This is a genomic window from Pseudodesulfovibrio piezophilus C1TLV30 (assembly GCF_000341895.1).
In the GTDB taxonomy this organism is placed as follows: domain Bacteria; phylum Desulfobacterota; class Desulfovibrionia; order Desulfovibrionales; family Desulfovibrionaceae; genus Pseudodesulfovibrio; species Pseudodesulfovibrio piezophilus.
Genome location: NC_020409.1, coordinates 1,839,974 through 1,897,644, shown reverse-complemented (window position 1 = coordinate 1,897,644; position 57,671 = coordinate 1,839,974). Strand labels below are relative to the sequence as shown.

Annotated in this window: 53 protein-coding genes (1 of these 53 cut by a window edge); 41 read left to right on the top strand and 12 right to left on the bottom strand. The window is 52.1% G+C overall.

The window, feature by feature from the left end; all coding sequences use genetic code 11:
* Positions 1-40 precede the first annotated feature (40 nt).
* Positions 41-1,150, bottom strand: coding sequence for a radical SAM protein (locus tag BN4_RS09100; RefSeq protein ID WP_015415094.1), 1,110 nt, complete (start codon positions 1,148-1,150; stop codon positions 41-43).
* 113 nt (positions 1,151-1,263) lie between these two features.
* On the opposite strand from BN4_RS09100, the gene BN4_RS09095 reads away from it, so the two are divergent.
* Together BN4_RS09095 and BN4_RS09090 are read left to right on the top strand one after the other, a co-directional pair.
* Positions 1,264-2,046: a polysaccharide deacetylase family protein gene (locus BN4_RS09095; RefSeq protein ID WP_157871330.1), complete on the top strand. Its 783-nt coding sequence runs from the start codon at positions 1,264-1,266 to the stop codon at positions 2,044-2,046.
* Positions 2,043-2,903 carry a GNAT family N-acetyltransferase gene (locus BN4_RS09090; protein ID WP_015415092.1) on the top strand — a complete coding sequence of 287 codons (861 nt, stop codon included), beginning with the start codon at positions 2,043-2,045 and terminating at the stop codon, positions 2,901-2,903. The genes BN4_RS09095 and BN4_RS09090 overlap by 4 nt, the downstream gene beginning before the upstream one ends.
* A gap of 332 nt (positions 2,904-3,235) precedes the next feature.
* On the opposite strand, the gene sat is transcribed toward BN4_RS09090, so the two are convergent.
* Complete coding sequence (gene sat / locus BN4_RS09085) at positions 3,236-4,519, bottom strand: sulfate adenylyltransferase (protein ID WP_015415091.1); 1,284 nt, start codon at positions 4,517-4,519, stop codon at positions 3,236-3,238.
* A gap of 614 nt (positions 4,520-5,133) precedes the next feature.
* Here sat and aprB point away from each other — a divergent pair.
* The 7 genes from aprB (at position 5,134) to BN4_RS09050 (ending at position 15,023) form a co-directional block, all read left to right on the top strand.
* Complete coding sequence (aprB, locus tag BN4_RS09080; RefSeq protein WP_015415089.1) at positions 5,134-5,634, top strand: adenylyl-sulfate reductase subunit beta; 501 nt, start codon at positions 5,134-5,136, stop codon at positions 5,632-5,634.
* A 65-nt stretch (positions 5,635-5,699) separates the two neighbouring features.
* Entirely contained in the window at positions 5,700-7,697 is a 1,998-nt protein-coding gene (gene aprA / locus BN4_RS09075; protein WP_015415088.1) for an adenylyl-sulfate reductase subunit alpha, read from the top strand.
* Positions 7,698-7,857: 160 nt separating this feature from the next.
* Entirely contained in the window at positions 7,858-9,102 is a 1,245-nt protein-coding gene (locus BN4_RS09070; RefSeq protein ID WP_269450392.1) for a CoB--CoM heterodisulfide reductase iron-sulfur subunit A family protein, read from the top strand.
* Between the two features lie 3 nt (positions 9,103-9,105).
* On the top strand, positions 9,106-11,394 hold the full coding sequence (locus BN4_RS09065; RefSeq protein ID WP_015415086.1) for a hydrogenase iron-sulfur subunit: 2,289 nt from the start codon (positions 9,106-9,108) through the stop codon (positions 11,392-11,394).
* Positions 11,395-11,404: 10 nt separating this feature from the next.
* Positions 11,405-12,676 (top strand): quinone-interacting membrane-bound oxidoreductase complex subunit QmoC, encoded by a 1,272-nt coding sequence (qmoC, locus tag BN4_RS09060; RefSeq protein ID WP_015415085.1) that lies wholly within the window; start codon positions 11,405-11,407, stop codon positions 12,674-12,676.
* Between the two features lie 50 nt (positions 12,677-12,726).
* Complete coding sequence (locus BN4_RS09055; RefSeq protein ID WP_015415084.1) at positions 12,727-13,386, top strand: coiled-coil domain-containing protein; 660 nt, start codon at positions 12,727-12,729, stop codon at positions 13,384-13,386.
* Positions 13,387-13,769: 383 nt separating this feature from the next.
* The gene (locus BN4_RS09050) at positions 13,770-15,023 is read left to right on the top strand and encodes a diguanylate cyclase domain-containing protein (RefSeq protein ID WP_015415083.1); all 1,254 of its coding nucleotides are present in this window, start codon (positions 13,770-13,772) and stop codon (positions 15,021-15,023) included.
* A gap of 58 nt (positions 15,024-15,081) precedes the next feature.
* Here the strand turns inward: BN4_RS09050 and BN4_RS09045 are convergent, their stop codons facing one another.
* Complete coding sequence (locus tag BN4_RS09045; RefSeq protein WP_015415082.1) at positions 15,082-15,834, bottom strand: SDR family oxidoreductase; 753 nt, start codon at positions 15,832-15,834, stop codon at positions 15,082-15,084.
* Positions 15,835-16,261: 427 nt separating this feature from the next.
* Between BN4_RS09045 and BN4_RS09040 the strand changes: the two genes are divergently transcribed.
* The 5 genes from BN4_RS09040 to BN4_RS09020 all read left to right on the top strand — a co-directional run bounded on the left by BN4_RS09040 (position 16,262) and on the right by BN4_RS09020 (position 21,335).
* Positions 16,262-17,017, top strand: coding sequence for an ABC transporter ATP-binding protein (locus BN4_RS09040; RefSeq protein WP_015415081.1), 756 nt, complete (start codon positions 16,262-16,264; stop codon positions 17,015-17,017).
* A 37-nt stretch (positions 17,018-17,054) separates the two neighbouring features.
* The gene (locus tag BN4_RS09035; protein ID WP_015415080.1) at positions 17,055-18,203 is read left to right on the top strand and encodes a branched-chain amino acid ABC transporter substrate-binding protein; all 1,149 of its coding nucleotides are present in this window, start codon (positions 17,055-17,057) and stop codon (positions 18,201-18,203) included.
* A 58-nt stretch (positions 18,204-18,261) separates the two neighbouring features.
* Positions 18,262-19,164 (top strand): branched-chain amino acid ABC transporter permease, encoded by a 903-nt coding sequence (locus BN4_RS09030; protein WP_015415079.1) that lies wholly within the window; start codon positions 18,262-18,264, stop codon positions 19,162-19,164.
* The gene (locus BN4_RS09025; protein ID WP_015415078.1) at positions 19,145-20,335 is read left to right on the top strand and encodes an ABC transporter permease subunit; all 1,191 of its coding nucleotides are present in this window, start codon (positions 19,145-19,147) and stop codon (positions 20,333-20,335) included. The genes BN4_RS09030 and BN4_RS09025 overlap by 20 nt, the downstream gene beginning before the upstream one ends.
* 277 nt (positions 20,336-20,612) lie before the next feature.
* A complete protein-coding gene (locus BN4_RS09020) occupies positions 20,613-21,335 on the top strand; it encodes an ABC transporter ATP-binding protein (protein ID WP_015415077.1) in 723 nt (240 codons plus the stop codon).
* 180 nt (positions 21,336-21,515) lie between these two features.
* Here BN4_RS09020 and BN4_RS09015 read toward each other — a convergent pair whose 3' ends face one another.
* The gene (locus tag BN4_RS09015; protein WP_015415076.1) at positions 21,516-21,974 is read right to left on the bottom strand and encodes a flagellar assembly protein FliX; all 459 of its coding nucleotides are present in this window, start codon (positions 21,972-21,974) and stop codon (positions 21,516-21,518) included.
* Positions 21,975-22,270: 296 nt separating this feature from the next.
* Here BN4_RS09015 and BN4_RS09010 point away from each other — a divergent pair, with 296 nt between their 5' ends.
* The 6 genes from BN4_RS09010 (at position 22,271) to BN4_RS08985 (ending at position 28,882) form a co-directional block, all read left to right on the top strand.
* Positions 22,271-22,711 (top strand): universal stress protein, encoded by a 441-nt coding sequence (locus tag BN4_RS09010; protein ID WP_015415075.1) that lies wholly within the window; start codon positions 22,271-22,273, stop codon positions 22,709-22,711.
* Between the two features lie 127 nt (positions 22,712-22,838).
* Entirely contained in the window at positions 22,839-23,939 is a 1,101-nt protein-coding gene (hisC, locus tag BN4_RS09005; protein ID WP_015415074.1) for a histidinol-phosphate transaminase, read from the top strand.
* Positions 23,929-24,591, top strand: coding sequence for a (d)CMP kinase (gene cmk / locus BN4_RS09000; RefSeq protein WP_157871328.1), 663 nt, complete (start codon positions 23,929-23,931; stop codon positions 24,589-24,591). The genes hisC and cmk overlap by 11 nt, the downstream gene beginning before the upstream one ends.
* A gap of 121 nt (positions 24,592-24,712) precedes the next feature.
* Positions 24,713-26,356 carry an arginine--tRNA ligase gene (gene argS, locus BN4_RS08995; RefSeq protein WP_041720249.1) on the top strand — a complete coding sequence of 548 codons (1,644 nt, stop codon included), beginning with the start codon at positions 24,713-24,715 and terminating at the stop codon, positions 26,354-26,356.
* Between the two features lie 139 nt (positions 26,357-26,495).
* Positions 26,496-27,188 (top strand): SPOR domain-containing protein, encoded by a 693-nt coding sequence (locus BN4_RS08990; protein ID WP_015415071.1) that lies wholly within the window; start codon positions 26,496-26,498, stop codon positions 27,186-27,188.
* 137 nt (positions 27,189-27,325) lie between these two features.
* The gene (locus tag BN4_RS08985) at positions 27,326-28,882 is read left to right on the top strand and encodes a methyl-accepting chemotaxis protein (RefSeq protein WP_015415070.1); all 1,557 of its coding nucleotides are present in this window, start codon (positions 27,326-27,328) and stop codon (positions 28,880-28,882) included.
* A gap of 188 nt (positions 28,883-29,070) precedes the next feature.
* On the opposite strand, the gene BN4_RS08980 is transcribed toward BN4_RS08985, so the two are convergent.
* Positions 29,071-29,721 carry an HD-GYP domain-containing protein gene (locus BN4_RS08980; protein WP_015415069.1) on the bottom strand — a complete coding sequence of 217 codons (651 nt, stop codon included), beginning with the start codon at positions 29,719-29,721 and terminating at the stop codon, positions 29,071-29,073.
* A 118-nt stretch (positions 29,722-29,839) separates the two neighbouring features.
* The gene (locus BN4_RS08975; RefSeq protein ID WP_041720876.1) at positions 29,840-30,529 is read right to left on the bottom strand and encodes a queuosine precursor transporter; all 690 of its coding nucleotides are present in this window, start codon (positions 30,527-30,529) and stop codon (positions 29,840-29,842) included.
* 200 nt (positions 30,530-30,729) lie between these two features.
* On the opposite strand from BN4_RS08975, the gene BN4_RS08970 reads away from it, so the two are divergent.
* The 5 genes from BN4_RS08970 to rfaE2 all read left to right on the top strand — a co-directional run bounded on the left by BN4_RS08970 (position 30,730) and on the right by rfaE2 (position 33,502).
* Positions 30,730-31,386, top strand: a complete 657-nt coding sequence (locus tag BN4_RS08970) for a metallophosphoesterase family protein (RefSeq protein WP_015415067.1) — start codon at positions 30,730-30,732, stop codon at positions 31,384-31,386.
* The gene (locus tag BN4_RS08965) at positions 31,386-31,856 is read left to right on the top strand and encodes a 23S rRNA (pseudouridine(1915)-N(3))-methyltransferase RlmH (RefSeq protein ID WP_015415066.1); all 471 of its coding nucleotides are present in this window, start codon (positions 31,386-31,388) and stop codon (positions 31,854-31,856) included. The genes BN4_RS08970 and BN4_RS08965 overlap by 1 nt, the downstream gene beginning before the upstream one ends.
* 10 nt (positions 31,857-31,866) lie before the next feature.
* Positions 31,867-32,121: a hypothetical protein gene (locus BN4_RS08960; protein ID WP_015415065.1), complete on the top strand. Its 255-nt coding sequence runs from the start codon at positions 31,867-31,869 to the stop codon at positions 32,119-32,121.
* A gap of 120 nt (positions 32,122-32,241) precedes the next feature.
* On the top strand, positions 32,242-33,039 hold the full coding sequence (locus BN4_RS08955) for a YkgJ family cysteine cluster protein (RefSeq protein WP_015415064.1): 798 nt from the start codon (positions 32,242-32,244) through the stop codon (positions 33,037-33,039).
* Positions 33,017-33,502 carry a D-glycero-beta-D-manno-heptose 1-phosphate adenylyltransferase gene (gene rfaE2, locus BN4_RS08950; RefSeq protein ID WP_015415063.1) on the top strand — a complete coding sequence of 162 codons (486 nt, stop codon included), beginning with the start codon at positions 33,017-33,019 and terminating at the stop codon, positions 33,500-33,502. The genes BN4_RS08955 and rfaE2 overlap by 23 nt, the downstream gene beginning before the upstream one ends.
* A 350-nt stretch (positions 33,503-33,852) precedes the next feature.
* Here rfaE2 and BN4_RS08945 read toward each other — a convergent pair whose 3' ends face one another.
* Together BN4_RS08945 and BN4_RS08940 are read right to left on the bottom strand one after the other, a co-directional pair.
* Positions 33,853-36,291 carry a glycosyltransferase gene (locus BN4_RS08945; RefSeq protein ID WP_015415062.1) on the bottom strand — a complete coding sequence of 813 codons (2,439 nt, stop codon included), beginning with the start codon at positions 36,289-36,291 and terminating at the stop codon, positions 33,853-33,855.
* Positions 36,292-36,324: 33 nt separating this feature from the next.
* On the bottom strand, positions 36,325-36,666 hold the full coding sequence (locus tag BN4_RS08940) for a TraR/DksA family transcriptional regulator (protein WP_015415061.1): 342 nt from the start codon (positions 36,664-36,666) through the stop codon (positions 36,325-36,327).
* Between the two features lie 157 nt (positions 36,667-36,823).
* On the opposite strand from BN4_RS08940, the gene BN4_RS08935 reads away from it, so the two are divergent.
* The 10 genes from BN4_RS08935 (at position 36,824) to BN4_RS08890 (ending at position 47,159) form a co-directional block, all read left to right on the top strand.
* Positions 36,824-37,264: a DMT family transporter gene (locus BN4_RS08935; protein ID WP_015415060.1), complete on the top strand. Its 441-nt coding sequence runs from the start codon at positions 36,824-36,826 to the stop codon at positions 37,262-37,264.
* A gap of 100 nt (positions 37,265-37,364) precedes the next feature.
* Positions 37,365-38,228, top strand: a complete 864-nt coding sequence (locus tag BN4_RS08930; RefSeq protein WP_015415059.1) for a 4-hydroxybenzoate octaprenyltransferase — start codon at positions 37,365-37,367, stop codon at positions 38,226-38,228.
* Between the two features lie 101 nt (positions 38,229-38,329).
* Positions 38,330-39,634 carry a mechanosensitive ion channel family protein gene (locus BN4_RS08925; protein ID WP_015415058.1) on the top strand — a complete coding sequence of 435 codons (1,305 nt, stop codon included), beginning with the start codon at positions 38,330-38,332 and terminating at the stop codon, positions 39,632-39,634.
* Positions 39,635-39,637: 3 nt separating this feature from the next.
* Positions 39,638-40,039 carry a rhodanese-like domain-containing protein gene (locus tag BN4_RS08920; protein ID WP_015415057.1) on the top strand — a complete coding sequence of 134 codons (402 nt, stop codon included), beginning with the start codon at positions 39,638-39,640 and terminating at the stop codon, positions 40,037-40,039.
* A 33-nt stretch (positions 40,040-40,072) separates the two neighbouring features.
* On the top strand, positions 40,073-41,263 hold the full coding sequence (metX, locus tag BN4_RS08915; protein WP_015415056.1) for a homoserine O-acetyltransferase MetX: 1,191 nt from the start codon (positions 40,073-40,075) through the stop codon (positions 41,261-41,263).
* Positions 41,253-41,867, top strand: a complete 615-nt coding sequence (metW, locus tag BN4_RS08910; protein ID WP_015415055.1) for a methionine biosynthesis protein MetW — start codon at positions 41,253-41,255, stop codon at positions 41,865-41,867. The genes metX and metW overlap by 11 nt, the downstream gene beginning before the upstream one ends.
* A 90-nt stretch (positions 41,868-41,957) precedes the next feature.
* On the top strand, positions 41,958-42,821 hold the full coding sequence (locus BN4_RS08905) for an NmrA family NAD(P)-binding protein (RefSeq protein ID WP_015415054.1): 864 nt from the start codon (positions 41,958-41,960) through the stop codon (positions 42,819-42,821).
* Between the two features lie 4 nt (positions 42,822-42,825).
* Entirely contained in the window at positions 42,826-43,599 is a 774-nt protein-coding gene (locus BN4_RS08900; protein ID WP_041720247.1) for an HD-GYP domain-containing protein, read from the top strand.
* Between the two features lie 83 nt (positions 43,600-43,682).
* Positions 43,683-44,579, top strand: a complete 897-nt coding sequence (locus BN4_RS08895) for a zinc dependent phospholipase C family protein (protein WP_015415052.1) — start codon at positions 43,683-43,685, stop codon at positions 44,577-44,579.
* 228 nt (positions 44,580-44,807) lie between these two features.
* Entirely contained in the window at positions 44,808-47,159 is a 2,352-nt protein-coding gene (locus BN4_RS08890; RefSeq protein WP_015415051.1) for a PAS domain S-box protein, read from the top strand.
* 105 nt (positions 47,160-47,264) lie between these two features.
* On the opposite strand, the gene BN4_RS08885 is transcribed toward BN4_RS08890, so the two are convergent.
* Together BN4_RS08885 and BN4_RS08880 are read right to left on the bottom strand one after the other, a co-directional pair.
* Entirely contained in the window at positions 47,265-47,840 is a 576-nt protein-coding gene (locus tag BN4_RS08885; RefSeq protein WP_015415050.1) for a flavodoxin family protein, read from the bottom strand.
* A gap of 9 nt (positions 47,841-47,849) precedes the next feature.
* Entirely contained in the window at positions 47,850-48,359 is a 510-nt protein-coding gene (locus BN4_RS08880; protein ID WP_015415049.1) for a nitroreductase family protein, read from the bottom strand.
* A 199-nt stretch (positions 48,360-48,558) separates the two neighbouring features.
* On the opposite strand from BN4_RS08880, the gene BN4_RS08875 reads away from it, so the two are divergent.
* From BN4_RS08875 to BN4_RS08860, 4 genes are all read left to right on the top strand, one after another.
* Positions 48,559-48,936: a winged helix-turn-helix transcriptional regulator gene (locus tag BN4_RS08875; protein ID WP_015415047.1), complete on the top strand. Its 378-nt coding sequence runs from the start codon at positions 48,559-48,561 to the stop codon at positions 48,934-48,936.
* A gap of 88 nt (positions 48,937-49,024) precedes the next feature.
* Complete coding sequence (locus BN4_RS08870; RefSeq protein WP_015415046.1) at positions 49,025-51,046, top strand: ATP-binding protein; 2,022 nt, start codon at positions 49,025-49,027, stop codon at positions 51,044-51,046.
* Positions 51,047-51,100: 54 nt separating this feature from the next.
* Positions 51,101-53,317 (top strand): ATP-binding protein, encoded by a 2,217-nt coding sequence (locus BN4_RS08865; RefSeq protein ID WP_015415045.1) that lies wholly within the window; start codon positions 51,101-51,103, stop codon positions 53,315-53,317.
* Between the two features lie 216 nt (positions 53,318-53,533).
* The gene (locus tag BN4_RS08860; protein WP_015415044.1) at positions 53,534-54,082 is read left to right on the top strand and encodes a hypothetical protein; all 549 of its coding nucleotides are present in this window, start codon (positions 53,534-53,536) and stop codon (positions 54,080-54,082) included.
* A 12-nt stretch (positions 54,083-54,094) separates the two neighbouring features.
* Here BN4_RS08860 and BN4_RS08855 read toward each other — a convergent pair whose 3' ends face one another.
* Positions 54,095-54,511 carry a secondary thiamine-phosphate synthase enzyme YjbQ gene (locus BN4_RS08855; protein WP_041720871.1) on the bottom strand — a complete coding sequence of 139 codons (417 nt, stop codon included), beginning with the start codon at positions 54,509-54,511 and terminating at the stop codon, positions 54,095-54,097.
* A gap of 208 nt (positions 54,512-54,719) precedes the next feature.
* Between BN4_RS08855 and BN4_RS08850 the strand changes: the two genes are divergently transcribed.
* Positions 54,720-56,126, top strand: a complete 1,407-nt coding sequence (locus BN4_RS08850; RefSeq protein WP_015415042.1) for a hypothetical protein — start codon at positions 54,720-54,722, stop codon at positions 56,124-56,126.
* 255 nt (positions 56,127-56,381) lie between these two features.
* On the top strand, positions 56,382-57,113 hold the full coding sequence (locus tag BN4_RS08845) for a substrate-binding periplasmic protein (RefSeq protein WP_157871326.1): 732 nt from the start codon (positions 56,382-56,384) through the stop codon (positions 57,111-57,113).
* Positions 57,114-57,239: 126 nt separating this feature from the next.
* Here the strand turns inward: BN4_RS08845 and BN4_RS08840 are convergent, their stop codons facing one another.
* Positions 57,240-57,671, bottom strand: the 3' portion of a protein-coding gene (locus BN4_RS08840) for an ATP-binding protein (protein ID WP_015415040.1). It continues 354 nt past the right edge of the window; 432 of the gene's 786 nt are visible here — the last part of the coding sequence; its start codon lies beyond the right edge, outside the window; the stop codon is at positions 57,240-57,242.

Below are 57,671 nucleotides of genomic sequence, written 5' to 3'. Positions count from 1 at the left end.
ATGCATTCATGACAACAGGGGATAATTTATCAGGTTGAGCCTATTTATCGGGAAAGGGATTCACGTCCAGGCATATTTGTGGGTCAAAATCAGGGTTCCCTTCTGTGGCTCCATGAAGATTCTCAGCATAAAGAGTTCGCTCGGGGCGGGCCGCAAGGGCGGCTTGGAAGTGCCCTGCGGCACAGTCTGTGTCGCCGTTTCGCCAGGCTATGACTCCGAGGTTGTTTTCGGCACAGGGGTGCGCCGGAACGCTGACCAGAGCTCGTCCCAGGGCATCGGCAGATCCCTGGTTGTCTCCGACAACTGCGTACTGGACGCCTTCCACCAGAGCGGATTGGGCGGGTGTCAGGTGGACATGGTCCAGCCCTCGGCAGGGGCACCGCATTTTTCGGCAAGGTTCAGCACCAGACCCAAGGGTAACGTGATCAAGAACGTTGCCGAGGACAGTCTTATCTCCCGGACATCGGAAAATCGTGCCGTCTGGTTCCAGCCGGAGGAGGGTCTGTCCTGCTGTGCAGGGGACGCCGTAAAAATTGAATGCTATTTTTTTGCCTTGTTCAGGATGATTGGCGAAAATGGCTTGTGCCCGGTCGCCGTACGCTTCGGGATATCTTCGGCCATTGTACTCACCCCTGAAAGGACGCGGCGTGATGGTGATGCCCCGTTCCGCAAAAAAAGCCACATCTTGGTGGAATCGTTTTTCCAGATTCGGGTGAACCACATAGTTGACGATGACAGCGAACCCCCGGTCAATCAGCAGTCGGGCGTTGCGAATGAAGGAATTAACTCCTTTGACCCGTTCGCGTTCCTCGATATGAAGCGCCACATAGAGGTTCTCCACACGGTCGGGATCAATTCTGTCAGCAAAGTCCTGTATTTTTGAGGAAACAGATAGGTTGGTATCGATACCGATTCTATGCGATCGGGACAGCTCGGCGCAAATGTCTATGATGCCGGGGTAGATGAAGGGTTCGCCTCCAGTCATTCGGACAGACCATGGTCGGCCTGTACCATTCAGAAATGCCTTCACTTTGTCGACAGGCAATGTCTCCGTGACCGGGGTGTTGTCGTGAGGGAAATAGCAATATTCGCAACGAAAATTGCATTTGCGTGTCATGTTCCAGATTATGCTGTTTATCTGCGTTTTCATTGGCTTCATCTCCTTTGGGTCTCCTGCCATGTTCTCTATAAAAACACCAGCGTATGGGTTTCCCTTTTGGGGGGACCTTTGCTACAACTGACCCACCCATGACAGATGAACGAGTGCACATTTTGATAACAGAGTTGGATGCTTGGACCCGGATGGGCCAGCGGGTTCAACTTTGGTGGCGCGATGATGATGCCGGAGAATGCTGCCCGGCTCTGGAGCATCTCCTTGCTCTCAGTACCAGACACGCTGTCCCGTGCGGGCTGGCGGCTGTGCCTATGCGTGCCGGAGAGTCTCTTCGACAGGTTGTGAACGAGTGTGAGCATGCCTGGGTATTGCAGCATGGCTACGCTCATATCAATCATGCTCCCAAGGGAAACGGGGCATGGGAACTCGGTTTGCATCGTCCGACTTCAGTGGTGCTGGAGGAATTGCGGCAGGGCATGCTGCTTTTGGAAAAGCTTTTCGCCGCACGTTTTGTGCCGGTCATAGTGCCGCCGTGGAACAGGATGGATGCAGCGTTGCTCCCATACCTGCCGGTTATGGGCTATCGGGGCGTTTCGGCCGCCTACAAGCGGCAGCGCCCGGTTCCTCCGGCGGACTTGGTCCGTGCCGATGCTCACTGTGATCTTCTTTCATGGAAAGATAAAAAAGCTGGTGCGCGTTTTGTCGGAAGCGAGAAATGCGTGCGAGAGCTTGTCAGCCATCTTGCTGCCAAGCGGACAGGGCTTGCCGATGCGTCCGAGCCGACCTGTGTGCTGACGCATCATATGGAAATGGACACTGCTGCCTGGGATTTCTTGGAACTGCTCTTTTCGCTGCTGGCCACTCATCCCGCCACGGATTGGATGAGGCCGGCGGATATCTGGCCAATCTCACAAACGAGGACTCGAAGATGATTGCGACATTGCGCCCTGTTCGTCTTGATGATTGCGATGCCATTTGTCATCTGCTCCATACGTTCATGAACCCTGATATCCCGGTGGAACGCTGGCAACGTCTTTTTAACGCCCCGTGGTGCCATGAGCAGCCAGACCTGGGGATCGTCGCCGTAGACGGAGAGGAGATTGTTGGTTTTCATGGCCACATCTGCTCGTATCGAACTGTGGGGACCAGGAAAAGACGATTTGTCAATTTCACTTCATGGTATCTTCGCAAGGAATACAGAGGACACGGGTTGGGACGCATGATGCTGGAGATGGCGACTGCTGATCCTGAGACAACTTATCTGGTTTGCTCTCTTTCTCCAAAAAAAATCGAATATTTCAAAACGCTTGGCCTCGATGTGCTGGAAACGGAACGTTTGCTGTGGAAAAAAGATGGGCATGCCTTTGAGAATCTTGAATTGTTGCATGACCCTGAAAAAATACTGACGCGGGGTAACCCGGATGAAGTGGAAATTCTGGAAGACCATCGAGGGCTTCCGGTGACACCGGTGCTTGTTTCAACACGATGTACGCAGTGTCTGCTGTTGCTTTCATTGGCAAAGAAAAAAGGTGGCACTCTCTATTATGACGTCCTCTATCGTAGCAATCCCGGCATGTTTACAGACAGGGTGGGAGATATTGCCGAAGCTTTGCTGCCTGATGGGAATGCTGTTTTTGCCGCTGATAGACGATTTGTTGAAAACGATGGTCACGGCGCAATTGTGGAGCGTCTCCAGTCCCCTCGATTTTATAAAACCTCTCGTGTCAAACCTCGCAATATAGATCTTGCTTATTCGGAGATAGTCCTGCTTGATCTGAAGCTCGATTAGTTCATTCATCAAGGATGGCTGCGTGATGCAGACTCTTTCCAATCACTTTATCAGCTTCGAAAAAGGCATGATCACAGGGTGACATCTCTGCTGCGAGGTTTCCGGTGTGTCCTTCTGCAAGGTTGAGGTCAACACTGCTCCGTGCAGTATTCGGTCAAATATAAAAGTGCGGGCGATTCTCAGCTTGTGAAAAAGAGGATAAGAGCGAATGAAATCGCGCCATCTTTTTACTTGTGCTCTTTTGGACAAGCTGGATTCAGGCAATAAAAAAAGGGAGACAACATCTCTGTTGCCTCCCTCGTATCGATCAGATGGTCTGACCGGCTCTGACACTACATGTCTGCGCCGGAAGCAGCTTTCTGCATCTTGACCTCGACCTTTTCGGTCAGGCCAGCGTAGTATTCGCGCAGGATGACGAGGACTTCATCGCGACCGAAGTGATCGACGACCTCAGCACCTTCGGACAGGGCCTTGCGCAGTTTGGTACCGGACAGGATGACACGGTCTTCTTTGGTATGCGGGCAGGTGCGCATGGAAGCCATGCCGTCGCACTTGTAGCAGTAGAAGGTCCAGTCGATGTTCATGTTCTGGCAAAGCAGAGCTTTTCCGGACTCAGCTTCGCAACCGTCCTGGTAAGGGATTTTCTTGAAGATGTCCTGAGCTTCGAACAGGCCGTAGAAATCACCAACACCAGCGTGGTCACGACCGATGAGCATGTTGTTGATGCCGTAGTTCTGACGGAAAGTTGCGTGGATCAGACCTTCACGGGGACCGGCGTAGCGCATGTCGAGGGGGTAACCGGCATTGATGACGTTCTCGGGAACGAAGTAGTTGTCGATCAGGGTCTGGATGCACTTGATACGGACATCACCCGGAATGTCGCCCGGCTTCAGGTTGCCGATCAGGGAGTGAATGACAACACCGTCACACACTTCAACGGCGATCTTGGCCAGGAATTCGTGGGAGCGGTGCATGGGGTTACGCAGTTGCAGAGCGGCAACTTTGGACCAACCGCGTTTTTCCATCTCGGCACGGATCTGAGCAGGAGTCAGGTAAACACCGGGGAAACGAACTGCGTAGTCGCCTTCGGACAGAACCTTGACAGGACCAGCCAGGTTGTATTTGCCCTGAGCCATGACCATCTGGACGCCTGGATGATCTTCCATGGCAACTTCCCAGAATTTGTCGTCAGCGGAATCTTCGCCTTCGCCCTTGTAGACCAGCTCGCATTCCCATTTCTTGTCGGCTTCGGTCATCTCGTACTTTTCTTCGACCGTCATGGTAGCGTAGACAGTGCCGTCAGCTGCCTTCAGGGCGACTTCGTCACCGACTTTGACGTCTTCGTCATCGGTGTCGAGGGTGATGGGGATGGGCCAGAAGGTGCCGTCTGCCATCAGGAACTTTTCGCAGACGCCAGCCCAGTCGGCCTTCTTCATGAATCCGTTCAGCGGAGAGAAGCCGCCGATACCCATCATGATCAGGTCGCCCTTGGCGCGATCGGAAATGTCGAGAGTCTTCAGGCCTTCGGCCTTTTTGATTTCTGCTTCAAGCTCAGCGCCTTCGAGCAGGCAGCAGACGAGACCTTTACCACCGTGAGGTGCTACGAGGTTGGACATTTAAGCCTCCTAAAAAAAGTTTTATTAATAAAACCATAGCCTTAATTCATGGTGTGCGAATACAACCCGCCCCGAAACCATGATTATTTCCCATATCAGGGTCAGCCTTTATTGTACGTTTGTGAAAGTCGTGTCAAGCGGTTTTTCCAAATGACTTGTCTCATATAGAGATTGAAATGAATGGTCACGGGAATGTCAAAATAGTCATAAAAAAGTCTAGAAAAAGTGAGCAGCTTTTATGCTATAAAATCAAATAAAATCGGGGTATTATTTTCTTCAGATGATAATCAGGCAACAGATTCAGAAAACGCTTGCTAACAACGCTCGATTTGCCCTAAAAACTGTGGTGGTTTTCATTGATAATCCCGAAGTTGCCCGAAGTGCCTTCGTGTGGAGCGAAAGCAGGGGAAAAAGCGGCAGTCGGGAGTATGTAAGCCATTGACGGGATTTGACGATGATCGCTTGTTCAAAAATTCACTTTCACGTTGACAAGGATTGTGCGTCTTGCTAATTCCCAATTTCCGCCCCATTAAATTGGGTCGTGTATATTTTTTAGTTAAGGTAGAGGACGTCGGTTTTTGTGAATAATAAAACCCTATTTAGGAGGAGAAGTTATGCCGACTTTTGTTAACCCGGAAAAATGTGACGGCTGCAAAGGTGGCGAAAAGACCGCCTGCATGTACATTTGCCCGAACGATCTGATGATCCTGGATCCTGCCGAAATGAAGGCATACAACCAGGAACCGTCTGCATGCTGGGAGTGCTACTCCTGCGTCAAGATTTGCCCCCAGGGCGCAATCGAAGCCCGTCCGTACGCTGACTTCGCACCCATGGGCGGTACCTCCATCCCCATGCGCTCTGCTGAAGACATCATGTGGACCATCAAGTTCCGTAACGGTTCCGTGAAGCGCTTCAAGTTCCCCATCCGTACCACTCCTGAAGGTTCCATCAAGCCTTTCGAAGGCAAGCCTGAGCCGTCCGATCTCGAAAATGAACTGCTGTTCACCGAGACCGAATTGGTCACCCCCATTGCAACCGCAATGGAACCGGCTGCCATCACTGAGGCTGACCTGAAGAAAGAGTGGAAGATGGAAGACTACGCCGACCTCGTCTAGTACGGGATTGTGCAGTTTATCTAGTCTTACTGAATTTGAAACACGAATAATCTAGGAGAAATATTATGCCTCTGCTTCCTATGAAAGAAGCCTCCAAAGGTGTTGCTCTCGCCGAGCCGGAAATCGTCGAAAAAAGTGTTGATATCCTGATGGTCGGCGGCGGCATGGGTAACTGCGGCGCTGCCTTCGAAGCTATGCGTTGGATCGAGAAAGTTGATCCTTCCATTACCTTGGAGCTGGTCGATAAAGCTGCCATCGAGCGTGGTGGTGCGGTTGCTCAGGGTCTGTCCGCAATCAACACCTACTGCGGTGAGAACGATGTTGACGATTACGTCCGCATGGTCCGCACTGACCTGATGGGCCTGGTTCGTGAAGATCTGATCTTCGACCTCGGCCGTCACGTTGATGATTCCGTCCACCTCTTCGAAGAATGGGGTCTCCCCATCTGGGTCAAGAAAGACGGCAAAAACCTCGACGGTGGTAAAGCCAAGGCCGAAGGCCTGGCAATCCGCAACGGTGCAGAGCCTGTCCGTTCCGGCCGCTGGCAGATCATGATCAACGGTGAGTCCTACAAGTGCATCGTTGCTGAAGCTGCAAAGAACGCCATTGGTGAAGATCGTTACGTCGAGCGTGTGTTCATCGTCAAGATGCTCCTCGACCAGAACGAGCCTAACCGCATCGCTGGTGCTGTTGGTTTCTCCACTCGCGAAAACAAGATCTACATCTACAAGTGCAACGCTGCTGTTGTCGCTTGTGGTGGTGCTGTTAACGTGTACCGTCCCCGCTCCACTGGAGAGGGTATGGGTCGCGCATGGTACCCAGTCTGGAACGCAGGTTCCACCTACACCATGGTTGCCCAGGTTGGCGGCGAAATGACCATGATGGAAAACCGCTTCGTCCCCGCCCGTTTCAAAGACGGTTACGGTCCGGTCGGTGCATGGTTCCTGTTGTTCAAGGCCAAAGCTACCAACTACAAGGGTGAGGATTACTGCGAGACCAACCGTGCCATGCTGAAGCCTTACGAGGATCGCGGCTATGCCAAGGGTCACATCATCCCCACTTGTCTGCGTAACCACATGATGCTCCGTGAAATGCGTGAAGGCCGCGGCCCGATCTTCATGGACACCAAGTCCGCTCTGCTGAAGACCGTCAATGGCGATCTGTCCGGCCCTGAGTGGAAGCACCTTGAGTCCGAGGCTTGGGAAGACTTCCTTGACATGTGCGTTGGCCAGGCCAACCTGTGGGCTGCTACCAACTGCGCTCCTGAGGATCGTGGTTCCGAGATCATGCCTACCGAGCCTTACCTGTTGGGTTCCCACTCCGGTTGCTGCGGCATCTGGTGCTCCGGCCCTGACGAAGAATGGGTTCCTGATTCCTATAAGGTCAAAGCTGACAACGGCAAAGTTTACAACCGTATGACGACTGTCAACGGCTTGTGGACCTGTGCTGATGGTGTTGGCGCTTCCGGTCACAAGTTCTCCTCCGGTTCCCATGCTGAAGGCCGCATCGTCGGTAAGCAGATGGTCCGTTGGGTTGTTGACCACAAGGACTTCCAGCCTTCCTTCAAGGAAACCGCTGAAGAACTGAAGCAGGAGCTGTACCAGCCTTGGTACACCTACGAAGAGAACAAGGGCGGTTCCACCGATCCTGTTGTCAACCCTGCTTACATCACTCCTCACAACTTCATGATGCGTCTCATCAAGTGCACCGATGAATACGGTGGTGGTGTTGCGACTCTGTACATGACCTCCAAGGCTCTGCTGAACACCGGTTTCTGGTTGCTCGGTATGATCGAGGAAGATTCCAAGAAGCTCGCAGCTCGTGACTTGCACGAACTGATGCGTTGTTGGGAACAGTTCCACCGTCTGTGGACTGTCCGCCTGCACATGCAGCACATCGAATTCCGCGAAGAATCCCGTTACCCGGGCTTCTACTACCGTGGCGACTTCATGGGCCTGGACGATTCCAAGTGGAGATGCTTTGTTAACTCCACCTTTGATCCCGCCACTGGCGTGACCACTATCTTCAAGAAGCCTTACGTCAAGATTATCCCTGACGCCTAAGTCCTATTAGGGAAATGATCATCCCGTGACCGCGAGCCCCTGGGTTCGCGGTCACTTCCCAATCTACCGGGGCTGAAATGGTCTGAATCCGGGCCGGGATGCCGCTCCCGGTCCGGGTTTAGGCCATTTTCTGGCTGAGCCTCAACTTTATTCGGGAGGAGTGAAGAGAATGTCGAATAATAGTATTCTCGTTGTAGGTGGGGGATTCGCCGGAATCACCGCCGCCCTCGAAGCTGCCGAAATCGGCTACGAGGTTTACATCGTTGAAACAAATCCCTACCTCGGTGGCAGGGTTGCACAGCTGAATCAGTACTTTCCGAAGCTGTGTCCCCCTTCCTGCGGTTTAGAGATTCAATTTCAGCGCATCAAGAATAACCCCAATGTCAAGGTCATCACCATGGCCAGCGTCGAGTCCGTTTCCGGCACCAAAGGAAACTACGACGTGAAAATCACACAGCGGCCCCGCTACGTGAATGAAAAATGTACCGCCTGCGGCGAGTGCGAGAAGGCTACGGCCTCCACGGTTGAATCCGAATTCGATTTCGGCACCGGCAAGCGCGGCATGGCTTACAAGACCCATCCATTCATGTTCCCGATGCGCTATGTGGTGGATGCTGAAAATGCGTCCGAAGGTGAGCTTTCCGCCATCAAGGCTGCCTGTCCTTATGACGCAGTTGATCTTGATGACACATCCAAGGCCATCGACTTGAATGTCGGGGCCATTGTGGTTGCTACCGGCTGGAAACCCTATGATGTTTCCAACCTGACCAACCTCGGCGGTGGCACTCTCAAGAATGTCGTCACCAACATGCAGTTTGAGCGCCTTGCAGCGCCCAACGGTCCCACAGGCGGCCAGATTGCCCGTCCTTCAGATGGGATGGAGCCTAAAAAGATCGCTTTTGTTCAATGCGCTGGTTCTCGTGACCAGAATCACCTGAACTATTGCTCTTACATTTGTTGCATGGCTTCCCTGAAGCATGTCCGCTACGTCCGTAAACGCTCCGATGCCAACGTGACTGTTTTCTACATCGATCTGCGTACTCCCGGTCGTTATGACAAATTCAAGGTTGCCACCGAGGCGGACGACAAGCTCAGTCTCGTCAAAGGTAAAGTCGCAGCTATCGTCGAAGACGCCGCTGGCAACCCCATCGTCACCGTCGAGAACGCTCTCACTGGTATTAAGTCCGAAGAGAAGTTCGACATGGTAGTCCTGGCCACGGGCATGGAGCCCAGCACTGCTGGACTGACTGCTCCGGTCGGTTCCATGGATGCCGACGGTTTCGTCATGGACGGCGAAGGTATTATCGCCGCTGGTTGCGCCAAGCAGCCCCTTGACGTCATGAAGACCGCCCAGTCCGGCACTGCTGCCGCGATGAAAGCGATTCAAACCGTGGTAGGGAGGTAACCAATGGCTGAAAAGCTTGGAGTATATATCTGTGGAGGCTGTGACATCGGAGCGAATCTCGATGTCGATGCCCTGGCTCAATTTGCAGCAGGTGGCAAACATTCCTCCGTCGTCACCGTCGCCAAGTCCAATGCGGTGCTTTGCAGCCCCGAGGGCGTGGCAATGATCGAGGCCGATATCAAGGAAAACGAATTGGACGGCGTGGTTTGCTGCGCCTGTACTCCCCGTTCAAAATGGGATGTTTTCAAATTTGATGAGAAAACCCAGGTAGAACGCGTCAGCCTGCGTGAGCAGTGTGTGTGGTCCTACCAGGAAGACCCGGCTTTCCCTGGTCAGATGGAAGTCATCGCCAAGGATTATGTCAATATGGGAATCATCAAGCTGGCCAACAGCCGTCTTCCCGAACCGGAACTGCCTGATGCCTTCAAGACCGTCATGGTCGTGGGTGGTGGTTTCACAGGTTTGAAGGCTGCTACAAACGCAGCTTCTCTGGGATACTCCGTGATCCTGGTTGAAAAGGCTGACACGTTGGGTGGCAAGGCCGCTACAATGTATAAATCCTTCCCGCTGGGTGCTCCTTTTAGTGAACGTCAGCAGGAAATCGGCATCGATGCCCTTATCAAGGAAGTCCAGGCCAACGACAAGATTCAGGTTATCACCGGTGCCACGGTTGATTCCCTGGCTGGTGCGCCTGCTCAGTACAAAGCCACTGTGGCCGGTACCGAGTATGAGATTGGTGCAGTTGTCATGGCTACTGGTTGGATGCCGGGGAATACCAAATTCCTCGCACCGCTCGGATATGGTTCCGTTAAAAACGTCGTGACCACTGCGGAGCTTGAAAAGATGGCTGCCAACGGCGGCATTAAGACCGCAGACGGCAAGACTCCGAAATCCGTGGCATTCATCGTTGATACCTCTTTGCTGATGAAGGGTGTCAATTATGATGCGTGCGGCGCAGCATGTGCCGCTCCCGAAGATCTGCCATGCAAAGAAGACGACGCTGCTCCCGTAGAAGAAGATGAAGAGTGCGAAGTCTTCGTTTATGAAGATAAAGAATCCGCGAAACATTTGGCTTACAGCTCGGAGCTGACCTCTCTGGTCGCCTTGAAGCAGGCCAACTATGTACGTGAACTTGCTCCGGACGCCGTCGCCTATGTGGTCTACGATCACATGATGGTCCCCGGTATCAATGAGAAATACTACCAGGCCGCTCAGGACGATCCGGGTGTCATGCTGACCAAGGGCACCGTCACCGGTGTCAGGGATGCCGGCTCACAGGTTGTTGTGACTGCCAAGGACACCCTCCTGGGTGCCGAAATCGAGCTGGTTGCTGATATGGTAGTGGTTCCTACTGCCATCGTGCCGACAACGGCTTCTGATCCGATCATGCAATTCGTCTATCGTCAGGGGCCAGCGTTCCCTGACCTGGAATTATTCGATGGATTTGCTGATTCCAACTACATCTGCTTCCCATATGAAACCCGTCGTACAGGTGTGTATGCAGCAGGTTGCGTTCGCCAGCCCATGGGATTGGGGCTTGCTGAAGAGGACGCCGCAGGCGCCGCTCTGAAGGCTATCCAGTGCATCGAGTCCGCCAATCGTGGCGTGGCCGTGCATCCCCGCTCCGGCGATCTGAGCTTCCCTGAGTTCAACTTTACTCGTTGTACCCAGTGCAAACGCTGCACCGAGGAATGCCCGTTCGGCGCGTTGGATGATGATGAAAAGGGAACACCGCTTCCGAATCCCACTCGTTGCCGCCGTTGCGGAACGTGTATGGGAGCTTGTCCGGAGCGCGTCATCTCCTTTTCCAACTATGGTATCAGCCAGATCGGTCAGGCCATCAAGGAAGTCAAAGTTCCCGATACTCTGGACGAAGGTGGCCCGCGCATCATCGTTCTGGCGTGCGAGAACGATGCCTACCCGGCTCTGGATATGGCTGCCATGCGCGGCAAATCCTGGTCTCCTTATGTCCGTTTCCTGCCTGTGCGCTGCCTCGGTTCCGTCAATGCCATCTGGGTTGCAGACGCAATGTCCAAGGGGGTTGACGGTGTGATGATGCTGGGCTGCAAATACGGTGACGATTACCAGTGCCACTTTATCAAGGGGTCAGAGCTGTGTAACCGCCGCAAGGAAAACATTGCTGAGTCCCTTGGTCGTCTCGGTGTCGAGCCTGAACGCGTTGAGCAGTTCGAGGTTTCCATCGACATGTACGACCAGGTTCCTGGTATCATCGATGAATTCGTCAGGAACATCACTACCAACTTCGGCCCGAACCCGTTCAAGGGTTACTAGGAGGTACGGCATGTCTAATACCGTCAAGGTACAACCGGACCTTAAGTTCGTGAAAGAGTTGCAGGCTGTCGGCGGCGACTCCCTGAAAAAATGCTACCAGTGCGCCACCTGTTCGGTGGTGTGCCCTCTGTCCCCGGATGACAATCCATACCCCCGTAAGGAAATGGTGTGGGCTCAGTGGGGACTCAAGGACAGACTGGTCAACGATATCGACATCTGGCTGTGCCACAATTGTGGCACCTGTTCCGACCTGTGCCCCCGTGGTGCCAAACCTGGTGATATGCTTTCCGCCCTGCGGAACATGGCTTATCGCAATCTGGCTCCGCTGCCGATCATTGGCAAGCTGATGTCCAGCTCTGCCGGAATGCTGCCTTTGGCCGCTGTTCCCGCACTGCTGTATGGCATCATCTGGGTTATCATGGCTGGAAAGCTCGGCTCCGCACTGCCCACTTTCGAGTGGAACGAAGCCGCTCATGCCTGGAATCCTGTTGCCGACGGCATTATCGTCTTCGGTGGCCTGTTTCCGGGTGATTTCACCATTGATCCTATCTTCATTCTGGTGTTTGCTTTCATGCTCTGGGGCTTCTATGCCGGTGTCCGGAACATGCTCAAGGCTTTTGATGGCCAGCCCAAGACATTCATTGTCGGGCGCAAGGAAGAGCCGTGCTTTTGTGCCGCTCTGATTGACACCGTGAAGTATGAAATACTGCAACACACACAGTTTAACGACTGCAATGACGACACTTCCGACGAGCTTGATGTCAAGCGCGCCGGGGGGCACAAGATGCTTATGTTCGCATTTATCGCCTTGATGGTCGTCACCGGTGTTGTCGCATCCGGCCACTGGGGTGGCTGGCTCTTCCGCACGCTTGGCATGCATGGCTTGGGCGATATCCTGTCCGCCATCGGTCATACCCCGATGCCGATCTACCATCCGATCAAACTGCTCGCCTTCCTGGGTGCCGGTCTCGGTGTGTATGGTCTCGTCGCCTTGACCAAACGTCGCGTGAATCTGGATCAGGCAAAACAGTCCTCAAACTGGTACGATTGGTACTTGATTACATTGATCTGGACCATCTTCCTGACTGGTATCGGAGCTTTCATCTTCCGCGTCATGGGTGTAGCCCTGCTGGCTTACCCGGTGTATTATATCCACCTCATCGCGGTCTTCATGATGCTCGCATACCTTCCGTGGTCCAAGTTGGGTCACTTGGTTTATCGTACTGTGGCTCTGTCCTACGCCAAGAAAATTGGTCGCATCCCCATGGGCGCTGACAAATAGTCGCCTTGGTGAACATACAAAAGAAGCTTACTTAGTTAAGGAGGCATCAAATGGCTGAAGCTAAGGTTTACCCCATGAACGCTTTCGTGTCTGTACTGCGCGGCGAAGCTGCTGATCAGACTCAGCTCGATATGCTGGCTTATATCACTCAGACCGAAACTGTGGATGCAGACATTGCTCCCGTTGCCCAGGCATTGTCTAAAGCCTGGATTTACGAGCAGGAGCCTGGACTGACCAAATACGCTGAAGGCGAAATCGCCAAACTCGGCAATCAGGTCAAGATCGAGGCGTTGCCTGAGGGCGAAGCTGCCCGTGCACAGGCTGTCCTCGATATCCTGGGAAAATTGAAAGAAGAGAACGCCGCTCTGAAGGCCGAAGTTGCAAAACTGACGACCGAAAAAGAAGAGTTGGCTGCCAAGATTGATCCTCTGGAAGCCCAGGCCAAAACCGTTGCCGCTGCGAATGCCGCTGGCGAGAACAAGGTCACTGTTGCTTCTCAGAAGCTTGATGAAATGACCCAGAAACTCAATGACCTGATGGCGGAAGTCGAAAAGGTCAAGAGTCAGGGTGTAGTCGTGGCCGGTGTTGCCGGAGCAGAAGGTGCAGCAGCCGAAGCCGGTGGTGATGCCATGGCATCCGGTCCTGATGTCGGTGGCGAGCCTGAACCTGACTTCGGACTCGGTGGTGACGCTTTCGGTGGCGACTGGTAAGTCGGTCTCTGAAATAATTCGCATGGTTTCAAGGCCCACACTTCGGTGTGGGCCTTTTCTTATGACAGAGATTCCTTTTATACCGGGTGAGTAAGAACTTTAAAAAAAGGAAGGAACTCATTTTATGTTTATTTTTTAGGAAGAGAATACTTTGATTGCGGGCGCGACTCTGTTCAAGGAGAGGAATGGGAAATGAGGGATTAACTGTCATTACATTCTTTATAATATATATAATTGAAAAGAGCGGCATATCATTTTTGAATTACCATAGAGGGAAATCAGTCAGCCCGAGGGCATTCTTGTGTGTCGTGTGTTTGTTGTGACGTCCACTGGAAACTGATTGAAGTCCGTTCTATCATTAATTCCATTATGGAGTAACTCGCATGAAACCCACGGATCTCACGCTCAATGAACAGTTACGGATCACTGATCACGAAATTATCAAAAGGAAAGGCCTGCTTTTCATTACAGAAGAGGATGCAAAAATCCTCCTGGCTATAAAACCTTTGGTAGCCAATAACCTCGTGGACATTGTCGAAAAATTTTATGACAAGCTCGTGGGATTGGAAGGAGTCTCTCAGGTTATTGGGGATGCGGAAAGTCTCTACAGGCTGAAAAATCATCTCAGAGGATATCTCCGGTCTCTCTTTGATGGTCAGTACGATATGGAATACGTTCAATCCCGGCTTCGCATCGGCTTGGTTCACAAGCGCATTGGAGTTCCACCCAAATTGTATATCGCGGCATTCAAGACATTGAGCATGATTCTTCGTGATTACCTCCGAGACGATACGAAAGATGATTCGAAAGACGACTTGGTTTGTAAGACCTGTCGAGTTCAACAGGAGTCCTTGGAAAAACTTATGCTCTTCGATTTGATTCTCGTTTTTGATACCTACATTCAAGGACTGATGAACGAGGTGAGGCGAGGGCAGGAAGAGTTGGAGGAATACACACGTGAACTGGAAGAGCAGGTCGCTGTGCGGACACAGCAGTTGGCGGACCAGGCCCGGCGTGACGGTATGACTGGGTTGTTTAACCAGCGGAGTTTTTACGAATATTTGCGCATGGAAATTTCGAGAGGGCAACGTCGGGCTGAACGGTTTGCTTTGTGCTATATAGATTTGGATAAGTTTAAGCAGGCGAATGATATCCATGGGCACAGGTATGGCGACACTGTTCTGCTTAATGTAGCAAAATCACTTGAAAGTATCACGAGACAGGAAGACGTTGCAGCCCGATACGGCGGAGATGAGTTTTGTTTGCTCTTGCCGCAAACCAATGCGGAAATGGCAAGGTTGGTGTGCAAGCGGCTGACAGAGAATTTCACCCTTATGGATGAGAATTGTACGGTCACCATGAGTATTGGTATTGCCGAATTTGATCCGAATGGTGGGATGGATGTCGAGCTTCTCGTGCGTATGGCAGACCAGGCTATGTATGTGTCAAAAGAAAAGGCAGGACACTATATAACCGTTTTTTCGGAAAAAGTTGCCAAGCAAATGGCGAGCAAAACCTCAAAAAAAGGTATCGTCAGACCGGATGAAAAAAAAACGGTCAAGAAAAGTAACGCCTCTCTGGAGCAAGCATCTCCCCAAGAAAAAGAAAGAAAGAAAAGCAGGAAGCCGGAAAAGTAAAAAAGTAAGAAGGGCCGAAAAACAGCATGTGTTCCGGCCCTTTTTACTTTTGGTAAAGTTAGCTCCTGTTGATGGCAAAAGGCGAGAAGGCCTGGTCTACTGGCATCACTTCGAGCGCATTGATATTGACATGAGGCGGCAATGTGGTGACCCAGTATATGATTTCGGCGATGTCCTCGGGAACAATAGGCTGCATGCCCTTGTAAACTTGTTCCGCCATGGAAGCATCTCCACGAAAACGAACCACAGAGAACTCGGATTCGCACAGGCCTGGTTCAATATTCGTCACGCGAACAGGGGTTCCCAGGAGGTCTGCGCGCATGTTCAGGGAGAACTGCTTCACAAATGCCTTGGTCGCGCCGTATGTATTCCCGCCGGGATAAGGGTATGTTCCAGCGACAGAGCCGAGATTGACAATATGCCCGCGCCCTCGTTCGACCATTCCTTCCACAACGGTCCTGGTCACATAAAGCAGCCCCTTGATGTTGGTGTCTATCATGCAATCCCATTCATCCAGATCGCATTTGTGGACAGGCTCCATGCCGAGGGCAAGCCCTGCGTTATTGACCAACACATCAATGTCAGCGAACTGGGGCGGAATGGCGGCTATCGCTGCCTGGGTCGCTTCCCTGTCACGGACGTCAAAACAGACTGTGTGAACAGCCGTTGGTGCCAGTTCCGCTTTGAGCTCTTCCAGGCGATCCTCTCTGCGCCCGGACACGATAAGCTGCCATCCTTCGGCGGCATATCTTTCGGCCATGGCTTTACCAAATCCGGCAGTCGCCCCTGTGATGAAGACTGTTTTACTCATAATGTACTCCAGAGTATTCGTTGGTGATCCTGAAAACTAACGTATTCGGAGGCTCAAGGAAAGGGCTGTCTGGCAATGAGAGAAATCTGATTGGTTTTCTTGGATATTATTCGTTAAAAGGCTGCCCTGTCGAACAATATCCTCCTTTATGACTCAACATTCCTTTATTGATGCGGTTTGATTGGAGTTGTTACAATGTATATGTGGTTTTTGTGGGGGGATTGACAATTATGTTCTGTTCAGAAGCAATCTTTATTAATTTTCGTCGGTAGATTAACATTCTACGCGTTTATTAGACTTTTTTTCTTAAATGGGTTAAAAGATACCGTTCAAATAGAAAAATAACAGATTCCGGGTCCTTGGGTCTGTTGCATGGGAAGAAGAATGTCTCGGGGTAAAGGGCCATTCCTTTTCAAATCGGGTAGTTATGGCAAAATTAGTATTAGATGATATCTGTGTTCGTTTCGGGGGGCTTCAAGCTCTGACCGATGTTTCCTTCTCTCTTTCGGAGGGAGAGGTTGTCGGACTGATCGGTCCCAATGGAGCGGGTAAAACGACAGTCTTCAACGTCATCACCGGCGTATACAAGGCTTCATCCGGCAAAGTGAGCTATGACGGGAAGGTCATAACAGGTCTCCGCCCTTATCAGGTCTTGTCCATGGGGGTTGCCCGGACATTTCAGAATATTCGGCTTTTCCAGAACATGACTGCCTTGGAAAACTGTATGGTTGCGCAGCACAGTCGGTCCAGCAAAGGTGTCGTCGGCGCGGTGTTGCGAAGCCCTTCGCAGAAACGAGAAGAGGAACGTATCGTTGAAAAATCAATGAAAGCGCTTGAATTCATGGGGCTTGGCTCTGTCGCAGACGAGGTCGCATCCAATATGGCTTATGGTCATCAGCGTCGGTTGGAAATTGCCAGAGCATTGGCCAGTGAGCCGCACGCGATTCTGCTTGATGAACCTGCTGCCGGACTCAATCCGGCTGAATCAATGGAATTAATGCATGATATCGGGCGTATAACCCAGCTGGGTATCAATGTCCTCATGGTCGAACATGATATGAAAGTCGTCATGGGGATTTGTAACCGCATCGTCGTTCTTGACCACGGTGTCATGATCGCGGAGGGCTTGCCTGAAGAAATTCAGAAAAATCCCGCTGTGATTGAAGCATATCTCGGCCAGTAAGTATCTGGCTTCAACTGCAACTACGGAGAGAGTGTCCATGAAACGTATCCTTGCTTTGGTCGCGGTGCTTGCCGTCATGACCATGGTCCTGGCCGGCTGCGGCGAAGAAAAAAAGGCCGAGCAAATTTTGAAAATCGGAACCATGTCACCTTTGACCGGTCCCTATGCGGCGGATGGCAATGATATTCGCCAGGGGGCCGAGATCGCCATCGAGGTCATGAAAGAACAGGGTGGAATTGCCGGGTACACAGATATCCAGGTCTTTCCGCAGGACACGGCCTGTGATCCCAAGCAGGCTGTCGCTTCTGCCAACAAGCTGATCAACGATCAGGTGGTAGGCGTTGTCGGAGCCTACTGCTCCAGCTCGACCATCCCTGCATCCGAGACCCTGGCCGAAGAAAATATCATCATGCTGACGCCTGCCTCGACAAGCCCCAAGGTGACTGAGCGCGGCCTGACGAACATGTTCCGCACCTGTGGTCGTGATGACCATCAGGCTCCGGCTGCCGTCAAGTTCATGAAGGAAGTCGAGAACGTCAAAACCATCTTTATCGTTGATGACAAAACCACCTATTCTCAGGGATTGGCCGAAGGCGTTGCCCTTGCCGCCAAGGCAGCGGGAATTGAGGTGCTGGAGCACGATCATGTGAATCAGGGGGACAAGGATTATTCCGCCGTTTTGACAAAGATCAAGGGTGCCAACCCTGATTTGCTCTACATTTCTCTGCAAAACTCCGCCACCGGTGCGTTGATGGTTATTCAGGCCAGACGTATGGGCATCACTGCAAAACTGATGGGACAGGATGCCGTGTATCATCCCAAGCTCATCGAAATAGCCAAGGCTGATGCCGAAGGCATGTTCTGCACCTTTGGCGCTATTGACAAGGATGCTCCTGCCTACAAGGAGTTTTATACCAAGTACAAAGCGCTCACAGGAAACGAGCCTGGGGCCTATTCTGCATACTCTTTTGACTCGACCATGGCTTATCTGTTGGCAGTCAAAGCCGCTGGAACCACGGATTTCGCCAAGGTTCGCGAAGCCCTGTTGAAAGTCGATTTCGTCGGTGCTTCCAAGCAGGTTTCCTATAATGAAAAGGGTGATTCCGGTTCAAACTATACCGTCTACCAGATCAAGGATGGCAAGTTTGTCCCCTATTGGAACTCCCTTTCCGGCGAGAAATACTAGGCTTCCCCGACCTTAACCCCCGGAGGCCTGCCCGTGCGGGCCTCCGTATTGGATTCATATGGAATTTTTCATTCAGCAGCTTATCAACGGTATCACTCTCGGTGGCGTCTATGCTTTGATCGCTCTGGGATATACCATGGTTTACGGCATTATCCAGCTCATCAATTTCGCTCATGGCGAGTTTTTTGCGGCAGGTGGGTACATGGGGGTTATCCTCATTTCCTATCTGTCGGCACAAGGGGTGAACCCCTATGCCTGTCTTGGCATATCTCTCGTCCTGTCAATGGGATACTGTGCTCTGCTCGCAATGGCAGTGGAACAGCTCGCCTACAAGCCGCTCCGACAGGCTTCGCGTCTGGCTGCGTTGTTGGCAGCATTGGGTATGTCGATTTTTCTCCAGAACGGGTTGATGCTGACTCAGGGAGTGTATGACAAGGCATATCCTACCGAGATTACTTCCGGTGGTTTTGAGATAGGCCTCGTCTCAGTCTCCTATATGCAAATCTTCATTGTCGTTCTGACAGCCGTTCTCCTTGTGGGGCTGAACCTTTTGGTCTTCAAAACCCGTATCGGGCGGGCTATGCGAGCCACAGCACAGGACAAGGTCATGTCCGCTCTGGTTGGCATCAATTCCAATCGCATCATTGCCCTGACCTTTGCCCTGGGCGCTGCCCTGGCTGCTGCTGCCGGGATTATGGTTGGGCTCTATTACGGGTCGGTCAATTACTCCATGGGTTTTGTTCCCGGTATCAAGGCCTTCGCGGCTGCGGTTCTTGGTGGTATTGGTAATATCACCGGTGCGCTGATCGGTGGACTCATAATCGGCATGGTTGAAATTTTTGCGGCGGGATATATTTCCGGCGAATACAAGGATGTCTTTGCCTTTGTCATTTTGATTGCTGTCTTGTATTTCCGCCCCACCGGCATCATGGGAGAGAACGTTGACGATACGCGAGTCTAAGAAATTATGGCTGGCCTGCGGGGTCGGTCTTGTCTGGTTTCTCATCCTGCTGTGGCCTTTGCTGGGCATTAAGCCGGAAGGGTTGGAATTTGCCACGACCTTCAAAGTCTTTGGCTATGTGGCTGTCGCCGCTGTTTTCATCATGTTTTTTTATCAAATCAAGGAAGCTGGATACCTCGACAGTGTCGGGACTCCCGTCAAAGCCGGGATGAGTGGCGTCCAGGTGCTGTATGAGAAACTGCCGAGATGGCTGTTGCTCGGTGTTGTTCTCGCCATTGCCGTGGGGTTTCCGCTGATGACCGGGCGGTATGCGCATGATGTAGCCATTTCGGTACTCATTTATATTTGTCTTGGGCTGGGATTGAACATTGTTGTGGGGCTGGCCGGGTTGCTTGACCTTGGCTACATCGCTTTTTACGGGGTGGGTGCTTACACATATGCGCTGCTGAGCTTGCATTTCGGCATGTCGTTTTGGCTCTGTTTGCCAGTCGCCGGTCTTTGTGCCGCTATCGCAGGCTGTATCATCGGCTATCCGACTCTGCGGATGCGTGGGGATTATCTCGCTATTGTTACCCTCGGTTTTGGTGAAATTGTCCGTCTTATTCTGAATAACTGGATGGCATTGACCAATGGTCCCAATGGAATTTTGAGCATTCCGAGGCCGGAGATATTCGGTGTGCAATTCAAAAGCCTCAGTTCTCTTTACTATGTTATTTTAGGCATTGCGGTTTTTACCATCCTGGCGGTCTACAGGTTGAATCATTCACGCATAGGACGGGCCTGGGAAGCAATTCGAGAAGATGAAACCGCAGCAGAGTTGATGGGAGTGAATACTTTTTTGCTCAAGCTGTTGGCCTATGGCATGGGGGCGACCTTTGCCGGATTCGCCGGTGCTTTTTTTGCTGCGCGGATGCGTTTTGTCGGTCCTGAGTCTTTTTCTTTTCTGGAATCCGCCATGGTTTTGGCCATGGTTGTACTGGGGGGGATGGGGTCGATCCCAGGTGTCATTCTCGGCGTTATTGCATTGGTCGCTCTGCCCGAAGCTTTCCGTGAATTCGAATTGTATCGCATGCTTGTTTTCGGAGGTGTCATGACTTTGATGATGCTTATTCGCCCGGCAGGTATCTGGCCTGCCAAGCGTGTGGGGCGTCGGTCGGAAGAAGCGGACTAGAAGGATGGCATACCGGGAGACAGAGATAAATTCTCTGTCTTCGACTGAAAACGAGACGCCGCTTTCGCCTTTGCAAGGCAGAAGGGCGGGAAGAGGACGGGCTGTTCTTTTTGGGAAGAAGAGCCTCTATGTACCCGGCAGGGAAATGGGGCGGTCCAGGGAAAAGCAGCAAAAGTGCGAAGTTTTCCAGCCGGCTCGATAGGTCTTGAGATATAAAAGTTCATGAGATGCTGGCGAAGTCCTTCACGGGAGGCTCGAAGCGTCGGAGGCAGAATAGATGGCAGAAAAAACACCCATCCTTGAATTGAAGAACGTGGTTTCCGCTTATGGACGGATTCAGGCTCTCAAGGGAATATCCATCAAGGTCTATGAAGGCGAGATTGTCTCCATTATCGGGGCCAACGGAGCGGGAAAATCCACAACGCTGATGACAATATGCAATATTGTCAAGGCCGTGGAAGGTGATATCCTGTACAAAGGACAACGGATAAACGATGTCGGGAGTGATGTTCTTCCGACCATGGGACTTTGCCAGGTTCCTGAAGGGCGTCGTATATTTCCACGACTGACTGTCTTGGAAAATCTGGATATGGGGGCTTTTTTTCGAGACGACAAGGTTGCCATGAAAGATGATATCGAACGTGTTTTCGATTTGTTTCCGAAATTACGCGAAAGACGTAAGCAGTTCGGTGGCACTTTGTCGGGGGGGGAACAGCAGATGCTGGCCATGGGGCGGGCGCTCATGAGTCGTCCCAAGGTGCTTTTGCTTGATGAACCCTCCATGGGGCTGGCTCCTTTGCTGGTGCAGCAAATTTTCAACATTATCAAGATGATCAATGAACAAGGCGTGACTGTCGTTCTTGTTGAGCAAAATGCCAACCTGGCTCTGCAATGCTCCAAGCGCGGTTATGTGCTGGAGACCGGTTCCGTGGTCATGGAAGATGCCGCTGACAAGCTTTTGACGAACCCGGATATTCGTAAAGCCTATCTTGGCGAATAGTTCTGTTCTTCATCGAGGAAATCATCCCCGCCAGGCAGTATTTGGCGGTTTTTTTTCTGGAGTGGGCATTGAATAAGAAAAGTGATAGGCGGAGCCTTTTTGTGCGGAGGCTTTGTCAACAAGGCAAGGGCGTGTCCGGGCCGCAAGTGGGTCCGGACACACGAAATGGTGGAGTCTGGGCTAGCTGTAATCGCCGCGATTGAACTTGAACTGTTCGGTTGCGGTCAGGGTTTCCAATTCATCGACAATGGACTTCAGGCCGGGATCAAGGTCGGCATCGCCTTCCTTGATGGCAGCGACTTCGCTGGCGATTTGATCCAGGGTTCCGTAGGCGGACTTGAGTCCTGCCTCAGGGCCTGCAAGCGTGGTAGCGTAGTCATCCCACTTGTCGAGAACTGATTCTACCTGTCCCTCGACAGTGTCGTCTGTGTCGGTAGACACGGAATTCACTGCTTCGGTGGCGATCAAAGGGTTCACAATCTGGGGTGGCGCGACACCTGCAGCGGACTGCGGTGACTCTCCCTTGGCCACTTCCTGATTGAGAAGATCCCCGAAGGCTTGCCCGGACGTATTCGTCTTGTTCTTCCTTTGCAGTTGCTCAGGTTGAACGCCCTCGATCTGATCAGGATGGATCTTCATGGTTCTCACTCCTATCCTGTGGTTGTTACCATTGCTAATGCAAGGATCTTGCCAAGGTGAACGCTTGACAATCGTTTGGAAATACATATCTTTTTTATAACGGAACCCGGAAAAAACTTCCCCCTATATCGGGAGGGAGTCCCATTTGGTTACACCCTAGTGTAAAGCAGAAGAAAAAGGTTGTCTACGGTCCATGGCTCTGGCAGATAATAATGACATGTAAGAACTCTTACGTCCCTCTTGTGGCTGACGCATGGGCGTTCAGACCACTGAATTACATACCAAGGAGAACGATCATGGCTGATATCAAGAAAATTTTGTGCGCAGTTGATTTCTCGGACTACAGCCCGACAGTGGCCGATTATGCCAGCATGATTGGCAATTGCGTTGGTGCGCAGATCGTGGTGCTGTACGTTGCTCCATCCTTGAGCCAGTATGTCGGCTTCCATGTCCCTCCCAGTTCCATTGAGAGCTTTGTGGGAGAAATTGTCACTGGCGCTGAAGACACGATGAGCGAATTTGTGAAGGACAACTTTGGCGATCTTAATGTGGTCGGCAAGGTTGTAACAGGCTATCCCGCAGAGGAGATTCTTTCTATCGCGGAAGCCGAGAATGCCGACATGATTGTCATGGGCACCCATGGTCGTAAGGGCATCGATCGAATCCTGTTCGGGTCGGTGGCCGAAAAGGTCGTTAAGTCTTCCGGGGTTCCTGTGTTGACAGTTCGTCCCAGCTAGGTCCGTTTCCCTTTACTGGGATCAGCAAAATATATACAAGGAACGGCTTCGGCCGTTCTTTTGTTGGAGATTGCCGTATTTTACCTCGGCACCACTGGCCGGAAATCACACGCAGGAATGGAATATCATGAGAGAATTCAGCGTCCGTTCGGAAATCCTGGACTTTGACCCGTACACCCCTGGTCTGACGATCGAACAGATTCGGGAACGGTACGGCCTTGCCAATGTTATCAAGCTTGCCAGCAATGAGAACCCTTTGGGTGCATCACCTGTTGTGCAAAAGGTCATGGCCAAAAATCTCGACAGGATTTTTCGGTATCCCGAAAATAATACCCCCAAATTGGTCACAGAGATCAGCAAACACATCGGTGTGCCCAGGGAATCCATCCTTGTGGGGAATGGGTCGGATGAAATCATTGATATGCTTTTTCGCATGAAGGCCCGTCCGGGGGTGAGCAATGTGATTGGGTATGAGCATAGTTTCGCCATGTATCGCATGTGTGCCAAGCTGGCCGGAGTGGAATACCGCGAGGTCAAGCGGGGAGACCCTTTCGAGTTGCCACTGGATAAACTGGCCAAGGCCGCAGATGAAAATACGGCCATGGTCTTTGTCACCAGCCCGGATAATCCCACCGGCCAGGCCGCCAGTGTGGAAGATCTGTCCGTGCTCGCCGGAGTGTTGCCCAAAGACTGCCTGCTGGTGGTGGATGAAGCGTATATCGACTTCGTATGGCCTCCCGAATCCTACACTCCGGTGCAGGCTTATGATAAATTTGATAATCTTGTGGTCCTCCGTACTTTTTCCAAGGCGTATGGCTTGGCGGGACTGCGTGTCGGTTACGGCATCCTTCCTCCCAAGTTGTTGGGGTATCTCAAGAATGCCCGCATTCCATTCACGGTGAATCTGCTGGCAGAGGAAGCGGCCATTGCAGCCCTGAATGATGACGCCTTCTACAATGAAACCCTGCAGGTGGTCATGAGCGGGCGGGAATATTTCATGGAAGCCCTGCCCAAGATCGGGTGCAAGGTCTATCCGAGTCAGGCCAATTTCGTGATGTTCGAGCCGACAAAACCGGCACAGACAGTCTTCAAGTCACTCCTCAAGAAAGGGATCATCGTTCGTCCTCTGGGCAGCTTCGGACTGGGGAAGATGATTCGGGTCACAATTGGAACTGAAGCGGAAAACAAACAATTCATCAAGGCTCTCGGGGAGGTCCTTGGTGCCTAAACTGATTGTCACTCTCGACGGACCGGCCGGTGTTGGTAAATCCACCATGGCCAAGCAGTTGGCAAAAGAACTTTCCATTCCCTATCTTGATACCGGAGCCATGTTCCGGGCCATTGCCTGGAAATTGGGCGAAGGCGCATGGCGGTGGGACGAGACTGAGCTTGAGGGGGAAATGGCCGGGTTTGATTTTACTCTTTCAGGGGTGGGAGAGACGTCAATACTCTCGTTGAATGGCGTGGAAATAGGCGACGAGATTCGTACTGAGCAGGTAGGGATGTGGGCGTCCAATGTGGCGACATTACCCGTGGTTCGGACATTTTTGAAGCAGGCCCAGCGGTCTATCGGCGATCGGTTCGCATTGGTTGCCGAAGGGCGGGACATGGGAACTGCCATTTTCCCAGACGCTCCATACAAGTTTTTTCTCGACGCCACGGTAGAGGAACGCGCTCGTCGGCGGTTCCTGCAACTTCGTGATATGGGGAAGCCCGCTGAATTGGAAGAACTGAAAGAACAGATCGAAGCGCGTGACCTTCAGGACCGGAGCCGGACCGTGGCTCCATTGAAACCGGCGGACGACGCCATCACCATCGACACGACCGACCTGTCCAAGACAGAAGTTTTTGAGGCATTGGTTCAGGGCGTGAAAAAATAACGTAACCAGACCGATAAAGCTGGCGTGGTGTCCTTTTCCGAGGGACGGCATGCTCTTGGATTGCGGGGGCAAACATGCTAAACCCCGAGCACGAGCTTTGTTGCAAGGAGTGAGACAAGCCATGAGAGCGAAAATACATCTTGAAAACGCATTGAAAGCGGTTCTGGCCGAGAAAGGCTGGGAGTGGCCGGAAAAGGCCGTTATCGAACCGCCCAAGGATAAAAAATTCGGCGACATGTCAGTCAATGTTGCCATGATGCTGGCGAAGCAGGCCAAGAAGGCTCCTCGAGCCATTGCCGAGGACATCGTGGCTGCCATGGAAGGGGATCTTCTCATTGACTCCATCGAGATAGCCGGACCTGGATTCCTGAATTTTACCTTTGCTCCCTCCTTTTGGCATGAGACCGTCGGCGTCATCCGTGACGCGGGGAAAGCTTATGGAACCTCGGACCTGGGCGCTGGGACCAGGGTTCAGGTGGAATATGTATCCGCCAACCCGACCGGGCCTCTGCACATTGGGCATGGACGTGGAGCCGCTTTGGGAGATTCCCTGGTTCGCATCATGGAGATGGCCGGGTATGATGTGGAAGCTGAGTACTACATCAATGATGCTGGTCGGCAGATGTTGATACTGGGTGGCTCCATCTATTACCGCGCCAAACAATTGAGCGGGCAGGATGTTGCCGAGCCAGAAGATTTTTACAAGGGTGAATATATCAAGGATATCGCAGCTGATTTCATGAAAATCACTCCTGATCTGCTCAGCATGGATGAGACTGAAGCCGTGGCCGCATGTACAGCATACGGTAAGGATGTCATCCTTGAAGGGATCAAGGAAGACCTTGCTGCATTCGGTGTGCGGCACGACATCTGGTTCTCTGAAAAAAGTCTGGTGGAGGAAGGTCGGGTTGACGAGACCTTTGCTGACCTGACTGCTTCCGGCATGGGCTACGAAGCGGATGGGGCCTATTGGTTCAAATCAACCGAATTGGGCGACGACAAGGATAGGGTTCTGCGCAAGTCCAATGGGGACACCACGTATTTTGCCTCTGACATCGCTTACCATGACAATAAATTCAAACGCGGATTCGATCTTGTTGTCGATATTTGGGGTGCGGATCACCATGGGTATGTCCCTCGGATGATGGCCGCCTGTGAAGCTCTTGGAAAGAAGGGAGGGCTGCACGTTATTCTGGTGAATCTTGTCAATCTGCTCCGCGATGGCGAACCTGTGGCCATGTCCACTCGGGCCGGTCAGTTCGAGACTCTCAAGGATGTGGTGGACGAAGTAGGGGCTGATGCGTCCCGTTTCATGTTCTTGTCCCGCAAATCCGACTCGAAACTTGATTTCGATCTGGAATTGGTCAAGCAGAAATCCATGGATAATCCGGTGTATTATGTTCAGTATGCCCACGCCCGTATCTGTTCGCTCAATGTCAAAGCCGCTGAGGCTGGAACCGCAGCCGCCGCGGTTTCCGCCGAGTCCTTGATGCTGCTTGATACGGAGTATGATCTGGCTATGCTCAAACTTCTTGATCAGTATCCGGACTTTGTGGAAGCTGCTGCCCGGAGTCAGGCTCCGCACATGATCAGCATGTATTTGCAGGAACTGGCATCGGCACTGCACAGATATTATAGCAATTGCCATGTTCTTTCCGCAGAGAAGGAAGTGGCTTCCTCCCGGCTTATGCTTCTGGATTGCGTCGCTGGAGTCGTGGCGAGTGGGCTGGGGCTACTCGGCGTGAGCGCACCCGAATCAATGTAGAGGGTGGAAACGACAACGGGGCTGTTCTCATGGGGATGGGAGCGCAGCTGTGCCGAACTGGCTCTGGTGGAAATACCGTCAGTGCAGTCTGGCAGTGGAGCCGTGCTTCTTCCTGTTCAATAACTGTATAGAGGTATGCATGGCTGACCCGAAAGGCACCAAATTCAAGGTCAAGGTTCCGAAGCTCAACGCGACGAAAAAGACCTATGACTTCTCATTTTCCCTTTCCGGCATGATCAGTGCCGTGGGAGCGGGCGTCCTTGCGCTCACCTTTTTTTTCACCATGGGAATCCTTATTGGGCGCGGGTATCGGCCAGAGGTCGATGTGCCACAACTTCAGGAAATCATGCCTTCCAAGGAACATGGCCAGATTGCCCTGGAGCCGGGAGAGCAGATTCTCAAGCCCGAAGAGCTGGATTATCCTGAAAGACTGCAACAGACTCCGGAAAAGGTCATGGCCGAAGGATTGCCCAAGGTCGAGCCTGAAGTAAAAGCGAAAAAGGAAGCCCGACAGGCAGAAGCTTCCAAATCAACTTCCGTTCAAACGAGTGTTTCCAGTCAAAAGGGCACATCATCTGCGGAGTCAGTCTTTGACTACATCTATCAGGTGGCGGCATTTCGCAAGGACTCCATGGCTGAAGCCTTGAGTGACAAACTCGTGGCAGATGGACTGAAAACGTCCATCCAGGCCGCAACAGCCAAAGGCAAGACCTGGTACCGTGTCCAGGTCCATTACTACGGAACGCCGTCTTCCACTGCCGGAATGAAAGCGATCCTTGCCAGGCATGGTATAGCCAAACCGCTCCTGAAAAAGAAAGTGGCGACCCAGTAGACAGGATGGCTTCCATGAAAGGGCACGGGCTTAACTTGTCGAGTTCCATTGACCTTTTTCAATTCTGACTTTATAGCGACTTTTGATGCACATCGGACCGTCTTGCGATCCGGTCTCCTTTAGTCGTGAGGTCTCCTATGAATTTTCGTATGGTTTCTGCTGGCGGGGCGGTGATTGGGGTCACTGTTATTCTTTGTCTCATCGGTCATTTCGTCCTCGGTCTTTCTCCCCTTTTCCTCTGGTCCGGCGGGCTTTGTCTCTCCATTGTCACCTGTTTCAGTCTCTTCATGGTTGCCCGCGCTTATGCTGCGGATTTTGGCCGCCTGGCCATTACGGTGGAGCATGCTTCGGAAGATAAGACTGTCGATTTTTCTGCAATTCTTGGTTCCGGGCCATTGGCAACGGCCCTTCGTGAATTGACCGATAGTTTTACCCGCTACAAGGGATTGTGTGAGGGTGTTATCAGTGGACTACCTGTCCCTTTCCTTTTGGTGGATACAGAAGAACGGACCCTCCATACCAATCAGGCCACGCTCGATATGCTTGAGGTGGATGGCTCAGTCGAGCAGCAGCTTGGGAAAACCCTGGCTGAAATATTCTATAACGATTCCAGCCGTGAAACAGCCGTGGGCAAAGCCATGAACAACGGACAGACCTTCCGAAATCTTGAAGTTGCCATTCAAGGGCACAAAGGTGGGACTCGGCATGTGTTGGCCAATGTTTATGCTCTTAATGACAGTCGCGGGAAATGTTTGGGCGGGTTTTGCCTATATCTGGATATGACGACCGTCAAGATGCATGAAAAGGCACTTCGGGAACAAAACGAGGTCTTGACCAAGACAGCGGATCAGGCTGATGAGATTTCCGATCACCTTGCTTCTGCGGCCAATGAGATTTCCACGCAGGTCCAGCAGTCCAGCCGGGCTTCGGAGGAAAGTCGGAAATTGACCGCCGGTGTGGCTGTCAGTGTGGAAGAGATGAATGCCACAGTCCTTGAGGTGGCTCGCAATGCAGCCAATGCGGCTGAAGTCTCGGATCAGGCCCGCGAGGAAGCCATGAATGGGGAATCCATTGTTTCCCAGGTCATTCAGGATATCTCTTTGCTCGAAGAACAGGCTGCCCAGCTGTCCAATGACATGGATTCGTTGGGTAGGCAGGCTGATTCCATCGGCAACATCATGTCAGTGATTTCGGATATTGCCGATCAGACCAATCTCCTGGCACTCAATGCGGCCATTGAAGCAGCCCGTGCCGGAGACGCCGGGCGAGGTTTTGCCGTTGTTGCTGACGAAGTTCGTAAACTGGCCGAAAAAACCATGGATGCCACGAAAAATGTGGATGGAAACATCAAGGCCATTCAGGTCAGTGCCGAGGCAAATGTGGCTTCTGCGCGGGAGACTTCGCGTGTGGTCGGAGACACTGTTGAAACCACACGCAAGGCCGGGGCGGCGTTGAACGCCATTGTCGAGCTTGCCAGCCAGACGTCTGACAATGTCCAATCCATTGCTGCGGCGGCAGAGCAGCAGTCCGCTGCCAGCGATGAGATCTCACGGTCAACAGGCGATATCAATGTGGCCGCTGATGAAACTTTTGAAGCCATGCATGAGTCAGCCATGGCTGTCGCTGATCTTGTTCGGCTTGCTGGAGATTTGCGAGTGACCATGGATGCGATCAGGAAGAGTGCTCAGGATTAGCGGCCGGAGGATACGACACAGGAAGGACACGCTCCAAGGCTTTCCGGTATTGCAGGGAAGGAGGCTGGGCTTGAGGAGCTGACTCTTGCTGTGATGCCCCTGGTGAGAAAAGGGCTTGCTTCCCCCTGGGGCTGTTTTAGGAAGGGATGAAGTGCATCCTGATGACTCGGAAGATCGTGTTTGATTCTTTACCGGTCAATGCCTGGAAGGATATGTTTGATATCTTCCCGGACAGACATAAGTGCTTCCACCACATCTGGGTCATATCGGGTCCCGGCACAGACCAGGATTTCTTCCATGGCTTCGTCAAAGTTGCGTCCTGCCTGATAGGGGCGGTCCTGAAGCATGGTAGAAATGGAGTCGGCTACGGCCACAATGCGGGCACCGAGGGGAATTTCCTCTTCCATGAGTCCGTCGGGATATCCCAGACCGTCGAACCGTTCATGATGGTGGCGGACGATATCAGCCACGCTTTTCTTTTTGCCGAATTCTTCAACCGGCCTGACAATAGCCTCTCCTTTGCCCGGATGTGTCTTGATTATCTCCCATTCCTCATCGTTCAGAGGACCAGGTTTGGACAGGATTGAATCTGGTATTCCTATTTTCCCGATATCATGGAGTAACCCTGCCATACTTAACCAGCGGATTTCTTTTCCGGTAATACCCATTGCCCAGCCTATCGCCTCGGCAATGCGGGCGACTTCACTGGAGTGAGAGCCTGTACCGGCATCTTTGGCATCAATGGCCTTGCCAAGGGAGATCAGAAATTGGTGAAGAATTTCATGTTCGTTCTTGGGTGGTGTGGAGCGGGGTGTGGCGTCCGTGGCGAGGGTGTACATCGATTCTCCGAATAAAAAGCCCCTGCCGAAGCAGGGGCAGACAAAACTGTGTGAAACGCGGCACCCGTAGGGGCGCGGCTGTGTGTCAAAAGGACACACCGGATTCAAATAAACGAGTTTACGTCGTGATGGCCGTGTCCTGCTTGCGGAAGAGATGGCGGGCAAGATAAATGAACGGTGTATCCAGAGCCGCCACAACGACCTTGATAATATAGGTGGAAAGCAGGATTTCCCAGAAAACGTTCATGGGAAACATGCCATAGAAAGCGATCGTGCAGAAAATGGCGGAATCCAGAAATTGGCTGACCATGGTAGATGCGTTGTTCCTGAGCCAGAGAAGTTTGTCACCTGTCCGGTTCTTAATGGCGTGAAAGGCCCAGACATCATGAAGTTGTGAGATGAGGTACGCAATCATGCTTGCCAGGGCAATACGCGGCATGAACCCGAAGAGCGCCTGGAGATGGGGCTGGGCAAAGTCCTCTGCCGCAGGTTGAAAATAGAGCGCGAATTGCATGTATCCGACCATCATCACCAGTGCGACAAAACCGAGCAAGACGCCTTTTTGAGCTTCTTTCTTGCCATGAAATTCGCTGAGCAGGTCTGTGGCGAGAAAAACACTGGCATAAAGGACATTCCCAAGGGTCGTGGTCAGACCAAAGAGTTCCACGGTTTTGAGAACCTGAATATTGCACAGTAACAGGTTGAAGACCATCAGGCCAAAGAGCCCGACTTTTCCAAAAAACCGGTACACGAAAAGGACCATGCACAGGTCGACGAGGGCAAAGAGGATCCATAACGTTTCGTTCATGCGCTTGGCTTGCCCGGATTTCGGCGTGAGGTCAAGTTTTCCAGAGGCTCTTATGATGTGCACTCCAGTTCGTCAGACTGACGAGGGTTTCAGCGAGAGCAGGCTCGTCTCTGCCGGGATTGTGCCATTTGACTCCTCTCTCTGGCCCGGATACTGTCTCGCCACATTGTGAAAAGACCTTCATGACGGAGTTGACCACCATGTATTGGATAGCATTCGGAGACGTGCACGAAAGCACAGATGTGCTCGATTCCATACCGGGACTGGCTGGAGCGGAAGGCGTGATTATTACCGGTGATCTGACCAACGTGGGCACCCGTGAAGTCGCGGATCGGGTTCTCGGTCGCATTAGCGCCATGAATCCGCGGATTCTGGCTCAGCCCGGAAATATGGATACCGAGGCGGTCCAATCGTATTTGAAGGAGCGGGATATCGATATTCACTTGCGGGTTCGGGAAATAGCCCCGGACCTCGGCTTGATGGGGGTCGGGCTCTCCTCCCCTACGCCTTTCGGCACGCCCGGTGAGGTCGAAGAATCTGTTCTTGGCAAGTGGCTTGAGGAGACATACCTCCAGGCCAAGACATTCAAGCAACTCATTGTGGCAATCCACGAGCCTCCCTATGGAACCAGGCTTGATATGCTGGGCAACGGGCAACACGTCGGGAGTCGACTGGTCCGTGACTTTATCGAAAGAGTGCAGCCCGCAGCTGTTGTCACCGGACATATCCATGAGTCCGTGGGGTGTGACCATATTGGTCGAACCCCGGTCTTCAACCCTGGCATGCTGGCCGGTGGCAGGTATGTCCGTCTTGAATATCGGGAATGTCTCCTGACTGCCACCCTGATGAGTGTCTGATGTCGAAAATAGGTTTTATATGGGTCGGAAAGCTCAAAGAAAAACATTCCGTGGATGGGTGCGCGCATTACTGGAAAAAACTGTCCCGTTTTTTCAAGCTAGAAGAATCCATCGTCAAGGATGCGCCGGGCAAGCTCCCCCCGCCAGACAAGAGTCGAAAGGAAGGGGAGGGTATTCTCGCCAAAGTGAGCAAGGGGGATATCATCATCATTCTTGATGAATTTGGCGAAAATATGACCTCGCGCACGTTGGCCAAGCGTCTTCGGACCTGGACAGATGCTCCCAATCAACGGCCGGTTTTTGTTATTGGTGGCCCCTTTGGCCTGTCCGATGAGGTCAAATCGGCGGCACGGCACTCCATCCGCCTCAGCGACATGACTTTGCCGCATGAATTGGCGCGTCTCGTATTGCTGGAGCAATTGTACCGTGCCGGGACCATTCATAAGAACATGCCGTATCATCACGATTAGGAGAAAATAGATGCTGGATATCGATTACCTGAAGCGCGTGGCGCATTATTTTGAGAGTGGAGACTGTCAATTCGAATTTGAAAACGGCGAGGAAGCCCGTCGTCTGGAGATTATTGATTTTCTCGAACACCTGATGGAGCTGGGTGAACAAGCCGATGAAATGGCAACCAAACTCATTTTCAAGGAAGCCTATGCTTCAATGACCAATGAAGCGGGTGTCGCTGATGCCGATGCTGAGAATGCTCCCACTGAGATTCCTTCCTAGATTTCGACCTGACTTTGGCTCGACTTTGCTCCCCTGCCGAGTCGTGCTAGGAGAGGCCACCCGACAACGGGACGCTTTCGTTGCCGGAAACTCAAATGGGCCTTGGTCCAGGAGAATGCCATGAGCACTGACGAGACTAAAGATTTTCTCGACTCCCTCCCCGAACTGGAGGAAGGAAAGACATACCAATTCAAATGTTACCCAGGCATTGAATGTTTCAATGCCTGTTGCAGCGACCTTGATCTGGTTCTGACTCCCTACGATATTCTGCGCATGAGGAGTGCCACCTCGAAAAACAGCATCGATTTTCTGCGCATCTATACCTACGGACACCGTGCACCGGATAGTAATTTCCCGGTTTTCAAGTTTCGCATGACAGACAGCGCGGCCCAGACCTGCCCCTTTGTCACCAAGCAGGGATGCTCCATCTACGCTGATCGTCCTGGAGCTTGCCGCATGTACCCTCTTGGCCGTGCCACCCGACCGGATGGCAACGGCGGCGTCAAAGAGCAATTCTTCATTGTCAAGGAAGACCATTGCTGCGGGTTCAAGGAACAGGATGAATGGACCGGTGTCAGTTGGAAAAAAGATCAGGGCTTTCAAGAATATACTGCCAGTAACGATCGGTATATGAATATCCTCGCCCGCATCAAGGAGGGAGGGCGTCCTGTTTCCGATAAGATGAGCCATCTGGCGACTCTCGCCCTGTACAAAGTAGATGAGTTTCAGCGTTTTATCGTCAAGATGCGCCTCTTTGAGCGTGTCGATATTGACGAAAAACGACAGAAAGCAATCCTTGAAGATGAATTTGTCGCCTTATCTTTTGCCATGGACTGGTTCGAGCTGATGCTCTTCCACGACACAACCAAGCTCAAACCAAAAGGAGTCACACCCCGTGGGCCTTCCTGCCAATCCTAAACTCATGAGTATCCGTACCTTCCTGAAACGGAAGGCGGAATTGATGCCTGGGCATAAATTGGTCTTTACCAATGGATGTTTCGATGTGCTCCATCCCGGACACGTGGACTTGCTTTCCCGTGCCCGTTCCCTTGGCGATTCCCTTATTCTCGGTCTCAATTCTGATGAGTCCGTCAAGATGCTGGGCAAGGGGGATGACCGTCCTGTGAATCCGCAAGAGGAGAGGGCTTTTGTTCTCGCTGGTTTGGAGTGCGTGGATTACATTGTGATCTTTCACGAATCCACTCCTCTTGAGCTGATCAAGGCTGCCCGTCCCGATGTGCTTGTCAAAGGCGGAGACTGGGCCGTGGATCAGATCGTTGGCAATGATGTGGTTACCAAGGCTGGTGGCGAAGTTCACAGCCTGCCGCTTTTGGAAGGATACTCGACGACCGGGTTCCTGGAGAAAATCAGGACCAGTTAAAGAGTCTTTCGGCCCAGAGCCGGAGTCATTCTCACACTGTAGTAAAACGGCGCACTCCTACCGCAAGGAGTGTGCCGTTTTGATTTCGAATGGAAAAAGAAAATCAGCTTTTTCTCCCCGGTGTGAGTCCCTTCGGGATCAACATAGGCTTCCCGCTTCTCAAAAAATCCGTGACGGCTTTGGTATCGACAATTTCTCGAATGTGTTCATCCTGCTGTGCCAGCCTGAGCAGAATTTTCGCAGCAGACCTGGGGCCAGCATGAAAGAAACGGAGTATTTCACGACGCGTCTGGTATAAATATCAGTCAAAATAGCAATAGGTTTCAGCCAGACTTTTCGGGGTCGTTTATCTAGGCGTTAACGTTGGAGTCGAAAATTTCCCAGGTCTTGAGGAAGGTCGCGTCGAAGGTTCTGTTCTCGACATGGGTCCTGGCCTTTTTCCCCATGTATTCGATGCGTTCTGGGGTATCTATCATGTAGACGATGGCTCGAAGCAGCGCGTCGACATCATCAGCGGGAAAGATCAGTCCGGTTTCGTTCGGCAAGACATTTTCGCACGGACCGCCCTTGTCAGTGACGATTACGGGCAGGCCTGAAGCCTGGGCTTCGAGGACCACATTACCGAAAGTGTCCGTGGCTGAAGGGAAGACGAAAAGGTCCGCGCTGGCATAAGCTTGGGCGAGGGCATCCCCTTTCAGGACTCCGGTGAATGTGACGGGGGTCCCTTTGAGAATTCGTCGCATTTCAGAAAGGTATGGGCCGTCTCCGACAACAATTAATTGAAGACCTTCACGTATCTTGGAGACCTTGGAAAAAGCATCGGCCAGGGCATCAAGGCCCTTTTCCTGTGAGATGCGGCCAACATAGAGAAGTTTGGTGCGGCTTTGAATTTGAAACTGGGTATAGAAGCCGTTTCGTCTGGTGGGATGGAATCGTTCGGTATCAACTCCCCGGGGGTAGGTTACGATTTTTTCCGGGTCGATACCTCGGTCCGAGAGTTCGAATTTGGTGGCCTCGCTGGGGGCGTAAATCACCTGCATTTGGTCATAAAACCAACTCATGTACCGCCAGCAGCCGTCTTCGAGAGTGGCATCTTCGGTAAAAGCGCCCACGTATTCGGGAAAAGCGGTATGATACGTGCCGTGGAAAGGAAGCTTGAGGATTTTAGAGATGGCGAGGGCTGCGAGTCCGACCGGGCCGGGAGTTGCCGCGAGAATGCAGTCGTATTCCTGCTCGAAACAATGGGTGAGCATATTGAGGAATGGCGGATATGCCAGAATTATCTCGGGATATTCCGGGATGGAGAAACGTCCGACCGGGGCAAAGCTGACAGCGCCGGGGACATCTGCCTTGGCACCACAGGTGATGACGGTCATATCTTTGCCGTGGCGGGCCACCATTTCGAGTTGTTGGCGAATCGTGCGGGCCACGCCGTTTATTTCATCGAAAGTATCCGTGAAGTGAGCGATCTTGAGGTCTTGCCCCCCGTTATCCCTGGGCTTGCTGCGAAAGCGAGCCAGGCAATCACGAGAGAACTTGCGCTCGCTGGAAAAGAGGTCATAGCCCACGAAGTAGGGAACGAGGAGTGCATAGAGGGAGCCAGCCGAGCCGATGGAATGAAAGACATCAAAGAGGTTGGCCCCGAGCAGGGAATTGAGCGTTCGATCCGCAAACTGGGAGAGAACCCTGTTTGCGGCAAGAGAAACAAAGCGAGACCATTCCCGCTCAAGCACAAGGACGTCAGTGATCTTGCCCTGGGCGATACGCATCAGGTCAGGGTCGTTGATAATGATTGTGCCCGCTTCTTTGAGCAGCATCTGCTGCACTGAATCTGTGGGGCCGTATTCTCGGTGCAGTGTTGATTTTCCCCGTCCGATGAGGCGGAGAAAGCGATCTACTATGGAACTGGTTTCTGTCTTTTCTCCGCAAGGCTCAAGGACGTTTCGGGCAAATCGGAAGCAGATATGCTCGCTTGCGGCGTGGCTCATGGCACCAATTCGTGAGCGATAAAACTGGTAGGCGATGCCGTAGAGGTTATGGGCCATGGTTCGCGGCGTGGCCGCAGAGCCTCCGGGACGGCAGGTATGGGCCTTAATGCCTGACAGGACGTTCTCCAGTGACGGCGAGCCTGTGAATGTGCTGTACATCCGGGCGATGTTGAGTGAGCTGTGATCGTCGGAACCGCCCATAATCCCTTTGACCCATGGGCGATCTCCATGCGGGCGTAAGTCATGCATGTTTGCCAGGCGTTCCATGTCCACGGGGGTGAGTCGGGTGAGGATATCTCGCAGCACCTGATTCTGCCGGGCATCTCGTGTGCCATTCTCCTCGAATATCTCAAAAAGGAGAAGCGCCCGCTCGAAGTGGGCGGGCGTCAATCTGTCATTGACCGCGAAGAGCGGGTGCGCCAGGGCGTGGACAATGCCCTGACTCCGCAGATAGGGTACTAGTTCGAAAACATTGTCTCGGTATTTTTGAATTTCTGCATGTTGGATTTCATCAATGGCATACGCCAGGACGTGAAGCTTGCATCGGTCTTCCGGGAAATAGGTGGTGATTTCCTCACTGATGAAGGTTCCGGGGAGATGGGCTATTTCCAGAGCGCCTTGAATGGTGTTGTGGTCGGTTATGGTCACCAGGTCCATGCCGCGCTTCCGGGCAATGGCATACAGTTCGGTCGGCTCCGTAAAACTTTCAGGACAGCCGATCTTCTGAAGTATCCATTGGGATGGTCGCGTGGAAAACTTCGAGTGGACGTGCATGTCCACTTTGAACCGTGATTCAGCCATTATATACCCCACAATCAGGTTTTGGGTGAGCGATTAATGCGAGAGACCGTCTTCCAGGGCGGATTGGCATGAGACACACAATCGGGCAGAAGGATTTGCCTTCAAACGGGCTAATCCGATCTCCTCGCTGCACTCTTCACATGTTCCGTAGTCGGTCTCGTGCAACCGCTTGAGGGCGTTTTCCAATTCTCTCATGCGTGTCATGCGGCGATGCAACATGGCGACGTTGACACCCTGCTGGGCGAGTTGAGATGCGAAGTCGGTTTCATCCGGGCAGTTCTCCACAACAAGGCTTTCACCCACCCATTGTGTGCTCAGGGAATCAAGCCCTTGCATAAGGTGGGATTTGATTTCTCGGCGTTGCGTTTCTGTCATGATTACTCCTCTCAGAGATGTTGGTTTTCACATTCCTCCATCTATCGGGATTTGTGCCGGGGAGAATGGCGCTCCGGTTACGAATGATTGACAATTCCGTCATGTAGTCGGGGAATTAGCCATGGACGAAGAGGAGAAAGCTGGATATCCTTCCTAGATGAAATGGATATTTATTTTTCTGGCGTTGCTGGCCGGGGCAGCCCTGCCGCTTCAGGCAGGAATTAATTTGCGGTTGCGCTATGCGCTTAACGATCCGGTCATGGCCGCTTTTGTTTCCTTTGCCGTGGGGACTGTTGCGCTGGGAATGTTCGGTTTTCTGACACGGCCCGTGCCGTCGCTGTCCATGGTCGGGAGCGCGCCTTTATGGTCGTGGACCGGTGGTGCCTTGGGTGCCTTCTTCGTGTGCATCACTATTGTGTTGGCGGGTAAGCTCGGGGCCACGACGTCAATGGCCTGGTTGCTGACCGGCCAATTCCTTGCCGCGCTGGTCCTGGATCATTTTGGTCTGGTCAGCTTTGATATTCACCCGATCTCATGGCCTAGACTGGTGGGGATCGGCCTGCTCATCGCGGGGGCCGTGCTGGTCAATAAATATTGATTTCCGCGAACCGTGTAGGCTTTTTTCTTTACTTGCCGGATGCCTGTAGTGAAGATTTGAATGCGTAATTATGTGAAGAGTATGATTGAGAGTTGAAGACATGACAATGACGAAAGACCTTGGTGTTATCTGCCGGATGATTAAGATCGAACATTCTGTGTTCGCCCTCCCTTTTGCCTTCATAGGCGCGTTTCTGGCCGCTGATGGTTGGCCTGGTCTGTTCAATCTGGTGGTTCTGACCATTGCCATGGTCGCGGTCAGGTCCTTTGCCATGGCTTTCAACCGGTATGCCGATCTGGACATAGACCGGGAAAATCCTCGGACGCAGGATCGGCCGCTGGTGACAGGGGAGTTGTCCACATCCTTTACACTGCTTTTCATTCTCGGCACCGCCGCCGTTTTTGTCATTATGTGTGCCCTCATGAATCCTTTGTGTCTGTTTTTGTCGCCGTTGGCTCTGGCTTTGTCGGCATTCTACAGTTATTGCAAACGCTTCACCTATTGGTGTCATTTTGTGCTTGGCATGGTTCTCGGCCTGGCTCCCTTGGCAGGTTGGCTCTGTGTCGCCCCTGTTATTTCCCTGCCTGCGGTACTGCTTTTTTGTGGTGTCACCTTATGGGTCGCGGGGTTCGACCTGTTGTATGCCTGCCAGGATGCCGCTTTTGACAAGGAAAGAGGGCTTTGGTCCATCCCTGCCCGATTGGGCATCCCTTCTGCGCTCGCTATTTCCACATTGAGCCATGTTGTGGCTGCCGTCTTGTTCATGCTGGCTGGCTGGGCTGCTGGCCTTGATTGGGTGTACTTTCTGATCGCCGGGTGTGTGGGATTGGTTCTCATGGGCGAACATCAGATGGTCAAACCTGACGATATGAGCCGAGTCAATGTGGCCTTCTTTACCCTGAATGGTGTGATTGCCGTTGTGCTTTTCTTCGGTGTTTTGATCGATATCGTTTTTGCCGGTTGATTCTTTCCCTTGTGTGCTTCGGGGACGGCCGGGGTAACGATTCGATGGTGGTGTGTTGCTGTCCGCTTTTTGAATTGGGCCTTTTGTGATACGGTTTTCAGATGGAACAGAAGCTGGAAGTTGCAATACGTTTTCTGACAGGCTGGTTGAATACCAATGTCCTGACAGTGAGTACCGGTGTTCAGTGGGCCTGTGTTGCCGGGACTTTTCTGCTGGCCGCAGCCATATGGGGCGGTCTGGGGCGGCGCTTTTCGCAGTGGGTGGCGGAGAACGTTTCCAATGTTTTGGCTGGAGCGATCCTGAGAGCTTTGATCGGCCTGGGCAATGTGGTTGGCTTCCTGATTCTGGTGCAGGTCTGTGTTGCCGTTTTTCATTCCCTTGGAGAAAGTCCTCGCGTTCTTGAAGCAGCGAGTAACCTTGCCGTTGCCTGGATCATTATTCGATTGTTGACCAGTATCATGCCCAATCGTGCCCTTGCTAAAGGGGTCGAAGTCTCTGTCTGGGGCGTGGCCGCATTGAGTGTGTTCGGACTTCTGGAGCCGATCACGACTTTTCTGGAAGGGTTGAGCTTTTCGGTGGGTGAGGCGTCCTTCAATGCGCTTGGGGCCATCAAGGGATTGGCAATGGCGGCTCTGCTTTTGCAGATAGCCTCTCTTGCATCCCGGTTCACCGTGCATCGGATCGAAACCATCAAGGGGTTGACTCCTTCCCTGCGGGTGCTGATGGGGAAAGCCGTTCGAGTTGCCCTGTATACGGCAGCCATTCTTTTCGCCATGTCCAGTGTCGGGATTGATCTTACCAGTCTCGCCATTTTCTCCAGCGCCCTTGGCGTTGGTATTGGTTTTGGTCTCAAGACCATATTTTCCAATTATGTCGCTGGAATAATTCTTCTTATGGACAATTCCATCAAACCTGGCGACACCATCGAGGTCGGGACCGTTTATGGTGTGGTGCGCGCCATGCAGGGGCGATACGCCTCGGTGCTGACCCGTGATGGCAAGGAATATCTTATCCCCAACGAATTGTTGATTTCGGGCGAAGTCATCAACTGGACTTATTCCGATAGCAATGTACGGCTGAAAATTCCGGTGGGGATCGCATATGATTCGGATGTGGAGAAGGCGCTTGAGCTTTTGGGAGAATCCGTGAAATCGGTTCGCCGTGTCTTGAAGACCCCGACTCCGTCTCCTCAGCTTTCTGGCTTCGGCGACAGCTCCGTTGATTTGGAATTGCGGGTCTGGATTGCAGATGCCGACCAAGGCGTTGCCAATGTGCGCAGCGAAATTCTGCTCAATATTTGGAAACTTTTTCATGAAAATGACATTGAGTTCCCATTCCCGCAGCGGGACGTGCTGCTCAAGGCGGATTCAAAACTGGCCGTGACTCTTGATAGGGATGGGGACTAGGATATGAGGGTAATAGCTTTTTTTTTTGCTGTTGTCGTCTTGTTGGCCCTTTGGGAGGGAATTTGGTGGCTGGGATTTGGTGTGTCGCCGCATAGCCCCTGGACCCTCGCAAAAGAGATCAGGCACACAACTCCTCCAGTCATCATCGACGTTCGAACCTCTGCTGAATTCGATTGGTTTCATATCCCCGGTGCGATCAATGTTGCCTATCCTGCCACACTTGCTGACCTGGCTCAGGTCTCTCCCGATCCCACTGTTCCGGTTGTTGTGGTCTGCATGACCGGACATCGTTCCCCCTTTGTTGTTCGGCAACTCGCGCAGAGCGGCTATACCGATGTTTCCAACCTCATCGGGGGCATGGTGGGTTGGAAGCTTTTTGGCGGGGAATCCGTCTCCGGTCATTGACCGGGCAGTGGTGGTGAATTACTCTTTGCAACAATGAGCGAATACATAGAGACACTTGATACCGGTCAATCCGTTGGCACGGTACAGCGGCAGGTCTTTACCTTTGGCGAAGCTGGTGTCGGCCTGGTCCTGGAAAGTGGCAGAACTCTGGCTCCGGTCAGTCTTGCCTATGAGACGTGCGGAACCTTGAACAAGGATGGATCCAATGCCATCCTGATCTGCCATGCCCTGACCGGGGATTCTCATGTGGCCGGAGTGTACCGAGAGGATGACCCCAAGCCCGGATGGTGGGAGATCATGATCGGGCCGGGCAAACCTATTGATACAAATCGATATTTCGTTATTTGTTCCAATGTGATCGGGGGATGCATGGGGTCCACCGGACCAACCTGTGCCAATCCGAGAACCGGAAAGCCATATGGTGCGGAATTTCCCGTGGTTACTATCGGCGATATGGTGCGCTGCCAGCGGCGCTTGGTCGAGTCCCTTGGCATAGATCGCCTGCTGGCCGTGATCGGCGGCTCCGTGGGAGGGATGCAAGTGCTGGAATGGTCTGTCCGCTACCCGGAAAAGGTTTGCGCGGCCGTGCCATTGGCGACAACGACCAAACATTCGGCTCAAGCTATCGCTTTCAATGAAGTGGCCCGACAGGCAATCATGGCCGACCCCAAATGGAACGGGGGCGATTATTACGAATCCGGGCGTCCCGAGCATGGATTGGCTGTGGCCCGTATGGTCGGGCATATCACCTATCTTTCGGATGAATCCATGCGGCATAAATTTGATCGCCGCTTGCAGGACCGGTGTGAACTTTCTTTTGACTTCGAGGCCGACTTTCAGGTGGAGAGCTATCTGCGGTATCAGGGAAACAAGTTCGTGGATCGGTTCGATGCCAATTCTTTTCTCTACCTAACCAAGGCTGCCGATTATTTCAATCTGGAAAATCAGTATGGAGATGGTTCCCTGGTGGCGGCCTTTTCGCGTGCTCAAGGTCGGTTTCTCGTGGTCTCCTTCACTTCGGACTGGCTCTATCCGACGTATCAATCCAAGACCATGGTCAAAGCTATGAAGAAGAACGGTCTGGACGTCAGTTTCTGCGAAATCGAAGCCCCTTGGGGACATGATGCTTTTCTTTTACCCAATGACAGATTGAATGCACTCATCGGTGGATTCCTCGACAGGGTCTCGGCCGAGTGTCTCTCGGGAGGTGATGATGCGGTTTGATCTTCAGGTCATAGCCTCGTGGATAGAGCCCGGAGCCAAGGTACTTGACCTCGGATGTCGCTCCGGGTCGTTGCTTGACCATCTTCGAAAAACAAAAAAGACCCGTGGTACTGGTATCGAGAGAGACGAGGATGCCGCTGGCGAGGCCATCGCCAAGGGGTTATCCGTGATTCACGGCGATATTTACGAAGAGATCGAGGACTATCCGAACAATACTTTCGATTATGTCATTCTCTCCCAGACATTGCAGCAGGTTCATGATCCGGCGGAATTGATCCGGGAGATGCTCCGTGTCGGAACACGGTGCATTGTTTCTTTCCCGAACTTTACGCACATCAAAAACCGCTTTCAGATGTTTTTTACCGGACGTGCTCCAGTCTCCAAAGAGCTGCCGTACGAATGGTTCAACTCCCCGAATATTCATGTTATTCCCATCGCTGATTTTCGTCGATTTTGCGATGGACTGGGGGTTCCCATTGTCAAGGAAGTGGCCATTGCCACGCATCACCATGACACCAAGGGGCGAATCATCACTTTTCGACCGAATTTATTTGCGACTTTTGGTATTTTTATGCTTGGGCAGGCCGATGGAAGCCAAAAATGATGACGGTTGGATTTTTGAAGTGATTCGTGTAGTTTTTTGGGTTGTCAATATCGAGTTCATATCATTGTTTAGACGCGATCGGGGTATCTCATGAGCAGGATTTTCGTGGCCGGGGCTTCCGGCAATATAGGGGCGGCCTTGCTGGCCGCATTGCATGTGTCTCAGGCCGAAGTGGTTGCCGGAGTCCATGACCCCGACAAGGCCAAGGCGCTGAAGGAGCTGGATGTCGATGCCCGGTTGTTCGATTTTCAGGACCCTGATTCTCTGGCTCGGGCCATGGAAGGGTGTCAGCGCATGTTTTTAGTCCTGCCCATGGTCGAAACCATGACTCGATTCGGGCATCTGGCTGTTCAGGCAGCCAAGCAGGTGGGGATCGAATATATCGTCCGGTCTTCCGGGTATGCGGCTTCGTCCGATGCCCATTGGCGGCTGGGGCGGGAGCACGGCATGGTTGATCAGTTCGTGGAGGATTCCGGTATTCCCTTCACCATTTTGAGGCCCAATACTTTCATGCAGAATTTTGCCTCGCGTATGGCAGGTATGGTCCGTTCCGGGGTCCTGGCACTGCCCGAGGAGGCCGCCTGTGTTAGTTATATCGATGTGCGTGATGTCGCTGCTTGCGCCGCTGCCCTGCTGCTTGACCCTGGAGAACACGAGAATCGGTCATATGCTTTGACCGGCCCGGAAGGGCTTTCTGGTGCAGAAGTTGCTGACAGGATTGGAAAAGCTGTGGGACAGGACATACTCTATCAACCGATCAGCGAAGAAGAATTTATCAAAATTCAGACCGAATGCGGTCTTGGAGAGTGGCAACGCTCCATGCTGGTCAGCCTCAGTCGGGTGGTCAAGCTGGGCATGATGGGTAATGTCACCAAGGCCGTGGAGCATCTGACCGGCACTCCGGCCAGAGCTTTCGAGACCTTTGCCGCTGAAAATGTCACAGCCTGGAAATAGGGTTGTGGCATCACTCTGCGCGCGCGAGCGGCTGCTTCTTGCCATCAAGGATGTGGCCGCCGGAAATTATTCCAATGAGATTCTTGAGTTGACAGGTCCTGAGTATCCTGAGGATATTCGGGAGCTTGCCGAGGCCGTGGGCCTGATGATGGTCAAGATCGAAGCCAGGGAAGATCATCTGGAGCGGCTTCTGGAAACCATCAAATTCAATTCCCTGAACACCGTGACAGCAGTCGCCTGCGCTCTGGGTGCGCGCGATGCCTATACCGAGGGCCATGGTGAGCGCGTCGGAGCCTATGCTGAACGGCTTGCCCGCAGGCTTGGTCTGTCCGAGACCGAGACCGAACACATTCGTACCGCCGGTATTCTGCATGATATCGGGAAAATAGGATTTAGCGATCATGTCTTTTCGGGAGAGGATTCCAGCATGAACCAGCAGATGTTGCTGGAAATTCGCAGCCACCCTCAATGGGGGTATGACATTCTCAAGGACCTGAACTTTCTCGGCCCCGCGTTGGATTATGTGTATTGTCACCACGAGCGCATGGATGGGAAGGGATACCCTCGCGGGCTGACCGCATCGGAAATACCTCTTGGCGGGCGCATCCTCGCCGTGGTGGATTGTTTTGATGCCATGACCACCAACCGCCCGTACCAGAAAGGGAAAACTCCTCAAGAGGCTTTTTCCATTCTTGGGAGCCTTGCGGACACGGCTCTGGATTCCGATCTGGTGGACCTGTTTATTGACGAAATAGAATCCGGTGGCATGGAAGAATAATGTCGCATCGGTAATGTCACACAGATTCTCATTGACTTTTGGGCTGGCAGTCTTACTTTCTCTTCCTTGGAGCGAAATAGAATATGAAGATATGTGCCATTCTCTGCCTTGCGGTAATCGCCGCGCTCATCCCTCACGAAGCCTTGGCCTGGGGGCCGGGGGTGCACCTCGCTCTGGGAAATTCTGTTTTGGCGAATTTGTACAGCCTGCCTCCTCTGGTAGCTGAACTGCTGGCTCAGCATAGAAACGCCTATCTTTACGGCTGTCTTTCCGCTGATATTTTCATCGGGAAGGGAACCAATTTCAAACCGGGGCATAGCCACAACTGGGTGACTGGCTTCAAATTGTTGAAATCCGCCGGTGATCCTCGGGTCATGTCCTACGCGTATGGCTACCTAACGCACCTTGCCGCTGATGTGGTCGCTCACAATTATTATGTTCCCAATTCCCTCTGGACCATGCCTTCGGGGGGAAAGATATCTCACGTCTATGTCGAGGCCCAGGCAGACCGTCCGTTCAAGGAAGAGCGGGAATCCGCCCTGGCCTTGTTCAGAAGGCCCAACAGGGATACTGATGGGACGTTACTTTCCGCCATGGACCGAAAGCGGCTTCCATTTCTGCTCAAGAAACAGATAGTCAAGGGGAGCCTGCATCTGACAGGCAGTCGTGAATGGGGATATTCTCTGCGGTTGGCAGACCGGATTCTTCCGTGGCCCCTGCCTGACAGTCAGTTAAATGCCATGTTTACACTTTCCCAGAATCTTGTTTTTGATTTTTTGTCCGATCCCATGGCCAGCATTGCTGTTTCTTTCGACCCTATTGGGTCCAGAAATCTGCGCCTGGTTCGTGAGATGCGTACGACACGACGTCGTCGGCAGGGGCAGGACGGTCTGTTATTCCCACCACATCCTGGGCTTGAAGCTTTGCCTGTTGCATTCAGTTCCCGTACGGACCAAGCCGCAGCCACGGTCAACGGGTAACACTTTCAAGTCCTTTTTATCGCCTCCCTGATTTTTATTCTCCACTTTGCGGTTTATATGCTCTCTTTCGTGGAGCAGCTTCAGCAGTGCTTTTCTTGATCATGAGAAGTCATTTGGCGAATTCTATTTTTTGTTATTATATGCATAATTCTTTGATTTGAAGGCCGCTTTTGATATGGAGACAGAGAGTCTCCTCATTCCGGGTGCTCGAAAAAAAGAATAATGCATATGCCACGACGTATTGTTTACATCCTCCCGCTTCTTCTCGGAATCAGTCTGTTCGGAGCGCTCGTTATCGGTATTTACGCCGAGCAGGAACGTCATGCTCAAAAGGTGCGGTTGGAAGTCTTTTATAAGCTCTCAACTTTGCAGGGCAGTTTTGAAAGCGGCCTGAATACACGTCTGCAATTGGCCGAGGCTATTTGTTCTCTGGTCATGCTGGAACCGAATCTGGACCAACAGGTGTTTTCTTCTTTTGTCCGAGGGCTGCTGATCAATGTCAGCGGCGTGCGGAGTCTCGAGTTGGCCAAGGATAATGTCACCAGTCATCAGTTCCCCATGAACCGTGGTTCGTCTCCTCTCGGGATGACTCTGTTGGAAGACTCTCCTTCGGATATACAGGAATTGGTACGGCGGGCAATGCGAACCCGGCAGCGGCAGATTATGCCTCCCACGGCGACAGGGCAGGGGGAGGATGTGATCGTCGCGGCAACACCTGTTCTTCTTCCCGGTGGCGAGGCGGCTGCGCCCCGAATTTACTGGGGCGTCATTCTCATGCGTATTGATGCTAATGCATTGTACCGGGAAGCTGGAATGGGCAGGCTTTCGGCTTCTCTGGATGTGGCGCTTCGTGATCCCGCCGGTTCTCAGGATGGGAATGGTATACTTTTCGGCCGAAGCGATGTCTTTATGATGCGTCCGGTGGTGATGAGCGTTCCGGTTCCCGGAGGGTATTGGCAGATGGCCGCAGTCCCGAATCCGGGATGGTCGGACTCTCCCAGGCTTGAGACCATCGCGATGGTTGGCGGTGGAGCCATCCTGGCAGTGTCGGGTTTGCTCTGGGCAACGCTTTATTTTTTGCTCAATGGTCTGTCTGAGCGCGAAAAATATCGTGATCTCATCCAGCGAGCCAAAAGTATCATCTTACGTCTTGATGTCACGGGGACCATCTCTTTTTGTAATGAATACGGTGAGCGGTTTTTCGGATATGCCCCTGGGGAATTGGTCGGAAAGCCCCTGGCCGGGACATTGACTCCGGAAAAGAACCTGGATGGTGAATCCATGAAACGGTTCATTTATCGGGTCCTCCAGAACCCTGCTGCGGATTTATTCAATGAAGCCATTCATACCCGCAAGACAGGAGAAATGGTTTGGGTTTCCTGGGCGAATGAGTCCGTGCTTGATCGGAATGGGATACTGGTTGAGCTGCTTTGCGTGGGCACGGATATTACTGATCGTAAGCTGATGGAAGAGGCTTTGAAGCAGAGTGAACGACAGTATCGCATGCTTGCCGATAACGTTACGGATGTGATTATGGGGTTGGATGCTGAAGGGCGATATACGTATGTCAGCCCATCAGATCAGGCTTTGCGTGGCTTTGGACGGCGTGATGTGCTGAGTCTGCCAATGGAAGATTTCTTGACTCCCATGTCAGGACGCATCTTTGCGGAAGGCATGATGACACTGGTTGGCAAGGCTGAAGGACATAAGCGAGCACCATCCCCATCCCCATCCCTGACTCTGGATTTGGAATTCCTGTGCGCGGACGATACCACGGTCTGGTTGGAAACGCGGTTCGGTATGCTGCTCAATGACACAGGTGAACTGATCGGTTTTCAGGGAGTCGGGCGTGATATTACCGACAGAAAGCGGATGGAAGCTCTGCGTGATGATGTGGAGCGGATGGCCCGGCATGACCTCAAGACACCGCTCGGTGCTGTTGTCGGGCTGCCCGGAGAGATCCGTCGGGTGGGTGACCTCAGCCCGGTACAGGAAACCATGCTGTCCACCATAGAAAATGCAGGGGAAACCATGCTGCAACTCATCAACCGATCCTTGGATTTATTCAAGATGGAATCGGGAGCTTACGTATTGCAAAAGACCTCTGTGGACGTACTGAGTGTGTTGGAGTGCATTCAGAATGAGACCAGGACAATTGTTCGGGCAAAAGGTATCAGTATTGGAAAAGAGGTGCTTGATAATCCCGGTGCCGATGTTTTCTACCTGACAGCTGAGGAACCCTTGTTCCGGTCAATGCTTTCGAATCTCCTGTTGAATGCATTGCAGGCCTCCCCACCCGGTGGGTCGGTCACGGTTCGGCTGTGGCAGGCAGAGATGGTTTTTATTGCCATCAGGAACAAGGGAGAAGTTCCGGATGATATTCGAGAAGTCTTTTTCGACAAATACTCAAGCGCCGGGAGTGAAGGCGGCTCTGGTCTCGGTACTTATTCAGCCCGTTTGGTGGCAAGGACCCATGGTGGCGAGATCACTTTGGATACCAGTGTGCCAGGGGAGACGACCATCACAGTTTCTCTCCCTGTGTCAGCTGCTGCTGTCGAGGGGGAGCCTGAAGCAGATTAAGGGAGTCTTTCCCATCTGGCTTGTGGAGATGCCCCAGTCGTCGGAAAAAGAGAAAGCCCTTTCTCTGTGAAAGGGCTTTCTCTTTTTCCGACCGGGAATGCTTGATTAATCTTCGAGTTTCTTCATGAGCCAGGCCATATTCTTACCCAGTACTTCCATGGTTTCCATACCCTCTGCATCTTCAAGGACTTCTCCCTTTTCTCGGCCGACACAGAGATTCCAGTATCGGGATCCGGGAACCATCATTTGTTCGATGAAGAAAAATGAGTTCAGCGCGTTGAAGGCTTGCATGGCTCCGCCGCGACGTTTGACAACAATGCCTGCTCCGGCTTTGCGGGCGTACATGTAATCATTGGCAATACCGACCATGCCAGCTCGGTCTATGAGAGCCTTTATCTCGGGAGATATATTGGCAAAGTACGTGGGAGAGGCAAGGAGAATGCCATCAGCGCCGTCCATGGCAGCGATACATTCATTGACGAAATCATTTTTGACTGCGCAGAGTCGGTCCTTGTTTTCGAAGCATTTGTAGCAGGCGATACAGCCTTTCATGGTTTTTCCGGCCAGGTCGATGACCTCGACTTCAATGCCTTCGGCTTCCAGCTCGCTGGAAACCCGTTTGACCATCTCACTCGTGTTCCCGCCCTTTCGGGAGGAACCGTTGATAGCAACAACTTTCATGAATTTCTCCTAGTAGGTGTTATAGTGGACCCGGTCCTCGCGGTATCGGGTTGCTGATTGTGGGTGCTGGTTCGGCCAGCCCAGAGGGGCAAAACCCAAGGGGATGACTGACTCCGGGAGGTTAAAGAGTTTGGCAGTGGTCGCTACGCGATCTTCCATGGGATAAATTCCTGTCCAGACGGCACCAAGACCCAGAGCATGGGCTGCCAGGAGCATGTTCTGCATGGCGGCTGCGCAATCCTGTACCCAAAATCCGGGATATTTTTCCTTGGAGAGGTCTCCGCAGACGAGGATACCGAGTTGGGCACTGGCTGCCATTGTGACGTAGGGGTGGATTTTACTGGCCTTTTTGAGAAGGGCATTCTCAGTGACAACAACAAATTGCCAGGGCTGTGCATTCCCTGCGCTCGGTGCCATCATGGCAGCCTCCAGCAGAGAGTGGATCATTTCTTCAGGAATGGGCTTTTCCGTGTATTTACGGATGCTCCTGCGGCTGTTTATCAAGTCGAGGTGGGTCATGTCAGAGCTCCTTGATCACGTCTCCTTATCGAAGACTTGTTTACGTCTGTTTTCTTTTCTGCTAACAGTAGAAAAATATCAAGTACGCACATTTTTGTGCCATAGTTACCAGAAAGATACCAGTCGGCAAAACCTTTGGGTATTCTACCGGGCATGCGGTATTCGTATAGTATAATCCCATTATCGACGGAGTGATGTCATGAGTGATCCCTGCTCTTTGAAACTGTGCGGCGAAAAAAGATATTATTGCACGGTGGAGTTGACTCTCCAGGTGATTGGAGGGAAATGGAAGCCTATCATTATTTACAGGTTGGGCGACGATATGGTCCTTCGGTTCAGCGAAATCAAACGTTCTATTCCGAATATAACTCAGAAAATGCTGACACAACAGTTGCGGGAGCTTGAGAGTGACGGGATCGTGCATCGGGAGGTGTACGCTCAGGTTCCGCCCAAGGTGGAGTATTCGCTGACCGAACTTGGTAAAACTGTTGTCCCTGTCATTGATTCTCTGTGTGATTGGGGAGCTGAATATGAAGCCTGGAGACGGGAGCGCGAACCCCAGACTGCGGAAGCGTAACCTCGTCGATGGAGATATCGTTCTTTTTTCTTTCGTAGAATGCGAGGTTCAGGTATAAGATGGCTTATAACCCTAATCAGGACCGCTCATGCCAAGGGAAAAGACATATATCAATGGTCCGGGAAAAGTTCAGGAAATTCGGGAAGATCTTCGTCTCCGTTTTGATGCCCTGACCGGAACTCCCTCCCCCGATATCGAGACCCTCCGTGATCTTCATGCTCGTCTGGGGGAGTACCATACTGCCTTGGAAAACAGGGAAAGGTCTGCTCCGAGAACGGAAACTGCTTCGCCCGTCACCTGTGACTCTCTGGCGGATTCCGAGACTCGGCTGGATATTATTTTCGAAGCTGCCGAAGATGTGGCCTTCATCATCGCCGAGACAGATCAGGAGCGACGAATTCTAGAGTTCAGTGCCGGGGCACGGAATCTCTTCGAATATGAACGTTCGGAAATCATAGGGCAGTCCCTCGATATTCTTTGCGATACGGAGTTCGGCGCGTGTCCTATCGGCGAACGGGATAATGCCCGTCTGCGTATGTCGAGAAAATCCGGTGCGACGTTTCCCGCTCTCTATTCGGTGCATCCTCTTGCCGCTCATGGAGAACAGGCCACGGCGGCTCTGTTCATAATTTTTGACATCTCCCAGCGTGAAATGGCGGAAAGAATGGTTCGGGAGAGCTACGACCGCTATATGGCCTTGACCATGGCTTCTCCCATTTCCATCGTGACTTTCAATGCCAAGGGGATCGTGGATTTTGTCAATGAATGGCATATGAAGGTTCTGGATGAAGGCAAGACACAGCCGGAATTTTATATCGGAAGACGAATCAATGAATTGCCCGGTATTCCCCAGGCTGGAGTTGGAAGCAGAATTCTCAAGGTGCTGGAGGGGAAACGGGTTTCCTTGGAAGATGTTTATATTCCTGCTTTTGGCAGACATTCTGAAGCCTGGAACAACTTTCGACTTTCGCCATTGTCACAGAATGGAGAGGTCATTGGGGGGATTCTCATCCGTGAGGATGTCACCCGCCGCAAGCAGATTGAAATCGATCTCAAGTTGTTGATTGATAATTCTCCTATTCCTTTGCTCAGTGTGGAGTTGGTCGAGGGCCAGCATATTATTCGCTCTTTGAATCCTGCGGCTGTGTCCATGTTTGGTCCCTCCGCTCTCAATGAATGTGTTGATGAATTTGTGTCGGTGCTTGAAGAAGACGAAGACACGCTTAAAGGGATGGCAAGTGACCGGTGCGAGGTCAGGACCGTGGATGGACTCAGGCAGGCCATCCGCACTACGCATCAATCAAGTGGGCAGTTCGAAGTCCAGGCGGTTCAGGATGTGAGTGAGCTGATCAAGGCCAAGGAACTTGCCGAGGAAGTGAGCCGGGCCAAATCAGATTTTATGGCCAATATCAGTCACGAAATACGCACACCGCTCAATGTCTTGATAACCATGCTCAAGCTCTTCAGGGAGGAGGACCTGCACGGAGATGGGGTGGAGATGATCGAGCATGCCATGGACGCGGCCCAGACTCTCTTGGCCCTGCTCAATGATATTCTGGATTTTTCCGTGATCGAAGCAGGCACACTCGCTTTGGATCAGCAGGATTTCAATCTTGCCGAGATTGTCTCGCTGGTGGTCAAGCCGTATCAGGTGGAGGCTGAAAGTAAAGGCATTGCCCTGACCTATGAAATCGGTGAAAAAATTCCTGAGCGGTTGTGGGGAGATGGGCGACGTATCCGCCAAATCCTTTTTCACCTCACCGGAAACGCCGTGAAGTTTACGGACGAAGGAACCATACATATCCTCGCGAACTGGACGCCTTTGGAAAAGGCTGACGGACAGCAGGGAATAATGGAAATTTCGGTTTCAGATACAGGTATCGGCATGGACGCAGCCCAACTCAAGCAGAGTTTCGAGCCATTCAGACAAGTGGACGGTGCACGAAGCCGTCGCCATGGTGGTATCGGCATCGGTCTCTCGCTGGTGCAGGAATTCCTCACAGCCATGGGTGGTGAGCTTTTTGTCGACACGACGCCGGGAAAAGGGACGACCATTCGATTTACCGTCATGTCGGGGATTCCCGATGGACGTTTTCCTTATTCTGAATAGTGTTGGAAAAGAGAACCTTCCGTGGTAATGAGTGTGCTCGTGAGGGCATAATCAATGCACTATTTACCATCTCGATTGCGGGAGCTGTTTCGGGAGCCTCAGCCACCGGAAAATCTTGCCGAAGAATTTCGACGGGCCATTGACCTGTCCAACTGTCGCCGCCTCAAAGCGGTCACTTGGTTGGTGCTCTCCTCTTTGACCTTCTTGCTCATTGCCGACTATTTTACCGTGAAGCAGGCCGGTCATTCTTCTGTCTGGTGCGGGATTGTCATATTGCGGTCCGTCGCCATCCTTGCCTGTTTTGCCTTTTTTCCGCTCTTCGGGCCTTTGCGGTCGGTACATGATATCAAGCCACGCCACCACCTGGTTTGGAAGATGTATACCTATTTTTTCATGATCTATACTTCGGCCATCGTAGGCTACATGTTCCCGCTCAAGGACTCCATCGGTCCCATGTATGTTTTTCTGCTGGGACCGTCTGCTTTTCTGGCAATGCCGGTTCGGCAGGTTTCCCTCTTGATCGGCATTGGCTGGATCAGCTTGATCGGAGCATTGTTTCTCTTTGTGCCGGAACTCAGCCTCGTGAAGCATCACCTGATCAATGCAATGGTTATTTCCTGGGTTTCTTTTGCTGTGGCACATATCGGGTATCGGGCTGCGTACCGGGATTTCATGAATCGAAAAGTTATTGAAGGCAAGAATCGTCAGCTTCGAGAAGCGCATGCGCAGGTGCTGGATGCCAGCCGGGCCAAATCTGATTTTCTGGCCACTGTCAGTCATGAAATCAGAACTCCGATGAACTCGATTCTCGGAATGACTGAGGTTGCCTTGCAATCAGGACTGCAAGGCGAGCTTCGTGAGTATATCGAAACTGCCCGTGAATCCGCACTGCATTTGTTGGATGTGATTACGGATATTCTCGATTTTTCACGGATTGAAGCCCGCAGACTTCGGCTTGTTTCAGCGCATTTTGATCTTTCTTCAGTGGTCAATTCGGCCATGCGAACTGTCAAGTTGCATGCCGAAAAAAAAGGAGTTGCCCTGGAATTCGAATCCCTGGATGGAACGCCGAGATTTCTCAAGGGTGATCCTGTCAGGTTGCGACAAGTACTGATCAATCTCCTCAATAATGCCATCAAGTTTACGGACGACGGCTATATTCGGTTGACGGTCAGTTCCTGGCCCGAGGGGGGAGATGACCCGGATCGCCCGGTTGGGGTCCGTTTTTCCGTCAAGGATAGTGGGACGGGTATTGGCAGGGAAAAGATCAGAACCATTTTTGAGGCATTTACACAGGGTGATGGTTCTTCTTCCCGAAGTCACGGCGGGTCGGGCCTTGGGTTGTCCATATGCAAAAGTCTGGTAGACTTGATGGGCGGTGAGATTCGTGTCCAGTCAGAAAAAGGGGTGGGCAGTGAATTTTCCTTTACCTCTCGATTCGGGGAGGGCAATGCCGAGAGAGCAAATGAGCCTGAGTTTGTGGCTGCCTTTTCCGATACCTGTATTCCGGTGAAACGGTCCAACGTCCTTTTGGTTGATGATAATCCCCTCAATGTGAAGGTGGAGAAGTTGCACCTTGAGCGGTTGGGGATGCGGACGACTGTAGCGGAAAGTGGGGCAAAAGCCCTCATGCTCCTCGCAGAACACGATTTTGATATCGTCCTGATGGATTTGGAGATGCCGGGCATGGATGGACATGAAACGACTCGGCGTATCCGTTCAGGGGAAGGTCTGGGGCGGCCCGTTCGGCAACCGACCATCCCTATCGTGGCAATCACGGCTCATGCCTTGGGTGAGATCAGAAGCCGGTGTGCGAGAGAGGGGATGAACGGTTTCGTGACCAAGCCTGTGGGGTGTGGCGACTTGGGTGCAACCATGCAGCAGGTGCTCGGAGGAGATTGGCAGGCTCCGGAGGAGCAGAAAAGACATGAGGTGGAATCCACTCCGGTTCTTGATCTGGAACAGGCCGCATCCATGCTTGATATCACATCCGAGGAAATGGAATATTTACTTCCGAATGCCATCAGTGAGGTTTCTCTGAAGTTTGAACTGGCGGAAAAAGGCGTCCAGGCAGGGCTGCTTCAGGAGGTCGCGCTTCAGGCACATACTCTCAAGAGTGTTGCGGCTTCCATAGGGGCAGAGATGACACGAAGAGCCGCAGTTCGTTTGGAGAACTCAGCGAGGCAGGGCGATCACGAACTCTCCAGAAAACGTCTTGCCACCTTGCGGGTTGCCATTGCCCGGCTCGAAGTTGCTGTCAAGGCCCATTGACTGCATGCTGTCGGTCTCGGCAATCCAGGAATATGATTGATCTGGACACATGGATTCTTCCTGTTGGGAGGAAGGACGTGGTGTTTTTTATTCTTGAAAGCATCCCTTTGCCAACCGTAACAGACCGTCGTTTCACCCCATCTTGGGAGATCATGTTTTTTTGATCAATCAGGTCTCTTTGTGTACAGTTCGCCCAAGCAATAAAGCGAGGTGCCCATGGCTGAAAAGCAATTCGAGTTGTTTCTGACAGAAGTCCGTGCCGGATGGCTGGAAGCACGTATTGTACATGACGGGGAACACTATGATCTGAGTGTGAGTTGCAGTTTTTCCGAGCCGCTCAAGGATCTTTTTTCCTGTCTCTGTGATTTATATCAGTTGGAGGCGTTGCCAGACTTGCTTGAAGACTATCGCCATTTTGAATTTGAGTGGGGTGGTGAAGGCTGGTTGTATTACTGGACGATCATACCCGGACCGGGTGGTGTGCTTCAGGTGGATATAGAGTTCAAGGGGAAGCGCGAAGCCGGTGGTGTGGAGCATCCGGTCTGGAGCATTTCCGCCATGACCGACTGGCAGACCTTGGCCGGACAGGTCTTTACGCAGACCTCGGAAATGCTCTGGATGTATGGCTTTTCAGGGTACTATGACCGTTGGTCAAAGGATTTTCCCGCCGGAAAGATGATGCGGCTTGGACATCTGCTCCACGGACAGGCCAGAGACACTGATGATTTTTCGCGAGAGCTGGGTTACTTGGCAGAAACCAGATAACCACTCCTGGTATCAGTCTCCTATGATTTTGATGAGAACACTTTTTTCTCTTCGTCCATCGAATTCCCCGTAAAATATGCGCTCCCAGGTTCCGAAGTCGAGCCGACCGGCAGTAATGGCAACGACTACTTCTCGGCCCATTATCTGACGTTTCATGTGCGCATCTGCATTGTCTTCATATCCGTTGTGTCGATATTGACTGACCGGCTCATGTGGTGCGAGCTTTTCCAACCAGACTTCGTAATCATGATGAAGGCCGGCTTCATCATCGTTGATAAAAACCGAGGCTGTTATGTGCATGGCATTGACAAGCATCAGCCCTTCACTGATGCCTGATTCCCTGAGAGCTTCTTCGCAGTCGGGTGTGATATTGATGAAGCCGCGCCGCTTTGGGACAACGAATTTGAGCTGTTTTCTGTAGGATTGCATGGTTTTCTCCAGGGTGTCATTGAAGGAATGCGCCATTGCTGCGCGAAATTTTTCCATCATTCTATTCTTTCCTCTCCACAATTGAACCGATTTTGTCAGGAAGTGCAAAAGAAATATAAGCCCCTTGTGGGAGGACTCCTTTTCGTGTAGACATCAATGAATAGGTATAAGTTTACATATATTGAAATCCTTTTATGGAGGGGAAGGGATGGCACGAAAGAAGCGTGAAATGAGTGGGGTAATTTCTTTTGATTCTGAAGTCTTGGCTCAAGATCTTGATATTGATTCCCTTGCGAGGGATGATGCTCGTAAATTGATTCCAGCTCCTGATGCAACACAACCAACTGCAAACGAATTATCGATTGTGCGATATTTTGAGAAAAAAGCAAAAGAGGAAAAAAAGGCGGTTCTGGCGACCCTCTCGGAGCTGAGAAAGCGGCTTTCAGCCATCTATCATAGCCGCATCGTGGAAGACCTGAAGGGGCTTCCCGATGATTTGAAGCGAATCAATGCCGACTCCCGTACAATGGAGGCGCATGCTGTCGAGATTTTGCGTGACCAGGTTGCCGACCGTGAAACCGAGGTCAGAACTTTTATTTCGAAAAACAACTTGAATCGAAATCCGCACCCCCCCATGAAACCTGGAGAACTCAGTGTTCGGCTTGGGGCCATCGCACTTGTCGAAATCTGTTTGAGCTCGGTGATTCTTTCATTCAGTGGAAACCTCGGCCTTTTCCATGGCGTTGTTCAGATCATCATTCTTTCTTTCTGCAATCTCCTTGGTGGGTGGCTTCTGGGCAGGAAGGCATTGCCATGGCTCAATCATTGTCATGTGCTCAATCGAGTGGTCGGTGTCTGCACTCTTCTTGTTCTGGTGCAAGTGATCATGGGTATCAATTTATTCGCGGGGCATTGTCTTTCTTCCTCAGCCCCGGATTGTTTCATGGCGCTTCGAGTGGCCATGGCATCATTTGAGATAAGCCCATTTGCCGTTCTGACTCTCAAGGGATGGATTTTATATGCTGTCGGAACCCTTGCCGCTGGAGGGGTGACTGCCGTTGGCTATTGTAGTGATGATCCGTATCCTGGCTATGGGAAAGTTGCCGCTGGATTGACCCATGCCCGGCAGGCAGTGTTGAATAAACAATGGGAGCATGTTGATGTTGCCATTGCCAATTACAGGCATGTGGAGCGGAGACGGGGTCATCTGACGGGAAAACTCATCATCCTTGAGGAGCGGTATGCTTCTCTGCTCGGAGATATGACTCGGAGCAAGGAGGCTCTTCAGGAAAAATTGGGCCATCTTGATACTGTCTGCGGCAGGATGGTTGGTCAATATAGGGTCAAGAATAGGGGGTACAGTCTCAATCGGGTCAGTTCCTTCCCACCGTTTTTCTTTCGGCGCATGTCGTTTGGCCCGGAAAAGTACATACCTGAGGAAACCATGGACCAGGAGTTTTCACGGCAATTCATTCTCTCCCGCAATTTTAGGCGATGCCGGGAAGAAGACTCCCCGTTGATTCAAAAGCAATTGATCGAGATTCACAACGAGGAGTTACGTACCCTGCATGCGTATTTTTTACTGGACGAGCGTGAAGTTTCGTCATTAATTTGAGCACATAACGGTTTTTTATTCAATTTCCTGATCCTATCTGTCTCACATAGCGAGGCAGCCTGATCTCGGAGGGCATGTGTGCGGGGTGCCGGGGATTCTTTGCTTTCCTCTTTTTGCAGAGGTTGGGGAGAGGACCCGGCATATTCTCGAATAGCCATTGATTTACTCCTCTCAAATCTCTATGGTCCTATGATGACTTTCCCTGTCAGCTTTTTCAAAGCATGGATGCCGTTCATCCTCTCCGCGAGCCTGTGTATGCTGCTGCTCTTTCCGGTTTCGGTCTTTTGTCAGCGGTCTGTACTCCGTGTGGGATTTAGCGAACATCCGCCCTGGAAGGTTCGGGAAGCGGACGGAGGGTATGGTGGTATTGACATAGAGCTGCTTCGTGTCCTTGCGGAAAGGGTTGGCCTGGGCCTTGAATTTGTGGATTATCCATTCAAGCGTGCCCTGGAAATGGCGGCGATCGGAGAAGTGGACATCGTCACCGGAGTTTTTAAGCGCAGAGACCGTGAGAAAGACCTCTATTTTATCGAACCGGCGTATAAAAAATTCTCAAACAAAGCTTTTTTTGTTCTGAAGGGACGTGAATCTTCCATACGTCGCCATGAAGACCTCATTGGTAAAACTCTCGGAACTATCGTTGGAGCGAAGTATTATCCCGCATTCGACAAAGATAAACGGATTATGAAATCTCCGGTGACACGCACGGAATTGAATTTCAAGATGTTGCTGGCCGGTCGGATCAACGCCTTTATCATGACAGAGTCAGCAGGAGAGTATCGGCGGGCGCAGTTGGGTATGGAAGATGTGGTGAGCAAAGCTGATTTTATTTACCGAGAGAAGCAGAATGTGTATATGGTCCTTTCTAGAAAATCCATATTTGTCAAATACTTGAAAGAGATGAATCGGCAAATGCGGATTCTTGTTGAAAGTGGTGAAATCAATCGAATCAAGGCGCGTTTCTACAAGAGGTTACGCACGCGGTAGCCGCTGGTGCCTTCCATGTTCAACAGCTCTTTCAGGACGTCCGTCCAGACTCTTCACTGAAGTTCAAAGCAGGTTTGCCCCGATGGGAAAATTTTTCGGGGCACATGGCAGAAAAGTGCAGGTGGTCTACCCGACAGTTGCTTTCAGGTGGGTTATAACGCTCTCCACTGCGGCATCAAGGAGGGCGGCTTCAGGCAGACCGAGCACTGAGGCGTTGGACATTTGCTTTTCTATAAGTCCGGGTAACGGTGGGATGGTGAGAGACCATTTCGGGAGTCCGTCGAGTTTCGGAGGTTCACCGCCGAGGTAGCGGTTAATGACCAATGCCTGATTGGTCAGGCCGAGATCCGAGGCCATTCTTCCCACTTCCGCTCCGGTCTGGAGGCTGCGCATGGAGGGTTCACTGACCACGACCAGTCCATCCACATGGGTCACTGTGCCTCGGCCGAGGTGTTCGACTCCGGCTTCCAGGTCAACCAGGACCCATTCGTCCCGATCCATGACAATATGTGCCAGCAGCGCCTTGAGCAGGGCGTTGGCGTCACAGGCACATCCTCC

Coding starts and splice junctions, on each gene's coding strand:
- BN4_RS09100 (WP_015415094.1), bottom strand. CDS start 1,150: ATGAAAACGCAGATAAACAGCATAATCTGGAACATGACACGCAAATGC.
- BN4_RS09090 (WP_015415092.1), top strand. CDS start 2,043: ATGATTGCGACATTGCGCCCTGTTCGTCTTGATGATTGCGATGCCATT.
- sat (WP_015415091.1), bottom strand. CDS start 4,519: ATGTCCAACCTCGTAGCACCTCACGGTGGTAAAGGTCTCGTCTGCTGC.
- aprB (WP_015415089.1), top strand. CDS start 5,134: ATGCCGACTTTTGTTAACCCGGAAAAATGTGACGGCTGCAAAGGTGGC.
- aprA (WP_015415088.1), top strand. CDS start 5,700: ATGCCTCTGCTTCCTATGAAAGAAGCCTCCAAAGGTGTTGCTCTCGCC.
- BN4_RS09065 (WP_015415086.1), top strand. CDS start 9,106: ATGGCTGAAAAGCTTGGAGTATATATCTGTGGAGGCTGTGACATCGGA.
- qmoC (WP_015415085.1), top strand. CDS start 11,405: ATGTCTAATACCGTCAAGGTACAACCGGACCTTAAGTTCGTGAAAGAG.
- BN4_RS09055 (WP_015415084.1), top strand. CDS start 12,727: ATGGCTGAAGCTAAGGTTTACCCCATGAACGCTTTCGTGTCTGTACTG.
- BN4_RS09050 (WP_015415083.1), top strand. CDS start 13,770: ATGAAACCCACGGATCTCACGCTCAATGAACAGTTACGGATCACTGAT.
- BN4_RS09045 (WP_015415082.1), bottom strand. CDS start 15,834: ATGAGTAAAACAGTCTTCATCACAGGGGCGACTGCCGGATTTGGTAAA.
- BN4_RS09040 (WP_015415081.1), top strand. CDS start 16,262: ATGGCAAAATTAGTATTAGATGATATCTGTGTTCGTTTCGGGGGGCTT.
- BN4_RS09035 (WP_015415080.1), top strand. CDS start 17,055: ATGAAACGTATCCTTGCTTTGGTCGCGGTGCTTGCCGTCATGACCATG.
- BN4_RS09030 (WP_015415079.1), top strand. CDS start 18,262: ATGGAATTTTTCATTCAGCAGCTTATCAACGGTATCACTCTCGGTGGC.
- BN4_RS09020 (WP_015415077.1), top strand. CDS start 20,613: ATGGCAGAAAAAACACCCATCCTTGAATTGAAGAACGTGGTTTCCGCT.
- BN4_RS09015 (WP_015415076.1), bottom strand. CDS start 21,974: ATGAAGATCCATCCTGATCAGATCGAGGGCGTTCAACCTGAGCAACTG.
- BN4_RS09010 (WP_015415075.1), top strand. CDS start 22,271: ATGGCTGATATCAAGAAAATTTTGTGCGCAGTTGATTTCTCGGACTAC.
- hisC (WP_015415074.1), top strand. CDS start 22,839: ATGAGAGAATTCAGCGTCCGTTCGGAAATCCTGGACTTTGACCCGTAC.
- argS (WP_041720249.1), top strand. CDS start 24,713: ATGAGAGCGAAAATACATCTTGAAAACGCATTGAAAGCGGTTCTGGCC.
- BN4_RS08990 (WP_015415071.1), top strand. CDS start 26,496: ATGGCTGACCCGAAAGGCACCAAATTCAAGGTCAAGGTTCCGAAGCTC.
- BN4_RS08985 (WP_015415070.1), top strand. CDS start 27,326: ATGAATTTTCGTATGGTTTCTGCTGGCGGGGCGGTGATTGGGGTCACT.
- BN4_RS08980 (WP_015415069.1), bottom strand. CDS start 29,721: ATGTACACCCTCGCCACGGACGCCACACCCCGCTCCACACCACCCAAG.
- BN4_RS08975 (WP_041720876.1), bottom strand. CDS start 30,529: ATGAACGAAACGTTATGGATCCTCTTTGCCCTCGTCGACCTGTGCATG.
- BN4_RS08970 (WP_015415067.1), top strand. CDS start 30,730: ATGTATTGGATAGCATTCGGAGACGTGCACGAAAGCACAGATGTGCTC.
- BN4_RS08965 (WP_015415066.1), top strand. CDS start 31,386: ATGTCGAAAATAGGTTTTATATGGGTCGGAAAGCTCAAAGAAAAACAT.
- BN4_RS08960 (WP_015415065.1), top strand. CDS start 31,867: ATGCTGGATATCGATTACCTGAAGCGCGTGGCGCATTATTTTGAGAGT.
- BN4_RS08955 (WP_015415064.1), top strand. CDS start 32,242: ATGAGCACTGACGAGACTAAAGATTTTCTCGACTCCCTCCCCGAACTG.
- BN4_RS08945 (WP_015415062.1), bottom strand. CDS start 36,291: ATGGCTGAATCACGGTTCAAAGTGGACATGCACGTCCACTCGAAGTTT.
- BN4_RS08940 (WP_015415061.1), bottom strand. CDS start 36,666: ATGACAGAAACGCAACGCCGAGAAATCAAATCCCACCTTATGCAAGGG.
- BN4_RS08935 (WP_015415060.1), top strand. CDS start 36,824: ATGAAATGGATATTTATTTTTCTGGCGTTGCTGGCCGGGGCAGCCCTG.
- BN4_RS08930 (WP_015415059.1), top strand. CDS start 37,365: ATGACAATGACGAAAGACCTTGGTGTTATCTGCCGGATGATTAAGATC.
- BN4_RS08925 (WP_015415058.1), top strand. CDS start 38,330: ATGGAACAGAAGCTGGAAGTTGCAATACGTTTTCTGACAGGCTGGTTG.
- BN4_RS08920 (WP_015415057.1), top strand. CDS start 39,638: ATGAGGGTAATAGCTTTTTTTTTTGCTGTTGTCGTCTTGTTGGCCCTT.
- metX (WP_015415056.1), top strand. CDS start 40,073: ATGAGCGAATACATAGAGACACTTGATACCGGTCAATCCGTTGGCACG.
- metW (WP_015415055.1), top strand. CDS start 41,253: ATGCGGTTTGATCTTCAGGTCATAGCCTCGTGGATAGAGCCCGGAGCC.
- BN4_RS08905 (WP_015415054.1), top strand. CDS start 41,958: ATGAGCAGGATTTTCGTGGCCGGGGCTTCCGGCAATATAGGGGCGGCC.
- BN4_RS08895 (WP_015415052.1), top strand. CDS start 43,683: ATGAAGATATGTGCCATTCTCTGCCTTGCGGTAATCGCCGCGCTCATC.
- BN4_RS08890 (WP_015415051.1), top strand. CDS start 44,808: ATGCCACGACGTATTGTTTACATCCTCCCGCTTCTTCTCGGAATCAGT.
- BN4_RS08885 (WP_015415050.1), bottom strand. CDS start 47,840: ATGAAAGTTGTTGCTATCAACGGTTCCTCCCGAAAGGGCGGGAACACG.
- BN4_RS08880 (WP_015415049.1), bottom strand. CDS start 48,359: ATGACCCACCTCGACTTGATAAACAGCCGCAGGAGCATCCGTAAATAC.
- BN4_RS08875 (WP_015415047.1), top strand. CDS start 48,559: ATGAGTGATCCCTGCTCTTTGAAACTGTGCGGCGAAAAAAGATATTAT.
- BN4_RS08870 (WP_015415046.1), top strand. CDS start 49,025: ATGCCAAGGGAAAAGACATATATCAATGGTCCGGGAAAAGTTCAGGAA.
- BN4_RS08865 (WP_015415045.1), top strand. CDS start 51,101: ATGCACTATTTACCATCTCGATTGCGGGAGCTGTTTCGGGAGCCTCAG.
- BN4_RS08860 (WP_015415044.1), top strand. CDS start 53,534: ATGGCTGAAAAGCAATTCGAGTTGTTTCTGACAGAAGTCCGTGCCGGA.
- BN4_RS08855 (WP_041720871.1), bottom strand. CDS start 54,511: ATGCAATCCTACAGAAAACAGCTCAAATTCGTTGTCCCAAAGCGGCGC.
- BN4_RS08850 (WP_015415042.1), top strand. CDS start 54,720: ATGGCACGAAAGAAGCGTGAAATGAGTGGGGTAATTTCTTTTGATTCT.
- BN4_RS08845 (WP_157871326.1), top strand. CDS start 56,382: ATGCTGCTGCTCTTTCCGGTTTCGGTCTTTTGTCAGCGGTCTGTACTC.